Source organism: Veronia pacifica, assembly GCF_001707825.1.
Taxonomy (GTDB): Bacteria; Pseudomonadota; Gammaproteobacteria; order Enterobacterales; family Vibrionaceae; genus Veronia; species Veronia pacifica.
The window spans coordinates 1-52,293 of record NZ_LYBM01000036.1 but is presented as its reverse complement, the minus strand read 5'-3'; the positions used below and the strand labels follow the sequence as shown (position 1 = coordinate 52,293).

Genomic DNA, 52,293 nt, shown 5'->3' with positions numbered 1-52,293 from the left:
AGCCAGCGGACTTAGGCCGGGGGCTGGAAGGCCCGTCCCAAGAAATTCCAACTGCATTTAAAAAACCGTTCTTGAACGGGTTTTTTGTCTCGATTACTCATCAGAAGACACCAAATATGCGGCGGACAGCAATCTATTTTTGTCGATCTGTAAAGAAGAGAATGTCCGGCATATAAAGTTAATGGTTAATACTTTTGAGCAAGGACACTGGCTAAATCCACTTCGCCTTGATATCGCTGAGATGAAGTATTCGCTGACTGATTCATACGCCCCGCTGAAGAGAAGCAATTGACGCTTCCTCCGCTTGTCAGCCTTTTGATGGAGAAACCCTCTTTTTCAAGTAAAGCGAGTAATCCGCGTTTGCCATGAAAGTGCAGATCTCCAACGACCAACAGGTAGTTACCATCTGGAAACTTATTTTTGTCCTGCAGGAGAGATATCCATTTTAGGTTACGCTGATAAAGCACTCTATCCTCAAGGCTTGAGTACTCAGCAAAGTAATTGCTCATCGCCGTCAGTGTTTTATGGTCACCCTGGCGCCAGGCAGAAATCATACATGCCAGATCGAGACGTTTTTGGTCCCAGTCTTCAATCGTCTCAAGCAACATGGCTTTGCCATTATCTTCCATAGTGGTGAGTGTCGAAAATTGCTGTTCAAGGCTTTCGAGCCCAATAATTCGCTTACCTGTGCTGCTACTTTTCTGAAGAAAGTGCCGGTCGACACCAAAGTCTGGCCTCAGTCCTAGCGATTTGGCCTGTTCCATCTGTAATGTCACGGCTGTTTGCCAAGGTTGCATAGCATAAAGCAAAGACAAATCAACCCGAGCTTTGGCTGCTACCGTTTCTAACAAACGCTTCTCTTTGACATTTAATGACTGATAGCTGTTTCTGCGATCCGGAAACGCGGGGACTTTTGATGAGGCAAGGTCGACTTCAACAATCAAGGCATCAGCCTTATCAAATTTATCCTCTACCAATTCTGGCAGTGGGTAAAAGTTAGGCGACCCAAGGTGGATGGAACCAAAAAGGGTAAACACTGCGCCCCCTTTTTGTGCTTGCCATACGATTGGCTTGGCAGTCGCCAGTTTTGGGGTAAAAAAAAGGAAAAAGAAAATAAAAATTGCACTGAGCCTGAAAAGAAAAATACCACGAAAAGCGCGCTCAAAGCCTGATGTCATCATTTTCCTCCATCGGATAGGGAATTAGTTGTGCTGGCTAAAAACCTGTGTTTTTCCGTCTTTTGAAAAACCAATTACTTGGTAAGCCTGCTTCCTGTTGTCGAACTCCATACCGGGTGAGCCAAGTGGCATTCCCGGCACGGCCAGACCATCAAGGTCTTTTGGTTCATTCTGCAAGAATGTCTGTATATCGCTGGCAGGGATATGACCTTCGAATACATAGCCATCTATCACCGCAGTATGGCAGGAAGCGAGCTCAGGTGTGAGACCCAGTTTTTTCTTAATGGGGTAAAGGTTATCGCTATTCTCGACCTTGAGACTGAAACCGTTATCTTTCATGTGGCTGACCCAATCTTCACAGCAGCCACATGAGGCTGATTTATATATAGTGCCAGATGCCGCGAGAACTGAACCCGAGAACAAGGTCAGAGTTATTGCTAGCAGAGATGATGGTTTCATTTTGTTTTTCCTTGTGGTTTCGGTGAATCTTCTAGGTACCTTTAAGATACAACCTTGCTGTTATCAGGAGTGAAACGTCTCAATCTGTTTGCGTTGCTGACAACTGTGATTGAGGATAAGGCCATTGCAGCTCCTGCAACGACTGGGCTGAGCAGAGTGCCTGTCAATGGATACAGTATTCCCGCGGCTACAGGTATACCGAGACTGTTATAAATAAATGCACCCCAGAGGTTTTGTTTCATGTTGCGTATGGTCGCTTTGGCGATGGACAGGGTATCTGCAACTGAATCAATTGAGTGGCGCATCAAAGTCACTGATCCGCTTTCTACCGCAATATCACTGCCGCTTCCCATCGCAATGCCAAGGTCAGCTCTTGCCAGCGAGGGTGCATCGTTAATACCGTCCCCGACCATGGCTACTTTCAACCCCTGAGACTGGAGGCGCTGAACTTCAGCTTCTTTTGCATCAGGTAAAACACCAGAGATCACTGTATCTATACCGAGTTTTTCCGCGATATGTTGTGCTGTCTGTTGACGGTCACCGGTTAGCAATACGACACTGAGCCCCATACTTTTAAGTTTTTTTACCGCAGCCGCTGAGTCTGACCTGACTGGGTCGCTGATCCCGACGACGCCGAGGAGTTTGCGTTGATTAGCCAGATAAACCAATGTTTCGCTGTTGGATCCGCTTTCACTTTGTTTGTTGGCCCATTTGGAGGTATCAACCTTTGCACGTGTCATCATCGCAAGGTTGCCGAGATAGAATATCTCGCCATCGATCTCGGCTTGCACTCCCATGCCGGGGATTGCTCGAAATGCATTGCTGGTGAGCAGTTTGATATCTCTCTTTTCAGCTTCGTTGATAATAGCGACTGCCAGCGGGTGTTCTGAGCCCTGCTCAATACTGGCAGCCAGTCTTATCAGTTGATTCTCATCCTTGATCTCACTGTGCAGTGACGTCACAGACGGTTTACCTTCCGTTAAAGTGCCCGTTTTATCGAAAATGACTACATCAATATTTGCAGCCTGTTGAATGGCATCGGCATCTTTGATCAACACGCCATAATCAGCTGCACGTCCTACCCCGGTGATCACTGACATGGGGGTTGCCAAACCCAATGCACAGGGACAGGCAATGATCAGCACTGTTGTTGCGGTGATCAGCATGAAGCTGATACGTGGCTCTGGCCCAAAAAAATACCAGACAGCAGCAGTGGCAAGAGCAATAGTGACAACCACAGGCACAAAGACAGCTGAGATTCGGTCAGCCATTTTAGCCAGTGCAGGCTTACTGCTTTGTGCTTCACGTACGAGATGAATAATGCGTGCCAGCATAGTATTTTTTCCGACGCCTTCTGCCTGCATGGCGAGGCTTCCACGCTGGTTCAATGTACCAGCACTCAGGCGATTTCCGGTTTGTTTGTGAACAGCCAGTGGCTCACCGGTCAGCATAGACTCATCGACATAACTGTCTCCCTCTGTAACATGACCATCGACAGGTATCCTGCCACCGGGGCGAATTCGAAGTGTCATTCCTGTCTGAACCTCACGCAAAGGCACTTCTTTATCACCCTCGTCAGTAATAACAACGGCGGTTTCAGGTTGAAGGTCAAGCAGTTTATCCAACGCGGCTGAGGCAGATGCGCGTGCTCTGGCCTCTATAGCGTGCCCAAGTGTGATCAGCCCAAGTATCATGGCTGTCGCTTCAAAATAGACGTGTCGGGCAGAGACGGGGAAATACTCTGGGATTAGAACTAGCACTGTGGAGTAGAGCCAAGCAGCACTTGTGCCAAGAGCGATCAGTGTGTCCATATTGGCGCGGCGATGTTTGAGAGAGCGACCGGCTCCAACGAAGAAGGTACGGCCAGTCGTTGCTAAGAGGGTAAGGCAGATAAGAGAAACCAGCCCCCAGCCAAGCTGACTTTGGAAGCTGTTAACGGACATGTTTCCACCAAGCAGCCCCCAAAGCATTAAGGGAATACCAACGGCCAGAGCGACGCCAGCATGTTTAAGATGAGTGCGGTACTCAAGCTGCTGTTGCGCATTTTGACGTTGACGTCGCGTTGCTTCATCTTCAACGAGATCGGCTCCAAATCCTGCATCAATAACAGCATTGATAACGCTATCTATCTCGATGTCGTCACCGCTAATCATGGCCGTTCTCTCTGCCAGATTGACATTGACACCCTCCACCCCGGAAACACTTCTGATAGCGTTTTCTACCGCTGATACACAACTGGCACATGTCATCCCGCTGAGAAGCAATTGTGTTTGTACTGGTCCACTAACATGGCTGTCAGGTGAGCCCGGTATTGTCGTACTATCCCCCCGATTTTCTCTCGAAGGATCATCAGGCAGCGGCGAGGGCTGTGATTCGTCTGTTTGTTGTCGCTGATCAGTCACGTCGTAACCGCAGCGACGCACAATGTCGATAACTTCCGCTCTCGACAAAATACCCGTGACTGTTGCTGATGTTTTCGATATATCGGCTGCTACTACTCTCGAATCTGTGCTGAGCGCTGTGCGCAATTTAGCAACACATTTCCCGCAGCGTAATCCGGTGAGATCGACAAAAATCGTCTGGCCTGCTTGATATCCAAGGTCTTCAACTGCTTTGAAAATATCAGAGAGTGCGGGGCTTCCGTCGACCATCAATGAACTTTTGTTGGCTTCTGCATGAGTGACACCATCAAGAGCTAACACCGCTGCTGTTACTTTTCTTGCACAGCTCATGCAATTCAGACCTGAAAGCGCAATATTGGTCACCGATGAGGGGATGACGGGGTCTGTCACTGGTTTCGTCAGGTGTTCGTCCATATTGGCTCCTTTTATCAAGCAGTATCCTTTGTACCCGTACTTTTTTTTTGATGGGTAACCGACCATACTGGCAGAATAAACCTTCCATTAACTGTAAGGTCAATAGCATTTATGAGGAGTGCAGAGTGAAAATCAATGAAGTTGCCACTTTGACGGGTTTGAGTAGCAAAACCATTCGTTTTTACGAGCAAAAAGGCATATTGACAGCGCCTGACCGCTCGTCGAATGGCTACAGGGATTACCGGCAGCAGCATGTAAGTGAGCTTTTGTTGATAAAGCGCGCGAGGCTGGTTGGCTTTTCTCTCGATGAGTGTGGCAGTCTCATTGAATTATCCCGCGATCCGCAAAGAAAAAGTGCTGATGTTAACGTTAAGGCGCGTCAAAAACTGGCAGAAATTGACAGTAAAATTGATGAACTTAAAGCGATGCAGACGACATTGAAAGAGCTGGTCGATCTCTGCCCGGGTGATGAGAGCAGTTGTTGTCCAATAATAGATGCACTAAGCGGAAAAGAAGAAAAGCACCTGTAAGTGCTTTTCTTGGAACCTATTATCATTGCGTTTGTTTAGTAGAGTAGGGCGTAGAGTGCACGACGATATTTACCCGCAATTTCGTTGCCTTGACCCAGAGATGAGAGAATATCCATCAAGGTTTTTTTCGCCTGTCCGTCTGCAAAATTTAGGTCTTTTCGCATCAGGCCGATCAGTAGTTCAAGTGCTTCTTCATGCTTGTCGACCTGATGAAGTTGCACAGCGAGGTCGAAAGCTAGATCATCATTGTTAGGATCTTCCTCGAAGGCCTTTTGCAGCTTTCTGATCTCTGGTGTGTCAGCGGACTGACGGTACAGCTCAATTTTTGCCATTAACGATTTATAGTTCGCATCCTGATCTTGCATTAGAACTGAGCTAAGGACTGCGTCAGCCGCATCGAATTGTTTGGTTTCTATCAAACATTCAGCCAGCGCTAGCTTATATTCACCATTATCGGCCAATTCAGCTTCTATTGATTTCAGCTCATTGAGGGCATCTTCAAAGTTACCATCAGCAATTTGGGTAAGGGCTTGTTTGAACGCCATTTCAGCCTGATTTGGCAAATGCTTATCAAGGAAGGCTTGAACCTGCTCTTCAGTTTGCGGTCCCATCAGACCATCGACAGGTTTTCCGTTATCGAACAGTGCCAGGGTGGGTAAGGCTCTGATGCCAAATTGTGCCGCCAGCATCTGCTGCTGTTCGCAGTTGACAGATGCAGTAGTGAGGTTGCCAGCATATTGCTGTGCGACGCCTTCGATGACAGGTTTGAGCTCAAGACTCTCAGCGCTCATTTGAGCCCAGAAGAAAAATAGTACGGGGGTATTACGTGAACTTTCCAGCACTTGATGAGCATTTTGTTCCGTAAGGTCGATAAGAGAGTTATTTTCCATGGATTGACCTTGTATCTAGAGTAGTAACTAAAATGTGGGGTGTAGGGCATGAAAATTCAAGATTTCAATCTTCTGAACCGCCCTTACGTGTCGGCTATGAGAGGTTAGACGGAATATATTGACTGTTTTTGACACTTACCATTTACGCTCCGTCAAAAAATGATCCCCAAAATTATTATATTGGCCTTTTTTTCTGATCTCACAGATATACGCCAGAAAAGCGTATCTGTGTCGCGGAAACGCTCACTTACTGATAATGAATCGTAAATGGAATTGATACAAGTGGCTTTTAAAACCACAAAAGCCGCTCAATATGCAGCGGCTTTTGCAGTTTTGGCTCATGTTTATGACACGGACATCGACACTATATAATCAGTAACACGGCAAGCGTCAGGCATAAACAGAGCCAATTGAGCTGACGTAAGGACATCATTTGGCTCCAGTCGAAATCATGTTTTTTTGTGGTTTATCGCCTGAACTCTCTCGATACTTGATGAAACGACAAGACATTAAGGGATTTACACGTTGATTCCGGATAATAGAACCTGATTATTACAAGATTATGATCGCAAATACGGCTCTCTAACTGCTTATTATGCGATCTTTATCATGATTCTCTTTTATTGATAGTTTAATCAAATAGTTAGTGTAAATCTTTACCTCAAATTTTTCTATCGTTAATTTGATCTTGTTCCAAAGTATGGTTTTAGTTGCTGTGACATAAAGTCTGCGATGTATGGTTGAGCGGCTTCTGTAGGGTGCAAGCCATCTGACATTAACCAACCCGGAGTCAGCACCACTTTCTCCATGAAAAAGGGAATCAAAGGAATGTCTTGTTCCGCGCTAACCGTTGGATAAATATCAGAAAAAGCCTTGGTATAACGCTTCCCATAGTTAGGTGGGATCTGAATCTGAATCAGTGCGACCTGCGCACCACTCTGCTGGCTTAATTTGATCAATTGTGTCAGGTTCTTACGTATCAGATCAGGTGACCAGCCTCTTAGGCCGTCGTTGGCACCCAGCTCAATGACGACCCAATCCGGCTGATGTGTATCGAGCAAGGCTGGCAACCTAGCCAACCCGTTGCCCGTGGTGTCACCGGAAATACTGGCATTAACTACCTTTTCTGCCTGCCCCGACGCCTTGAGGCGTTGCTCCATAATGGTCGGCCAGCTGCGTTCTATCGGCATTTGATAGCCAGCACTCAGGCTATCACCAAGCACCATCACGGTTTGACCGAAGGCATTGAACGAGAGAAATATAAAACACAGTGAAAGGACTTTAAACATGAACACTCCGGTTATCAGGGTTGATAAAGTTTCAAAACAGGTAGAGACACATGGGCAACCTCTAACCATTTTGCAGGATGTTTCGCTCGAGGTCGAGCAGGGGGAAAGCATTGCTTTAATGGGAGTTTCTGGTGCGGGCAAGTCCACACTGATGACATTGCTTGCTGGATTAGACGTTCCCACTTCCGGAAATATTGATCTTCTCGGCGAGCGATTGAACAAGTTAGATGACGAGCAAAGGGCAGCGCTTCGTGCGAGTTCTATCGGTTTCGTTTTTCAGAGCTTTCTTCTTGTTCCCTCTTTGACTGCGCTTGAAAACGTGATGCTGCCAGCAACAATCCGCGGTGAAGACGAAGATCCTCAGCGAGCAAGTTCGCTGCTCGCGTCCGTCGGCCTGTCGAGCAGGGAAACTCACCTACCATCTCAGCTTTCTGGCGGGGAACAACAGCGAGTCGCGCTTGCTCGCGCCTTTATGTCGAAGCCGCGAGTGTTGTTCGCTGACGAACCGACAGGAAACCTTGACCAGCATACCGCAGCGACAGTGATAGACTTACTATTCGCTCTTAACCGAGATCATGGCACGACGCTGGTGCTTGTCACTCACGATCCGAAACTCGCCGAGCAATGCGACCGTGTCATCAATATCAATGCTGGCAAAGTGGTGGAAGCGGAGGCTGCAGTATGAAAAAGCCAAGCTTAATTTGGCGATGGGCATGGCGGGAGTTGTTTCACGGCCAGCTCTGGCCGGTTGTTGCTGCGCTATCCTTGATCATTGCCTGCGTGTTTGCCTTATCAGCTTTGGCGAACCGAATAGAGCAGGGGCTCACCCAGCAAGGTCGTGCAATGATGGCGGCCGACCTGACACTGAGAACCACTACGAGTCCTCTTGATGCCTCTGTGCTGACAGCGTTAAATGACCTTGATGTCGACCGTTCTACACAGACCCGGTTTAATACTATGGTCTTCAGTCAGGACAAGATGCAACTGGTCAGCGTTAAAGCAGTTGATGGTCAGTTTCCCTTGCGTGGCGACCTTGAATTGCAAGGAAGTAATATACAGAACAAGGTAAAACCGGGAGAACTCTGGCTGGCCGAAAGACTGTTCACACTGCTAGATGTCAAGATGGGTGACCCTGTCGACATTGGTGATGTAACATTGAGGGTATCCGGTAAAATTGTTACCGAGCCGGAACTTTCTTTTAATCCATTCAACCAGATGCCTTCTGTTTTGATGCATCAATCTCAGGTCGGCGAAGCTGGGGTTGTTCGACCCGGCAGCAGGGTTTCCTACCGATACTTCTTCCGCGGTGAAGACTCTGCATTACAGGATGTGCGCACGACAGTACCCGATCAGCCCGGATACCGCTGGACAGACGAAAACGACAGTTCCACTACCGGTGAAATGCTGGACAGAAGCCGCGGATATCTCTCATTGACCGTCGTGCTGGTGATCATTATGGCAGCGGGTACTCTGCTGCTGACCAGCCAGCATTATGTCGAAAGCCGTACTGACATACTGGCGATGGTGAAGAGTATCGGGGCGCGTAAGGCGTGGGTCAGAAACTGGTTATTCCGACAACTGCTTTTGATGTTCAGTTTAGCGATCACTTTTGGTCTTGCCACAGGTGCCGGGCTTGAATATCTGCTCAGACTGCCGCTGACGGATGTGTTACCCGACCCGTTGCCCAGCTACGGTATTATTCCTTGGATACTGGGTCCTGCAGTTGCTGTGCTGGTGTCTATGCCCGCGCTTGGCATTCCACTTATGCGGCTCACTAATGCGCCAGCCATTTCTGTGCTGCAGTCTCAGGCTCTGCCGCCCGCCCGCAAAAACCCCTGGAGCTGGATGCTGGCTGCGATCCCTTGTATTGCGTTGGTCGCATGGTCGTACGACAACCAGTTGATGTGGCTAGTACTGGCTGCGTTGGTCCTGATGCTCAGCCTGTTGGCTGCCCTGGGAGTCGGGATATTGGGTCTGGCACGACGTCATGTTAAGCATCCATCCCTTCGTCTCGCGTTGAGCCGAATTACTCGCAATCCTGCGGCCAGCGGTGCGCAATTAGGCGCGCTGGCAACATCTTTTATGCTGTTGTCGATAATATGGCTGCTTCGAACCGACTTGCTTGATGATTGGCAACAGACCTTACCAGCCAATGCACCCAATGTGTTTGCGATTAATATTGCCAAAGATGAATTGAATGATTATCTGGGAGAGTTGGATGGCAATCAGCTAGATCGCTCAGAAGCTTATCCGGTCATTCGCGGTCGTCTTGTCGCCAAAAACGGGGTTGACTATAACCTGAGTGAGCCGAATGAGGGGCGAAGAGATGAATCTCTGCGCCGCGAACTCAACCTTACCTGGCAAGAAACGCTACCGAGCCATAATGTGTTGTTGGAGGGTAGCTGGCCGGAGAAAGGGGGCGTTTCTGTAGAAGAGGGAATTGCCAACCGATTAGGATTAAAGCTGGGAGATACTCTGACGTTCATGGTGAACAGCCAGCGGTTTGATGCCAATGTCAACTCCATCAGAGAGGTAGAGTGGCGCAATATGAAGCCAAATTTCTACTTCATCTTTGACCCTGACTTGGTGGCGTCTTTGCCCGCTAACTGGCTGGTCAGTTTCCGTCTTGAAGGCAGTCAGACTGATTTGGTCAATCAGCTTGGTCGAGAGTTCCCAACGGTCACTCTTATGGACCTTAGAACTATGAGTGGCCGCATCCAGTCAATCCTACGTCAGATAAGCTTGTCACTATCTGTGTTGGCTGGTCTCGCTGTAGTCAGTGGCTTGTTACTGTTGCTGACGCTACTTAGGATCAGTCTGGCAGAGCGAGCACGGGAGATCATGCTGTATCGCACCCTGGGTGCCAGTAAAAAGTCCATCAACACTACGCTTTGGGCTGAGTACGGCATCATGGCACTGGTATCCGGCTGCATGGCTGTTGGCGGTGCAGAACTGGCCATGGCCAGCTTATTGAAGTGGGGGATAGAGTTACCTGTCAGACTGCATCCTGAAGTGTGGCTAAGTTTGCCACCACTGGCGGTCACCTTGGTCTTTGTGACCGTCGCTATGATGATCCGCCAGTTGCTGCAACCATTAAAAAGCTAGCTTCGCAGCAGGTGAGATAGGGCAGGAGCCAGTTCTGGATGTTTGAACTGGTATCCTGCTCAATCAATGCTTTTGGCACTGCTCTCTGGCTATCGAGCAATAGCTGGCCTGCTTCACCCAGTAAAATCTTAATGGCGAAAGCAGGTGTGAAAAGGAAATGGGGACGCCTCAGTGTTGCGGCCAGCGTGCGGCTGAACTCTTTATTTGTGACCGGATTGGGCGCACTCAGATTGAAGGGGCCGCTCAGCGACTGTTGTTCAAGCAGGTAAACAATTCCCTCCACCATGTCTTCAATATGGATCCACGGAAAGTACTGTTCACCATCGCCGATTGGCCCCCCGAGTCCAAACCGATAGGGCAGTAACATTTTGGTCATGGCACCACCCTGTGTACTGAGAACGATACCTGTCCTCAAGAGGCAGACCCGTGTGTGTTCTGAGCTGGCCTTCTGAGCAATTTTCTCCCAGTTAGCGCAGATTTGATGGGCGAAATCATCTTTTTCCACAACCAGGGTTTCATCCAGAATTTTATCTTTCTGATCACTGTAATAGCCAACGGCAGAGCCACTGATGAATGTATGAGGCGGGTTACTGCTGGCGTGAATCATTTCCACCAACTTCTCTGTTAGTCCCCAGCGACTGGTGCTTATTACGCCTTTCTGATGCTCGGACCAGCGTTTATCGACAATTGGCTCTCCGGCTAGATTGATCACTGCATCGAACTCATCGAAGTTCTTCACGCCGTCGAGTGAATCAATCAAAGACACAGATTCAGGCATTACTTTTCGTGCATTCACAATACTTCGGGTCAGCACAGTGATTTTATGATTTTCAAGACGGGCGATCAGTTGCCGGCCAATCAGCCCTGTGCCCCCGGTTAGCAATATATGCATGGTTAATTCCGTTTGTATTTAGTGAATCAAAGCGTGATTGGATTGAGCCTTTTTATCCAGAGTTCATCAACTCAGGTCTGAATAGATATAAGTATTACCGCCTTGTATCAAACTAGCGATGCAAATTTCACAGACATGCCGATCCAGTCACTCAATTTTACGCTGTGCGTTGATATAGTTTTTACGGTATCAAGAAGCCCGGTGGGAGTACGTGAATCGACAAAATAAAGATTGTTCTGTTTGAGCGACCTTTGCCTTCCTGTTGTTTTGAATACTGCTTTCGTGCGGAGCCACAAACATGAACCTGCTGTCTGGCAGGGTATCTGAACGAGTGAAAACGAGTAGTAGCCTTGAACGATTTATCTGCATTGATTAAAGCGATGTTTGGAAGTTTGAAAGACTTGCTTCCAATTATCGTTGTTATCGGCTTTTTTCAGGTTTTTGTTTTACAGCAACCACTTCCCGACTGGCTATCTATCATGGTGGGATTGGTGCTGGTAGTGCTGGGCCTGACCTTTTTTATTTTTGGCTTGGAGATGGGGCTTTTCCCAATAGGGGAAAGCATGGCTCATGCATTGGCGAGGAAAGGAAGTGTATTTTGGCTAATGGTGTTTTCCTTTTTACTTGGTTTTGGTACGACGATTGCTGAACCTGCGCTGACAGCCGTGACAGGCGTCGCTGCGGATGTTGCTGCGCGGGGCGGGATGATAGCTGATACGCCAGAGGTAATGGACAATTACGCACTGGGGTTACGGATAACAGTGGCTCTTTCTGTCGGCTTTGCAATCATGCTTGGCGTGTTACGCATCCTCAAAGGCTGGCCGATTCATCGGATGATTATCGTCGGTTACATCCTTGTTGTGATTATCACGGTGTTTGCACCTGAAGCGATTATTGGCATTGCTTATGATTCAGGTGGTGTTACCACATCGACCATCACTGTGCCTTTGGTGACAGCTCTTGGAGTGGGTTTGTCGACAGTGATAAAAGGGCGAAATCCAATGATTGATGGTTTTGGCCTTATTGCTTTCGCGTCATTACTTCCTGTTATCTTTGTGATGTTGTACGGGATGGTGGTGGCATGACACTGAATGATTTACTGCCTCTCCTGACCGATACTTTCGTCTCTACAGTGCGCGATGTCGTGCCGATAGTCTGCATTATTTTTGGTTTTCAGTTCGCCATTTTGCGTCAACCCGTTCCTCATTTGAAAAAAGTGATTGCCGGATTTATTTATGTTCTGGTTGGTCTGTCGTTGTTTCTGGTCGGTTTGGAGCTTGCTCTTTTTCCGCTTGGCGAGTCGATGGCGATTCAGTTGACTGCACCTTCGTTTCTGTTTGGTGACGACGGGCTTATTCCTCAACATCTTGATTGGGCAGATTATTACTGGGTATATATTTTCGCAGCGGCGATTGGTTTCAGTACCACGGTGGCTGAGCCGTCGCTTATTGCGGTGTCAATTAAGGCCGCTCAGGTGTCGGGAGGCGCGATTCACGCCAACGGGTTGCGCTTATCTGTTGCTTTTGGGGTCGCTATCGGCATTGCCCTCGGCAGCTATCGGATTGTCGCCGGCGATCCAATTCACTATTACATCATTGTGGGCTATGTGTTGGTGGTGATACAGACCCACTTTGCTCCCAAATTTATTGTTCCGCTTGCCTATGACTCTGGCGGCGTAACAACATCAACAGTCACAGTTCCCTTGGTGACGGCGCTGGGTCTGGGCTTGGCATCCACCGTGCCGGGCCGAAACCCAATGATCGATGGCTTTGGTCTTATCGCATTTGCCAGCTTATTTCCTATGATCACAGTAATGGGGTATGCGCAGATCACGGAATGGTTAGCAGCCAAGGCAAAAAAAACTTGAATATAAAACGAGGAATTCCTGATGCGGTTCAAACTGATTGTCGCTTTTATTGAAGATTCAAAAACCGATGAGGTTCTTGATGCTGCCAGGCAGGCAGGAGCAACGGGAGCGACAGTGATAAATAATGCTCGGGGTGAGGGGTTAACCAAGAAGAAAACCTTTTTTGGCCTGACGTTAGATGTTCAGCGCGATGTGGTTCTTTTTTTGGTCGAGGAGCATCTGGCCCGGAGTATTCTTGAAACCATCAATGAGGTTGGTGAATTTGATGCGTCATCAGGTAAGGGTATTGCGGTGCAATTGGATGTTGAGGATGCCGTTGGTGTGGCCCACCAAGTTGAAGAGCTGAGAAAAAAAATTAAGGAAGAGATATGAACACGAATGCCAAAAAAGTCAGGGACGTGATGGCACAGAGCTTTGTTATTGTCGAAGGATTGACGACAGTCGAAGAGGCGATTCGCATTGCCCGGGGAAAAAATGTCAAAGCCATCATTGTTGATAAGCGCGATGAAAATGATGAATATGGCATCGTGCTGATGAATGACATAGCCCGTAAAGTGTTAGCAAAAGATAAGGCGCCGGACAGGGTCAACGTTTATGAAATCATGACCAAACCGGCACTGTCTGTTTTGCCCGATATGCAGATCAAATATTGCGCTCGGTTATTTGAGCGGTTTGGGATCAGCCGTGCGCCAGTTATTGAAGGTGGTGAGATTTTGGGCATGGTCAGTTACAACACTATTGTGATGTTCGGTATGCTGAGTGAATGACAAGGCTCCAACCCTTGTGTTCATTTACGGTCGACATGGCCCAGATCCCTGTCTGGGTCAATCTGGTCTCTGACCCTTTGTTTGAGGCTTTTCACGTCAGGGAAACCACCATCGCGCTTTCTCTCCCATATCACCTCGTCATTGCAGAGAATCTCAAATCGGCCGCCAGTGTCAGGGTGAAGGCTGATACGCGCAATTTCTTCACTGAAGGTCGAGAGCAATTCCTGAGTCATCCAAGCTGACCTCAGCATCCAGTTACACTGGCGACAGTAGTAGATATCTATTGAGACTTTTTCCATGTTTTATGCTTTCCGTTTTATCGCTGTGGGGTGCTGTAAGATAAACAGCAAACGTAAATTATTGTCTTTAGGTGGCAGCTTATCATATTGAAAACTCGCACTCAGATGCCATTTCATCTTTCAACCATTGCATAAAGATATCCAAGCGGGTGCGTTTTGCTGATTGAGCATCGTAAATAAAATATCGCTTTACTGGTATGGGATGAGGCAAGTCAAAAGGGACGACCAGTTGTCCTTTATCTCGCTGTTCCTGACAAAGATAACTCACAGACAGTGCGACGCCATGACCGTGTATCACCGCATTTAATGCCATGTCAGTTGTGGCGACATAAGTCCACGAATTATGGCTATCAATCCCTTCAACGCGTGCATGTTTACACCAACTCATCCAATCGTAACTGCCGGGTTTTTCTAATGTCACTAATCGACAGGAACGCAAATCATTCGGATGTTTGAGCTTTTCAGCTTCTCTTGGGGAGCACACTGGATATACCCTGTTTTCGCCAAAATATTCAGATGCCATCCCCGGTTGTTTGGTGACGTCATCATCAGATCCAAATCGAATAGCCACATCAATGTGGGACTGTCTGAGATCGTCAAAGGCTGCGGATGAAACGAAGTGAATCTGTATATCTGGATGACGTTCATAAAAGCGTTGTAGCCGGGGCATAAGCCACAGAGAAATAAATGCCTGTGTGGAGCTCACCGTCAGTTCACCAGCGACCCCTTCGGACTGCAGTTTACCAGTCGCAGTATTGATGATGTTAAGTGCTTTCTGAGTATGTTCGAAAAGCATTTTACCTTGCTGAGTCAGTAGCATTTTACGGTTTTTACGGATAAATAACCGACAGGTAAGGCTTCGCTCAAGTTGTCGCATTTGTTGGCTCACAGCTGCCTGCGAAATACAGAGCTCTTCTGCTGCCAGACTGTAACTTCGGTAGCGGGCAGCGCATTCGAACGTCACAAGTAAATTAATATTTTTAAGCAAATTTTCTTATTTATCCTGATTATCTTGGTGATCGCATTATAAGCAGTGCTTATTTTAAAAGTCGATTTGTATTGCTGGTTTAAGGACAGAGGTAACAGCAAAATAGTTTTAGGATCATCAAGTCAGGGCGTGAGTGCTCTGAGCCAAAGGAAGAAAAAATGCATACATTTGAGCAGCTTCATCAACAAAGTACACCATTACTGATCGGCAATGTCTGGGATGCCACCAGTGCAAAAATGGCTGAGGAAGCAGGTTATCAGGCTCTCGGCACATCCAGTGCCGCCATTGCCAGTATGTTGGGCTATCAGGATGGTGAAAATATACCGTTTGCTGAACTTTTGTTTGTGGTTAAACGACTCGTAGCCTCTAGCTTATTACCGCTCAGCGTCGACATTGAAGCGGGTTATGGTGTTGAGCCGAATGTCATTGCCGATAATATACAGCAGCTCGCAGAGTGTGGTGTCGTTGGTATCAATATGGAAGACAGTATTCCAACAGCGGAACGCAAATTAAGAAAGGCTGAAGATTTTGCACACCTGTTGAAAGAAGTCCGTGCGTTATTGAAAGAACGGAAAATAGAGATTTTCACTAATGTGAGAACGGATACTTTCTTATTGGGTGTTAAAGAGGCGTGTTCTGAAACCATTAGACGTGCTGAAGTCTATCAGGCAGCTGGCGCTGACGGCTTGTTTGTGCCCGGTATATCAGACCTCGAAGATATTAAACGTGTGGTGAATTCAACAACACTTCCGATAAATGTCATGACAGTACCGGATCTCCCTAATTTCGAAAACCTGACGAAAGCAGGTGTAAAACGAATCAGCTCTGGAAACTTCGCACATGAAAAAATATATCAATATCTCGGTGTTCAGTTGAGAGAAATGAAGTCGAAAGGAACCGGTTCGGTATTAGTAGACACATTGTAAGCATCGAGCCTAATAGGATAATTAAGGGAAGCCAGAGTGATCACGGCTGGCTTCTCTTGGACGTTTCAATCTGATGATTTCCGTTACTCGTCTTGATTTTTTCAGTAAGCACTCAACAGCGGGTTTTATTCCAGTAAACGCCGTTGAGTGCGACTTCTTTTGTGGTTAGCTGCTACTGTTTTTCTGCTGCAGCAGGGCTTTTATTTCACTGAGCTCGTTTTGAAGATGCTCAATTTGTTGATGTGTCGCCAGTATCTGTCTTGGTTCACTGTTTTGTGCAGCCGTTGGGACGTCATCCTCTTTGCCTTGCTCCGCCAAAGCGTGTTCAGCTGTCATCGTTTCAATCACAACACCAATCATCATATTCAAAAAAACAAAGGCCGTAAGGAAGATGAATGTCAGATAAAAAAGCCAACTGGTGGAGTACACTTCCATGGTCTCATACATGACGTCGGTCCAGTCCTCGAACGTAGCAATACGAAACAACGTCAGCATGGATATGGATACATCGCCCCATAACACACTGTTAATATCAGAGAAGACGAGACTTCCAATCACTGCATAGATATAGAAAATGATGAACATCAACACCGCTATGTAACCCATTTTTGGAATGGATTTAAAAAGTGCATTAATCAACAGCTTCAACTGTGGAACCGCAGAGACCAGGCGTAGCACCCTGAATACACGGAGCAGCCTTGCAATAAGAACGCCTTGCCCTGCTGTGGGTATCAAGCTGCCTATCACAATCGCAGCATCAAACAAATTCCATCCGCTTTTGAAAAAATCCAGCTTATTTTGATAAGAGAAAAACTTTAAGACAATTTCAAAAAGAAAAAACCACAGGATAAATTGATCCAGCCAATGAATTGCAAGGCTTACACTCTCAGGTAATACAAAGGTATTTGCACCGATAGACAGGGCTGCGATAATGATGATCGCGACAGTGAAGGCTTGAAAATATCTGTGTTGATTAATGGCAGTCAAACGGATGTGCAATGAAGAAATCACTGTTGTAAATCCTTTTACTTGTATAAATTTTGGTGGTCAATCTGTTGGAGCAGAATACGATAGTGGGTAAATGTTACCTGACAGACAGTCTCTATCGGTAATTCTCTGATTATTCAGGTGACATTTTTGCGGTTTCCGTCAGTATTTTCTCGGTGAACGAACACAGCATCAAGCCTCTCTATTGTTGGTCTCAATAGGCGTTCAGTTCATTGGTTTGTCATTTGTATGCACCGTTTGCTATGACTATCTGTACTGACTAAGCCTCTCAGTATCATGCTTTCACCTGCAACAACTGAGTATCCTCACAACCAAACACCAAGAAGAAGTTTGATGCCAACGCCAAAGGTGACCACTTCAAATACTGTCTTGATGAGGCGGTTACTGCCTTTGTGTGCCAAGTGTGCGCCGAGATATCCTCCCAATGCGGACCCGGCGAGCAGAACAGGTAACCATGGCCAATGGATATCACCGCCAGCCAGCCCGAGAGTAAGACCGCCCAGTCCGTTCCAGAACAATCCGACGCAGACCAGTGTCATCGCAACAGCCTGTTTATAGTCGTAGCCGAACCAGCGAATCAGGAACAGGGTAACGAAAAGGCCAGTGCCTGCGGTCAGTGAGCCATTGAGTAGCCCAATTGCCGATAAACCAACACAGCCAATCACCAGTCCGGTTAAATGACGATTTTTCGGATTGGCTTCCTGTCCCAGAGACTTTTGGGTTCGCGAATACAACCCAAGAAAAATAATGAAGCCCCCGAGCGCGGCTTCCGCAAACGGGCCCGGAACGAAGAGGATGAGATGAGCGCCTGCAATGACACCTGTTGCTCCCGCAAGGATGACATAAATCGCAGAAAGAGGAGCGAGATTGCCCGCTCTGAGATGCTTTGCTGCTGCGCCAATCCCCAGAGCGACGGACGCAACTTTGTGAGTCGCCAGTGCCATGGAAAATGGTAGGCCAAGAAAGATGAGCAAAGGTAACTGCAATAGGCCAGCACCGCCGCCAGCCAGAGAAGACAGGGTATTAGCGATAAGTGAACCGATGAAAAGCCCAACTGCCGGGAGAATGTCCATATTGCCCCAATAATAAAAATTCAGTCGTTTGATAACACGACTGTCAAAGGGATACCAGTATTCTGTTTGCGTTTATGGACATGGTATTTCATTCGCTAATTTATCAAAAAACAGAAAAAAACTTTGTTTTCTATTAGTTATTTATTCTTTTTTAATTTGTCAAACCAATTCAATATAAGAATTAGTGATAAATAACTAATATTTAAATCTGCTTTAGTGGATGTTAATCAGTATAATAATTTTAATGGAATGTGTGTTGCGCCATTGCTTGACGCTATTGGATATCACACCCTCTTTTTCCTCATAAAATCAATATTTTGATTAAGACAAGAGAAGAGTTTTAGATGGATCTTTCCCTGCTACGTAACAAAGAAGCGAATATCGTTACTCCAGAGTTCGATAAGCTTTATCAGACTGTGTTTTCTGACTTTTTCAATCGTGATCCCGAATTATGGCCAATTTATAAAGATCCGGGTTTTGCAGCGCATAATCAGTTCCGCCAACTTCATCTCAACCCAGAGGATCGTTTGTCTGCTTACCCTGACGGTCAGACACTACAAGAACGTCTTCTGAATGATAGCCACACCCCAAAACACCTCACGCGTCCAAACGGACAACCTGATGATGTGTTGGCCTTTGCCGCGGCGATGTCAAAAGACTGGGAAAATCCCTCATCAGTAGAAAATGTCATCACGATGCCATGTGACCCGAGCATCTACGGTGCAATGATGGGAACGCTGGCAAACCCAAACCTTGTTTACAGTGAATATGCGGGTTTGGCTGAGCACCTTGAAAAAAATGTGGTGCGTCAGATAGCCAATATCGTGGGGTATGATCCGGAGCAGTCTACCGGGCTGTTTACACAGGGTGGGACTTTCTGCAACCTTTACGGATATTTACTGGGGATCAGAAAATCGTTACCGGATGCGAAAGTGAACGGCCTTGGTTACGCACAAGATTATCGTATCCTGAATTCTCAGGCTGGTCATTACTCGAACATGACCAACCTGTCTTTGCTTGGGGTCGACCTGTCAGGCAAAACTATCCGCATCAAGGTCACACAGAGTCACGATATCGACCTTCATGACCTTGAACTTAGCTTACGCGCTTGCTTCTCGGTAAATACGGCTGTGCCTTGCATCATGCTGACCATGGGGACAACAGACACCTTCGCCATCGACCGTGTGAAGCCTGTTCATGATCTGCGTGACAGATTGTGCGAAGAGTATGGCGTGAGTGTTAAACCTCATATCCATGTTGATGCGGCTGTGGGTTGGTCAATGATGTTTTTCATTGATTACGACTTTAAGCGCAATCCGCTTGCGATTAACGACTCAACACTCAAAGGCATCGAAAGTGTTGTCGAGAAAATGCGTGAGCTGAAATATGCAGACTCATTCACTGTCGACTTCCAGAAGTGGGGCTATGTGCCATACACGTCGAGTCTTGTGATGATCAAGAACAAGCAAGACATGAAAGCGCTGGAGAATGACCCGTCAAACTTCTCGTATTTTGAAGATGATCTTCAGGGCAGTACACACCTTCAGTCGACGATTGAATGTTCACGTGGCGCGTCTGGTCTTTTCGGCGCTTATTCTGCGCTCAAGTTTATGGGGTTGGAGGGGTATCAGGCGGTGCTTGCTCACTGTTTGCAAAATGCCAACTACATGCGTCACCGTCTGTTGTTAGATCCTTCAGTCAAGACGGTCTCCCTGAAAATCAGGGACCAAGTGTTAACTTCCGTATTTATGACAGAGATTTAGTGACCAACGCTGATGAAGAATATCTGTTAGAAAAGCAGAGCATGCACCACCCTGAAATTATGGCAAGAATGGCGAAAAATACCGAGTATCATCGTCATATCTTTAAAAACCGTGGAAAAGTCGGTCTTTATACTAACTGGATTGAATCAATTGCTCTAACAAACTATGCACAGCGCGGAAGCTGCGCGTATATTCCGGGTGAAAAGCGTATTCATGAATCCGGCCACACGCCGTGAACACATCGATACGTATCTTGATAACCTACTGGTTGTTCGCAGTTAATTAACGCATAAAAAGGGAGCTTTTTGCTCCCTTTCCTTTTCTCACAGATAAATATTATTAGACTAAAGTCTAATAAAACTGCGCCACTTTATCTCTACTTTCCCGCTTTTCAGCTGTCCTTTACAACAAATAGACTAAAATCAGATATTTCCTGTCTGTATGCCTTTTTGACTCTGATTTCTGCTTATTGTTTGACCCGCTTCAAACAACCTCATCAATGGACTATTCAGTTTTGCACAGTCTGGCTATGGTTGGTGTAACAAACTATTAACCTTGTGGTCAGTAAGTATGCAGTTTTCCGCGGGGTCGACAACAGCACCTGAACGGGTGTCACATCCTGGACGTGCACTCACCCCGTTAAACAAGCTGTGGAATTAACGTCAGAAAAGATCATGGAGATTTTACATGTTTAAACGTCGATCAATATTAGCCGCACTGGGGCTTGCTATGGGGGTATTTGTTGCCGGTTGTGGTGACAAGCCCGAGCAGGCGGCGGAAGCTGCAAAAGTGGAACAAGAAAAAATCAGTTGGAAGATGGTCACCACTTGGCCGAAGAACTTTCCTGGCCTAGGTACAGGTGCCAATCAGCTCGCTGATTTGATCACTGAAATGAGTGACGGTCGCCTTGAAGTGAAAGTATATGGTGCGGGCGAGCTGGTGGGCGCTCTGGAAATTTTTGATGCAGTATCTCGCGGAACCGCTGAAATGGGTCATGGCGCGGGCTACTACTGGAAAGGTAAAGCGCCAGCGGGTCAGTTTTTTGCGGCGGTACCTTTTGGCCTGACGGCACAAGAAATGAACGGCTGGATATACAGCGGTGGCGGCCTTGAGCTTTGGCAAGAAGCCTACGAGCCTTTCGGTATCATCCCAATGCCCGCGGGTAACACGGGCGTTCAAATGGGTGGCTGGTTCAACAAAGAAATCAATACGATTGATGACCTGAAAGGCCTGAAAATGCGTATTCCTGGCCTCGCAGGCGAAGTGCTGAAGCGCGCTGGCGGTACACCAGTACTGCTGCCGGGCGGTGAAATTTTCCCGTCACTTCAGTCCGGTGCGATAGATGCAACAGAGTGGGTGGGTCCATATAACGATTTAGCATTTGGTCTTCATAAAGCTGCGAAGTATTACTACTACCCAGGCTGGCACGAGCCGGGCACAACGCTTGAAGCGCTGATCAACAAAAAAGCGTTTGAAGCACTGCCGAAAGATCTTCAGGCAATTGTTCTGGCTGCGACCAAAGTGGCAAACGTCAGTATGCTTGCCGAGTTTACTGCGCGCAATAACGCAGCACTTAAAACTTTGGTTAACGAACACAATGTTCAGCTCAAACCTTACCCGAAAGAAGTGCTGAGCGAGCTTCAGGTATTAGCGGATAAGGTGGTAGCTGAAGAAGCTAATGCGGATGAAATCAGTAAGAAAGTCTACGAGTCTTACAAGGCATTCCGTACTGAAGCGATTGACTGGCATGCGATTTCAGAGCAAGCCATGCTTAATGCTCGTAACCCTCAATAAGTTGTCATAAATAAACAGGGCGGCGTCTGTCGTCCTGTCATTTTTCTCTCTCAACTTTCATTGCTAATAAGAGTTGTAGCATGGATACCGCTTCCCCTTTTTTGATGTCTTTTGTGCGGTCGATTAATCGCCTGAGCGATTATATTGGTCGTTTTGTTTCCTGGTTTGTACTGGCTGTTGTGGTGATAACATTTGTTGTCGTTGTGATGCGCTACGTCTTCAACACAGGCTCCGTCTTCCTGCAAGAGTTGATTCTTTATTTCCATAACTACGTGATCATGTTAGGCGCTTCATATGCCCTATTGAAAGGCGCTCACGTCAGGGTCGATATCTTCTATCGCCCGATGAGCGAAAAGCGCAAAGCTTGGATTGATTTATTTGGCTTTCTGCTTCTGCTTTTACCCAGTTGTGCGTTTATTTTTTACATTGCTTTGGACTATGTTCAGCTGTCCTGGGAGATACGTGAAGGCTCTCAGGAAGCAGGCGGGGTCGATGCTCGATACCTGTTCAAAACCAGCATTTTAATCATGCCTGTTTTGGTTGCGATTCAAGGCGCTGCTGAAGCCTTAAAAGCTGTTTTGGTGCTGACGGGTCATCTGTCAGAAGCCAAATTACTCGACGAACATGATGAGGAACATCCGCTATGACAGAGTTTCTTGCCTTAGCCCTTTTTCTGTTTACGTTCGGGGTTTTATTAATTGGTTATCCAGTCGCCTTCACCTTGTCGGGATGCGCACTGATTTTTGCGGGTATTGGCTACCTGACGGGTACGTTTGATCCGGTTTTTCTTGAGGCGATTCCAAATCGTATTCAGGGCACGCTGTCGAATGAGTTATTGGTGGCGATACCCTTGTTTGTCTTTATGGGCGTGATGCTCGAAAAGTCAAAAATCGCTGAAGACTTACTCGAGACTATGGGGCTGGTATTCGGTGGACTTGCTGGTGGACTCGGTATTTCAGTAACGCTGGTAGGTATGTTACTCGCTGCGAGTACCGGTATTGTTGGTGCGACGGTCGTGACCATGGGCCTTCTGTCTCTACCCACCATGCTCCGCCGGGGTTACTCACCGCAGGTCGCGACGGGCACGATTTGTGCGTCTGGCACCTTGGGGCAAATTATCCCGCCTTCGATTGTACTGGTGTTGCTGGGTGATGTGATTTCGTCAGCGTACCAACAGTCACAACTCGATCGCGGCATTTATTCGCCTGACAGTGTGACAGTCGGTGATTTATTCTTGGGTGCTTTGGTACCCGGCATTTTGCTGGTATGTCTCTATATCGCCTACCTGATTATGGTTGCGATAGTATCGCCAGAAAAAGTCCCGCCGATTCCTGAAGAGGAACGCAAAGTCAGTAAGGAATTGTGGTTTCAGGTCATCACTGTCTTGTTCCCACCTGTGATGCTGATTGTGCTGGTGCTTGGCTCTATTCTGTCGGGTATTGCGACGCCAACGGAGGCCGCGTCTGTCGGCTCTGTTGGGGCAATCGTACTGGCAATATTCAAGCGTATGTTTAGCTTGAGTATTCTAAAAGAAGTACTGCGGACGACCACTGAAGTGACAGCCATGGTCTTCCTAATTCTGATTGGTGCGGCGCTCTTCTCGTTGGTATTCCGAGGCTTTGGCGGTGATGACATTGTCAGAGACTTTCTGACGTCTCTACCGGGTGGGGTATTTGGCGCCATGTTGTTGGTGATGCTGGTGATGTTCCTGCTCGGGTTCTTCCTCGACTTCATCGAAATCACTTTCGTGGTTGTACCTATTGTCGCGCCAATTTTGTTGACCATGGGACTGGATCCAGTCTGGCTGGGGATCATGATTGCACTGAATCTGCAAACATCATTCCTGACCCCGCCGTTCGGCTTCTCGCTGTTTTATCTGAGAGGAGTGGCTCCGGATTCGGTTTCGACGTCAGACATTTACCGCGGCGTCATGCCATTTATCGCTATTCAGCTGTTTGTTCTTATCATGCTGGCAATCTGGCCGCAAATGGCAACATGGTTACCGGAAACTGTTTACGGATAAAGGCCGATTTAAACGCCCGGTACTACCCGCCGGGCGTATCATTTAGAGAAAAAATAAAGACCTATCAATGTGTCATTAATGAATCAAAAAACACTTGTCAGTTAACGGAAATATCTATTTACTGAATCATCTTGTGTCGTTTTTGAAGGATTAAGCAGTGGCATTTTCTATGGATGTGGCGGTGATCGCTCTGTTCATCCCAACCTTTTTCTTGGTATCAGTGACTCCCGGTATGTGCATGACACTGTCCATGACCCTTGGTATGACTATCGGTGTTCGTCGAAGTCTGCCTATGATGTGGGGAGAGTTACTGGGTGTTGGTCTGGTAGCGATAGCCTCTGTCGTCGGTGTCGCAGCGGTCATGCTCAATTACCCATTACTTTTCACCGTACTTAAGTATGCAGGTGGCGCTTACCTGATTTACCTCGGTATTCAGATGTGGCAATCGAAAGGTCAGCTGGCCGTGCCACAAAATCCGGAAGATATTCCTCAAAAATCTGCGAAAGCACTGGCGAGTCAGGGATTTGTTACGGCAATCGCCAACCCAAAAGGCTGGGCGTTTATGGCGTCTTTGCTTCCGCCATTTATTGATGCCACTAAACCTATGGTTGAGCAAATGGGCGTGCTGGTCACTATTATTTTGCTGACTGAGTTCCTCTGCTTACTGCTTTACGCCAGCGGTGGAAAAACACTTGGCCATTTGCTGCAAAAAAGCGGTAACGTGAAGGTCATAAACAGGATTGGCGGCACAACCATGATAGGCGTGGGGGCCTGGTTAGCGAAAAGCTGATTCAGGCAATGTGTTTCATCGGATCACTGTCAAAACGCCGGGCTATCTGCAACAAAGATGTCCGGTTGCTTTGAACCAGCTCCACTAACTGCGGGTCAAGTAAGGTACCGCTGAGCTGTTCCAGATGTTCAAACAGCACCTCGATAGCCCGTTGGTCGTTACTTTTCATCAGATTTTCAATATGTGTGGCGATATTGAGCAATCTGGCACTCAAAGGAATATCTTCACCCGATAATCCCAGAGGATAGCCTGTTCCATCCCAGTGTTCCGTATAGCTGTAAGCCATATCTTTTGCTGCACTCAACTGAGTTTTGTATTTTCCGCAACTTTCCTCTGCCCAGCCTAGCGCCTGTTTTACAGCATTGCTGTGATGATTTTTATTATTTTCTGCGTTGTCTTTATCTGCTTGAATTGGGTTTCTCAGTAAATAAAGGGGTACGCAGCGATACACCATATCGATATAGTCTTGATTCAACAGCTCTTTATATCGCTGCTTTTGCATTAATAGCTCTGCCAGCAATTTGACGTAGTGTTGTACCCGAAGGATATGATTACCAGACGAAGCCTGATCATCGCAAAGTCTAGCAAGGGCATAAATCGTCATCTCCATAACGGCAGTCGACTCGGTCAACCTCTTGACGACATCGTCAGTATTTTCCGTTCCTTTTGTCATTGCGTCGTTGTCGAGTTGCTGCTGTTCTTCATTTTTAAGACGCTGATAATCAAGGTGAAGCTTTATTCGGGTTTTTGCCAGCGTGGGGCTAATCGGTTTACTGATAAAATCTGCTGCTCCTGCGAGAAAACCTTTTTCCTGATCCTGCATACCGCTGCGGGTCGATAGAAAAATTATTGGTACTTTGGGTCCTCTGGTATGGGCTTTAATTTGCTGACAAACTTGATATCCATTCATATCAGGCATCATGATGTCGAGTAAGATAAGATCTATCTGAAATTTATCGAAAATTGACAGTGCTGTCTGCCCGCTTGTGGCCGCTTTAACATCGTAATCACCACGCAATAATTCAGTGGCGTACACCAGATTTTCGGGGGTGTCGTCAACCACCAGAATGACAGGTTTTTTCGCATTTTCAGGCATGGTTTCTGACATCCGGCTCCCCTCACTCTGCTTTCCACTTTTACAATCCTAGGTCTACTCTTAACAATGTTCCAATAGTGATTTTAGTGACTCTAATTTGAGTCAGTGATGGGAGAGTAACTACCGTGGACTGTCCCGTAAATTTAGCCTGAACACGTGTTTGCTTTGACACGCCAGAGACTGGCAGCAAACAGCAAAAAAGGTGATCAACATGCAACGTCTGACAACAATGAAAACGAGATGTACTTATAAAGTCCGGTTCACGTTGGCTACACTGTTTTTCACTCTATCGTCGACGCTATCTCTCCCGGTTTTCGCTGTGACTGAACATCAGGCATGGGCAGGGGACAAATCTATTCTGGTGCTTTTGCTGATCCTGACGGGAATGATGTTAGTGGCTTTGGTGGTATTGAAAAATCGAAATCAAAAACTGCTCGATAGGTTGGAAGATAAAGAATACGAGTCAAAACGGGCACCGAGAAACCCTGAACTGAACATGAAGCCACATCCCGTTCCTGCTTTTAGTTTTTCCTCTGATATTAGATTGCGGACGGCGAACTCCTTAATGGGGTTATCTAACATGTTACTTAAAGATGAGGTTTCACCGGACAAAGTGGAATGTCTGAAACGCATCCGTTCAACCGCCGAACAGCTGTTTGGCAGTATGGATAAAAGTCACCAGTCGGCAAACGGCTGGCACGAAATGGAACTGGAGCCTCTGCTGGCCAGTATGGTGACTGAAATCCACTTCGCCCACCCGGACGATACGCTGATACTGGACCTTGATCCCGATGTCAGCACCACGGTACTGATGGATATCAAGACGCTGCGCGAGTTGATCTTTATGGTCTTTTCCTGGCAGCCCAAAAACAAGTCAGCGGACATGCCTCCAAGTGAGGCAATGAGCATGAGTGTCACCTGTGTAGAACGTCACGACACGGATTTGGTGTTGAAATTTACTATTAATCACGATGGTTTACGCCGCAATGTAGAGGGACAGCCATCTGTCGGTAACGACGAACTCAAAGAAGCATGGAGTCTGGTGAGCAAGATGGGAGGGAGCCTTCATTACGGCTTAATAGACTCAAACGTTGATTCGCTCTCGTTTACAGTACGCTGTCAATATGGGCTGAGTGGTATGGTAAAACTTCGTGACAGCATGACAGGGCGGCTTGCGGGCAACAATATTCTGGTAGTGTCTCCGTGCATTGTGCTTGATAACAGTCTTGGTCGGTTGCTGGAGACAGCCGGTGGTAAGGTGATGGTATGCCAAACTGAAAGCCGCGCACTCGATTTAATTGAAGAAGACGATAACATCGAGTTTCTTATCTTCGATCAGCATGTCTATGAACACGGCGACCCCGACATCCTGAAGCAGCTTTGTACCACGTTTACTGGCGAACACCACGTTCTTATCCTTGGTGACGATCCTATCGTTAGTAAGGAGCGACAACATCTGCTTCCTGAGCATTTTGCCACCTTGACGAAAGCCTATCTCCCCAGTCAGATGTTATCTGTTCTCAAGCGTTCGGCGATGGACAGTTCTGAATCCGATATGGAACCGATAGTGCTGGATAGCGATAAGTCAGCAAAAGAACCGGAGTCACTGTCGTCGCTGGATGACACCATGTTCGATCTTATGGTTGATCATATTCATGGGGTGAATCTTGGTGAGGGCGTGCAGCGCCTTGGTGGAAATAAAACCAAATATCTTAGAGTGTTACTGTCTTTTCTGAACAATCAGTCTGACCAGATGATTTTCGCGCTCACTGAACCTGAAAAGGGAGAAAACATAATGTATGCCTGCCGCGAAACGGCGGAAAATGTCGGCGCAGAGGACATTGCCCAGCAGGCGTCACTTTTGGAGAATAAGTACAAAGAAGGCCAGAAAGTGACCAACAAGGAACTCCAGGGGCTAATGGAGTTGATTAATCATGCCTTGGCTGACTTTAACCAAGTTGTGAACAGTACCTTGGATCATATTGAAAAACCGCAAGAACCCGCTGCAGCACATGAGCCATTAGAACAAAGTGCGCTGGATATGCTGAAAGAGCTTGAGGAAAGCCTGCACAACTACGATGTCGGTGCTCAGGATAAGCTGGCCGATATTTCTAAAAGTCTGCCTGACTGGGTCAACCAGATGGAAGAGTTCAGGCAACTTCAGGAAGCGGTTAACAAGTTTGATTTTTCTATTGCCGAATCTCACCTCAAACATCTTCGTGATAAAGCAGGATAAAAAAAGCCAGTGCAATAGCACTGGCTCTATATACGCTTACTCAACCGAATTTACGCCTTAGCGTCGTCCGCTTGTTTTGCCTGAATTGCTGTCAGAGCAACGGTGTAGACAATGTCATCCACCAGTGCGCCACGAGACAGGTCATTCACAGGCTTACGCATACCCTGCAGCATTGGACCGATTGAAACCAGGTCTGCAGAACGCTGCACAGCTTTGTAAGTAGTGTTACCTGTGTTCAGGTCAGGGAAGACGAAGACTGTCGCTTTACCTGCTACCGGAGAATCAGGTGCTTTCGACTTAGCAACGTTTTCCATGATCGCCGCGTCATATTGCAGCGGACCATCGATAACCAGATCAGGACGTTTTTCCTGTGCAATCTTGGTCGCTTCACGCACTTTTTCAACGTCAGCACCCTGACCAGACGTACCCGTTGAGTACGAGATCATGGCAACACGTGGATCGATACCAAATGCTTTCGCAGAGTCAGCAGACTGGATAGCAATCTCTGCCAGTTGTTCCGCGTTTGGATCTGGGTTGATTGCACAGTCGCCGTATACCAGTACCTGATCAGGCAGCAGCATAAAGAACACAGAAGATACCAGTGAGGCACTCGGTGCGGTTTTAATCAGCTGCAGTGGTGGACGGATAGTGTTAGCGGTGGTGTGAACCGCACCAGACACCAGACCATCGACCTCGTTGTTTTCCAGCATCATGGTACCCAGTACCACGGTGTCTTCCAGCTGCTCACGGGCAACGACTTCAGTCATGCCCTTGTTCTTACGCAGCTCAACCAGACGCGCAACATATTGCTCGCGAACGGCTTCAGGATCGATGATTTGTACACCAGCACCCAAAGTAACGCCTTGCTGCTCAGCAACACGCTTAATGGCTTCTGGATTACCCAGCAGCACACACTCAGCGATTTTACGCTCAGCACAGATAGAGGCTGCTTTTACGGTACGAGGCTCATCACCTTCAGGCAGAACAACGCGCTTAGCGGCTTTACGTGCCAGATCAGTCAACTGGTAACGGAATGCCGGAGGACTCAGGCGACGCTCACGGTTTGAACCTTCAGACAGAGACTCAATCCAATTACCGTCGATATGCGCAGCAACGTGATCGTTCACTGACTCGATACGCTCTTTATCGTCAGCAGGGACTTCAAGGCTGAAGCTTTGCAGGTTCAGCGACGTCTGCCATGTGTTGCCCTGCGTGGTAAATACTGGCAGGCCAGATTCGAATGCCGGTGCACACAGTGTTTTGATTTGTTCCGGGATCTCGTAGCCGCCGGTTAACAGCAGGGCACCAATTTCCAGTCCATTCATCGCGGCCAGACAGGCTGCAACAATAACGTCAGGACGATCTGCAGAGGTAACCAGCAGAGAGCCCGGACGGAAGTGCTCAACCATGTTAGGGATAGAGCGGGCACAGAAGGTCACTGCACGAATACGGCGAGTGTTCAGTTCACCTTCGTTGATGATTTCTGCTTTAAGGTGTGATGCGATGTCAGCGGCACGTGTCGCAATCAGCTCGATGCTCCATGGCACACAACCCAGAACACGAATAGGGCTGGAGTTGAAGATCTCCATCACTTCCAGGTTCGCTTTCTCGTTGGCTGCATCATCGAAGATGTCAGACAGGTCTGGGCGGGTACGGCCGTGGTCATCAACAGGTGCGTTCAGCTTATTGATGATTAGACCTGAAATGTTGCTGTTTTTGCTGCCGCCAAAGTTAGATACCGCAACTTCGATACGTTCTTTCAGCTGGGCTGGGTTGTCATTACCCGGCGCTGCTACAAATACGATTTCAGCATCCAGTGTTTTGGCAATCTCGAAATTAACCTGATTGGCAAAAGGATGGTTACGAGTCGGTGTCAGACCTTCAATCAGAGCAACTTCAGCATCTGCCGTTGCTTCTTTGAAGCGTGCGATGATTTCTTCCATCAGCACATCGTTCTGATCATTACAGATCAGGTTCTCGGCATAGTTCATGCTCAGTGGCTCAGCCACCTGCATTGCCGTATTGGCTTCAATGATTTTTGTGGTCAGGTCAAACTGGTTTTGGCCTTGACGTGGCTGGGCGATAGGTTTGAAAAATGAAACGCGAACGCCTTTTTGCTCCATGGTGCGTAACACACCCAGGCTGACGCTGGTCAGTCCGGCATCCTGGCCGATTGGGATAAGCATGATAGTACGAGACACAGGGACTTCCTCTTACTATAAAATTCTGTCTGTAATAATGTGAAACGGCTGAACTCAGTCAGCCGTTTATTCTATTTGGAGAGAATTAAATCTCAGCCAGACGTGCGGTGTCCTGAGCGATCACCAATTCCTCATTGGTTGAAATAACCATAGCAGGAACTCGGCTGTTGTCAGACGTGATCACACCTTCGCCACCAAAACGGGCTTTCAGGTTGCGCTCACCGTCAACTTCGATACCCATCAGACCCAGGCGGTTCAGTACCAGCTCACGGATAGGACCTGAGTTCTCACCGATACCGCCAGTGAACACGATAGCGTCCAGACGACCATCCAGGCATGCAGTGTACCCAGCAACGTATTTCGCCAGACGATGGCAGAATACGTCCATTGCGCGGGTTGCTTCTTCTTTGTCGCCGTAGTTGTCTTCAACGAAACGACAGTCAGACGTCACTTCTGTCAGACCTTGCAGGCCAGACTCTTTAGTCAGCATAGTGTTGATTTGTTCAACGCTGTAACCCAGAGCATCATGCAGGTGGAAAATGATAGCAGGGTCCAGATCACCAGAACGCGTACCCATGACCAGACCTTCCAGCGGGGTCATACCCATAGACGTGTCAACAGATTTACCGTTCTTGATAGCACATACTGATGCGCCGTTACCAAGGTGACAGTTGATGATGTTCAGTTCGTCAACAGATTTGCCCAGACGCTCTGCAGCTTCATTTGCGATGAAGAAGTGAGAAGTACCGTGCATGCCGTAGCGACGAATGCCGTGCTCTTTGTAAAGCTTGTATGGCAGAGCATACAGGTAAGCTTCTTCAGGCATAGTCTGGTGGAACGCTGTGTCGAATACAGCAACGTTTTGCAGGCTTGGGAAAGCAGCCTTCGCGGCTTCGATACCTACGATGTGAGCAGGGTTGTGCAGTGGCGCAAAGCTCGCTGCATCTTGAATGCCTTTCAGTACTTCGTCGGTGATCAGGGCAGAAGCGGTGAACTGCTCACCACCGTGAACAACACGGTGACCGATTGCAGCCAGATTTTCTGCCAGCTCAGGCTTAGACGCCAGGATTGATTCAACGATAAACGCCAGTGCTTCTTTGTGCGCAGCACCGTTACCCAGTTGAGCTTCGTGTTTGCCATCCATTTTCCACTTAATGCGTGCTTCAGGAAGATGCAGACACTCTGCTAGACCAGTCAGGTGCTCATCACCAGACTCTGCGTCAACGATTGCGAATTTCAGTGAAGAACTACCGCAGTTAAGTACTAGAACCAACTTCGACATTTGGGGCTACCTATTCAAAATGAAATAGTGGGTGATTTTTTCAAAGCAGCAAGCAGACCATTCCAAGCCAGGGTCTGCTTATTGCGGAAAAATAAGTCAGATTTTGTCGCGGAATAGATACATCTATAGATCGGTCCATGAAATCAGCACAAAACGCCAGCGTTTAACCTTTTTTTGGTCATTTATTTACTTGCTGTCTGGCTTTAAAACAGCAAACATAGCGTTTTGGTGGTTGCGAGATAATCAAATCCGAGCAACAATTGTGTTAAGCGGGCCTAGGATAGCGGTAGTCGTCTTGGATCACAAAATTTTTTGAGCGTTTGTCGCAGTTTTTTAATCTTTTTACTGGCCTTTAACACTATTGCAGTCGTATAAGCATAGTAAGGCGCAGCAGATCCGCCGCAATGTTTGACGTGTCGGTACAGCGAGGTACACGAAGTATGAGCAATAAAACGATGTGGACAAGTCTTCGTGATGGACAAAAATACATGGATGAGTGGCCGCTCCGGAAAGAGCTGGCACCTATGTTCCCAGAAAACAGAATCATCAAAGCAACCCGTTTTGCTGTCCGAGTTATGCCGCCTGTAGCGGTGATATGCATACTGATGCAAATGGTATTTAATAATCACTCTGGTCTACCACAAGCGATGATCGTGGCGCTTTTCGCGTTGAGTTTACCGCTACAAGGCCTCTGGTGGCTGGGGCGTCGCCGTGACACACAACTTCCACCTGCACTTGCGGGCTGGTACCGTGACCTTCACGAGAAAATCACCAGTGAGGGTGGTGCTTTGCAACCCATCAAGAGCAGACCGAGATATAAAGAACTCGCGGTGACCTTGAACCGAGCGTTCAAACAGCTAGATAAAGGTTCACTTGATCGTTGGTTCTAGCGTTTATTGACTCTCGGTATTGAATTACCGGGCGAGCAGGTAAAGCTAATCTGAAAAGACGCGCACGTGCGCGTTTTTTTGTATCTTAAATCCTGTTTTGTCACGCTTTAATCATGTAATCGTCTTGAAATTTGGCGTTTTATTCAGTTTCTAAATACTTTGTAACGAAGCGGTTAGGCTGTGGGCTTCTACAGCACAATATCCTGCTCAGTGTCAGAAACCTTTGTGTTGATCTTTCACCAAAAAAGCGCCTTTTTAGTGCCCTTTATTCTTTGTGTTAATTAACACTCGCAAAATGGCAGTCGTTGTCAGTAGGGACATCTTTCGGGGAGGCGAGTGTGAGAAGATGCGCCTGAAGATAGGTTTTCCTCTCCACTCACTACGCGCTCCGGTAAGGGAGAAATAAGCAGGCGGTAGCTCTTGGCATCACCGCTAACGGGGTTTAAGACTGAAGATGGAACAATCAATGCCGTTGTTAACGTCGCGTCGCGTCTGAGTATTCTACTCGCGATCCCAAGCCCGCCCTCAACATGAAAGCTTCCAGCGACATGCATGATTTGGCTTCCGGGATGAAATGTAAGATGCTCGGTAATGGTCTCTGCCATCGTCTCATCCCATGCAACCTGAGCAGCATAAAGTCCTTCAAGTGCGTCGCTTTGATCGCCTCCCATACGAGCCAGAAATTTTGCTTTGTAAGGACCGTCCGTCGTATCGAGTTCACGAGCCACGTATTTTTGCTGCTCGGCGGGCATCTTTTTAATGATATCCGGACCATGTTCTGCCAGACAGCGAACGATAGTTTTTGTGGTATTTGCTGCCAGAACTGTCAGACCTCTTTGTCTGGCGATGTCAACGAGTGGGCGATAATCACTGCGATAGTTTGGCCATGCAGCTGTCTGAGATAGCAATGCCTGTTCGCCAATTTCACCTTCCAAATACCGGTCAATCACTGTCTGGTCCGGGCGGCTGAACTGTTCCATCGAGAGCACCAGTTTAGGATTTCGGTCGGCAAGAGCAGCCATCAGTTGTGCCTGAAACAGGTGTACAGCCGGATGTGTATGCCACTCACCAACGAGAACAACGTCTTTGTCTTTTACTCCATCAGCCATATCTATGAGGGAAATAGGCAAGCCGTCAGGTGAAATAATCTGGTAATGGTAGAGGGTGTCAGCGCGAACCGGGATTGAACTGCTAATCTGATGCTTCTCATTACTTGCATCTTTTTGTGACAGGAATGTTGACTGGCATCCTGAGAAAATAAAAGCGGAGAAACAAATAATAATCAGTCGCTTCAAGGGGGCTCCTCATCCATCTGTCAGATAGCATTGGTTTTGAGTATAGATAAGCCTCTACAGAGAGGCCATTTGTTAGACATCCTCACAATCAAATTCGAATGTCACATCGCTGGGACGACTGAATAAAAGTTTTGGATAAACTTAGCGATAGGTAGTTGTATCAGGCTTGGTGGGAATGGGGTGTCGCCATCACCGAATGGGTAAATGACGACAGGCTGTTTTATTGGAAAAGCAAACGTGCTTTTTACAAATAACGGTATGAGAGAGGAGACTTAATCACGTTGATATTTACTGTATACCCGGAGCGTAAAATCAGCCTCGCAGTGGAATGCGTCGCTATCTTTGAGCGTTTGCCACAAGGATTCAGGAGCCCGCCACGCAAACGGAGTCATCTGAAGCAGGGTGGTTGCGTCCTCGCTGTTAAGCGTCATGTCGTAGGTGACAGAGTGTTCTGAGGCCAGTTCAAATCCCGGAATATCCTCAACCGGAATATCGTGCAGCCTGACTTCGTCGTAAATGCCAGCTTTCAATTGGTAAAGGTGCCGGGGGCCGGGAGTCACTGTAACTACAACGCCATGATTTTTGACCACCCGCTGCAGTTCTTCTCCATTACACGGCGCATAAATTCTGACGACAGCATCAAGTTTGTTGTCATCAAAAGGCAGTCGCTGGCTTGAGGCCACAAGAAATTCGCCGTTGCGATAACGTTTGGCTGCATAACGGATGGCAATCTTAGAGATATCCAAACCAAACACTTTTGTCTCTGTCAGTGTTTGTTGGAAGTGTCCGGTGTAATAACCCTCACCGCAGCCAATATCCAGTAGCTGGGAATTGCCTATACCCACCAATTTCTCTGAAAGCAATTCAGCGACAGCATCACGCATAGGTTGATAATGAGCCGCATCGAGAAAATGTCGGCGGGCCTGCATCATCGCCTTATTGTCACCCGGATCTTTTGAACGTTTGTGCTGAACAGGCAGCAGGTTGACATAGCCCTCTTTAGCAACATCGAACTGATGGTTGCTGTTGCAGCGATAGCTATTTTGTTGCAAGAAAAGTGGTGCAGAGCATAAGGGACAAAGATAAGACATGGTGAAACCGTCAACCTGAAAACAGAGCGGCAAGGATACGGGGTGTTGCAGATAGCTGCAAGATTTGAAAACCTCATCCTGTGGCAAATATCCTCAAGATGAGTTTTTTGTGCCCTAAAGGATCAGGTGAGAACCTCTATGCGTAATGGTTAAGACAATAAGACGCCAGATGCGGATAATGTGCACTAGGATAGTGTGTTTACAGCGTCGTCATTTACACAATACATACGGCTGAATATCTCGTTTTTTTGCCTAAAAATTACATAAATACAGACGCCTGATGGTGAGCTTCAGACGGAGCGATTCGGGCGAATTTCAAGCAGTGTAGAGCAGACTTTCGGAACAGACATGGAAATAGTTCAGACAATTAGCTGGATGCTTTTTCTGGCGGTACTTTGGTTTTGCTGGCCGGCGGAAGGCCTTAATAAACTGAGACAGGACAAAGGTTACCAGCATCTGGTCTTTGGCACCTCGGTATTGTTATTTTTCCTGTGGGGAATGAAAGCCGGGATCCGTGAAGGTCTGGATATACACTTTCTGGGTTTGGTCGTACTGACACTCAGCCACGGAGCCAGAACAGCTGTCTGGATTTGTGCTGCGGTGCTTCTCTCTATGCTCCTGCTGGGGATGGTGCCTTTGCAGGAGGCTGGTCTCTTTTCACTGACCCACATGGTGATACCAATTTTCTTCAGTTATCTGATCTTCTTGCTCAGTTATCACCTGTTACCGCACCACCTGTTCGTGTACATCTTCGTCGCAGGATTTTTTAATGCGGGACTGACACTGATCCTGCACCAGTGTCTGGTTGCCGGATGGTACTGGCTGGCAGATATCCATACATGGAAATCTATATGGCATGACTATCTCAGGCTATCGTTGTTGATGTGGTTCCCCGAAGCGTTACTCAGTGGTATGGCCATCACCCTGATGACCATATACAGACCGCAATGGCTGAAAACCTACAGTGATCGCGATTATCTTTCACCGAGTTAAGGTCTCAATAGACTGCTTGGTGTCCGTATCCTTCAATGATGTTTTTGATGCGTTCCATCGTCTCTCTGGACGGAGGTTCGACGCCCTTAAGTGGGTAGTCGTAACCCAGCGTTTCCCACTTATGCTCTCCCAGTTTGTGGTATGGGAGCAGCTCGACCTTTTCAATGTTATCCATCATTTCAATAAAGGCGCCCAGCTTGCGGACAGACAGCTCGTCGTCGCTGTAACCCGGTACCACGACATAACGAATCCAGGTTTTTTGTCCCCGCTCATGAAGGTAGCGGGCAAAGTCCAGAGTCCGTTTGTTGGAGACGCCAATCAGATCCTGATGAACCTCGTCATTAAGCTGTTTAAGGTCTAGCATGACCAAATCGGTATTATCCAAGACCTCATCAATGGCTGGTGTGTACTTGCGGATATAACCATTGGTGTCGAGACAGGTATGCAGTCCTTTCTGTTTGGCTGCAGAGAAGAAGTCGCGGACAAACTCCGGCTGCAGCATAGCTTCACCGCCTGATGCCGTGACACCCCCGCCAGAAGCTTTCATAAAATGGCGGTACGTCACTGCCTCTCCGATCAGCTCATCAACGGAAGCCTGACGCCCCTGATGGGTGTCCCAGGTATCCCGGTTGTGGCAGTACTTGCAACGCATCAGACAGCCCTGCAAAAAAACAATAAAACGAATGCCGGGTCCATCGACAGTGCCGCAGGATTCTACGGAATGAATGCGTCCCATGACTGACATAAGGGATCTCCAACTGCATGTGCAGGTTAAAACTGATTGAGCTGAGGCGACTGATCACAGAGGTTAACCGCCTCAGCTCAATCCCCTCCGCAGAAGGGAAGAAGTGATGACACCGCAAAGCAGTGCCATCCATTAATTACATGGTTTGCGTGAAGGTTCGCGCGATCACGTCTTGTTGCTGTTCTTTGGTCAGCGAGTTGAAACGCACTGCATAGCCAGATACGCGAATCGTCAGTTGCGGATATTCCTCAGGGTTTTCCATCGCATCCAGCAACATCTCGCGGTTCATCACGTTGACATTGAGGTGCTGACCGCCTTCCATTTCGTTGTCATGGTGGAAGTAACCGTCCATCATACCAGCAAGGTTGGTACGGCGGGCGTCGTCGTCTTTGCCCAGTGCATTGGGAACAATGGAGAAGGTATAAGAGATACCGTCTTTGGCGTGCTCAAACGGCAGTTTTGCTACCGACGTCAGTGAGGCAACGGCTCCTTTCTCATCTCGGCCATGCATGGGGTTGGCTCCCGGTGCAAATGGTGCGCCAGCACGTCGGCCATCAGGCGTGTTACCGGTTTTTTTGCCGTAGACCACGTTTGAGGTAATAGTCAGTACTGATTGAGTTGGCTCAGCATCACGGTAGGTTTTCAGTTTGCGAACCTTGTTCATAAACTTCTCAACCAGTTCACAGGCAATGCTATCAACGCGATCATCATTATTACCAAACTTCGGATAATCACCCTCAATCGTAAAGTCAGTCGCGATTCCATCTTCATCACGGATAGGCGATACTTTGGCGTACTTAATGGCAGACAAAGAGTCAGCGGCAACAGACAGACCCGCAATACCACAGGCCATGGTGCGCTTGACATCGCGGTCATGCAGTGCCATCAGGGCAGACTCATAGCTGTATTTATCGTGAGAGTAGTGAATAGCGTTCAGTGCCGTCACGTACTGTGTTGCCAGCCAGTCCATAAAGCTGTCGAGCTTGGTCCAGACTTTATCGAAGTCGAGTATCTCATCAGCCATAGGGGACTCTTTCGGGCCTACCTGCAGCTTGAGTTTCTCGTCAACACCACCGTTGATCACATACAGCAGTGTTTTTGCCAGATTGGCACGGGCACCGAAGAACTGCATGTGTTTGCCAACCACCATAGGCGACACGCAGCAGGCAATCGCATAGTCATCATTGTCGAAGTCAGGACGCATTAGGTCGTCATTCTCATACTGAATTGACGAGGTATCGATAGAGACCTTGGCACAGTACTTTTTGAAGCCTTCCGGCAGTTGCTCAGACCAGAGTACGGTGATGTTCGGCTCCGGTGAAGGGCCCATGGTGTAGAGGGTGTTAAGGAAGCGGAAGCTGGTACGGCTGACCAGAGTACGGCCATCAACACCCATACCGCCAATTGATTCTGTTGCCCAGATTGGATCACCTGAAAACAGCTCATCATACTCTGGGGTACGTAGGAAGCGGACCATACGCAACTTCATCACAAAGTGGTCGATCATTTCCTGTGCGTCAGTTTCGGTGATCTTGCCTGTTGCGATGTCACGTTCGATGTAGATATCAAGGAAGGTAGACACGCGGCCCAATGACATGGCGGCACCGTTCTGAGATTTCACCGCAGCCAGATAACCAAAGTAAGTCCACTGTACCGCTTCCTGCGCCGTCTGTGCCGGACGGGAAATATCACAGCCATATTTGGCAGCCATTTCTTTCATTTGGTTCAGTGCACGGTGCTGTTCGGCGATCTCTTCGCGTAATTGCATGGTCATGTGCAGATCGTCACCAGATTCCAGTTTCTCTTGCAGTGAGTGGAACTGGGCCAGCTTGTCTTTGATCAGAAAATCGACACCGTACAGTGCAACACGGCGGTAATCACCAATGATACGGCCACGACCATAAGCGTCAGGCAGGCCTGTCAGCACGCCTGACTTGCGGCATTTCATAATGTCCGGTGTGTAGACATCAAAGACACCCTGATTATGGGTTTTACGGTATTCAGAGAAGATTTTTGATACCTGAGGATCCAGCTCGCGGTCATAGGCTTTGCATGAGCCTTCTATCATTCGGATGCCGCCATTTGGCATGATCGCGCGTTTAAGTGGTGCATCAGTTTGAAGTCCGACAATGGTTTCGAGATCTTTATTAATATAACCAGCATCGTGAGAGGTAATGGTTGATACCAGAGACGTGTCAAAATCAACTGGAGAGTGGGTAGCATTTTCTTGCTTAATGCCTTCCATAACCTTGTCCCACAGAGCGTTGGTTGCTTCTGTGCCCTCAGGGCTCATGAAAGATTCATCACCTTCATAAGGGGTGTAGTTTGCCTGAATGAAATCACGAACGTTGACATCGTTCTGCCAGTCACCGCCTTTGAAGCCTTCCCATGCCGCTGCAAATTGCTCAGCCATAATCGCCTACCTTGTATAATTCTGAAAATATAAGTTTTTTAATTTTTAAGCGCGTGTCGAGTTGCTGGCAGCCTCGGCTGCTTGTTGTGTCTCGCCACGTCGGTAAATCAGCCAATAGGTCATCCCGACCAACAACCCGCCACCTATGATGTTGCCTATCGTTACGGGGATCAGGTTATTAAAAATAAAGTGAGGCACTGTCAGGTCTGAAAACTCTGCAACAGTGTGGCCGGACGCCGCCCAAAACTCAGGGCCTGCAAATGATTTGATCACAATGGCCATAGGGATCATGAACATGTTGGCGATGCTGTGCTCAAAGCCTGAGGCAACAAACATTGAGACAGGCAGCATCATACAAAGAATCTTGTCGGTTACTGTCCGACATGAAAAGGTCATCCAAATGGCGAGGCAGACCATCAGGTTACACAGGGTGCCTAATACCACTGCCTGGATAAATCCATGATGGAGCTTGTGCTGGGCAATTTTCATTGCGTTGATGCCCCAGCCACCTTGGCCTGCCATATGCTGCCCCGCCAGCCAAATCAGAGCCACAAAGAAGCACGCCCCGAACATGTTGCCGACATAAACGGTCAGCCAGTTTCTGCCAAGCTGTTGCCAGCTAATTCGGTTACTGGCTTTGGCAACAGAGGTCAACACAGTCGATGTAAACAGCTCTCCGCCGCAGATCACGACGAGAATCAGACCAAGGCTGAACGCGAGGCCGCCAACAAATTTCGCCATGCCAAACGGCATGTCTTCTGAGCCCGTGGTAACTGTGGTGTAGAACACAAAAGCGATGGAAATAAAGATGCCAGCGGTGATGGCGAGGATGAAAGATTGAAAAGGAGATTTGGTGGCTTTATACACACCGACGTCTTCGGCTTTTTTTGCCATTTCCGGTGGAAGCAGTGCATCAAATGGATTGTTTTTTCTGTTCACTGTATTGCCCGACATCATCAAAATTGGGGTCTGAACTGATACTAACAAAGCGAATTTTCACCAGATTTGATCTGGATCAGTAAGAGTGAGGCTTTCCGTTGGGCTACTATCTGTAAAACCTGTGATTTTCACATAACATTATGTTTTTATTGAATATAAATAATTTTAAATGTTAAACAAAAATTTTAATCAGAGCGGGTTGGATGAGAAGTGTACGTATTTTTAGTCGTTGTAATGTCTTCAAATTCGACATTGGAAGGAGATTGGCAGGCCAATGGATAGCCTGCCAAAAAATTATGGATTAGCCCGCATGGTTTGCTTTAGCCACCTGCAGCTTTTGGTAAGCCGCTAAGAGCTTCTGATGGGCAGAAAATGACAGAAGATCATCATTTTCAATTGCCAGCCCATAAAACCTGACGTCACCTGAGATAGATTGCCACACCGCATCACGAGTTGCCTCGCTGTAGGTGAAGCCAAACGCCTGATGGTATTCGGTGGCATCACGTTCCTCATCCATTGCCAGCTCAAGACTTGCTTGCAGGCAGCGCATAAAGATCATTCTCTGTTGGTTGTACAAGGTCGCGTTGTAGTCGGCGCACCAGACCGCAAAATCAAGCGCAGACTCAAGATCGCCCATGGCCAGACTGAGCAGACACTTGAGTTCACCAATGGTCAGGGTTTTCCATGCCGTGCCTGCATCGGGGCAAATACCAATCAGTTCAGCAACCATGTTGGCATCATCAAAATCTGCCTGTTCAATCACATCAAACAGTGCTTCACAGCTCGCATCATCCATCTTGTTTTTAAGCAGATGGCTGAGCGCATGACGTAACTCAGTGCCGCGATTGTTATTCGCGATCTGTATTTCTTCTGGTGGATAAATTTCAGACCAGCCCGGCACAATGATCCGGCAGCAGTTCACATCCAGATGCTGATAATCAGCGATGTAAGCATCAGCATTTTCTGCGTGCAGTTTTGCCAGCAACCACTCGCACTCTTCAACTGAGCTGCCTTCGAAGTTCCAGTCACTGAACGCATAGTCGGCTGTGGTACGGAACATATCCCAAGACACTGTGCCTGAGGAATCAATAAAGTGGGTCTCAAGGTTATGGTGGTCGGCCACATCCTCATCGTGGAATGACGGTGCCTCAAACACATCCAGATCACGCAGGCTGCGACCCTGAAGCAATTCAGTGACGGTTCGTTCTAATGCCACCTGAAACTTGGGGTGTGCGCCAAAAGAGGTGAAGCACGTGCCGTTAGTTGGGTTGAACAGCACCACACAGATCACCGGATATTGACCACCTAAAGATGCATCGTAGGCCACAACCGGGAAACCTTCGGCAATCAGTGCATCAATAGATGCTGAATCGAAGGGAAACGTGCCATCACCTCTTCAGGAATCACTGGCAGGGTGATTCGCTCCGCGATAATCCGGTTTTTGATCGCACGCTCAAACACTTCTGACAATGCCTGACTGCGTGCTTCTGTTTCGGTGTTACCCGCTGACATCCCGTTGGAGACATACAGATTGCCAATCAAGTTCATTGGCACATAAACGGTTTGCTGATCTTTCTGACGTACGAATGGCAGAGCACAGATACCGCGTTCTTCATTGCCTGATTGTAAATCAACCAGATCGCTGGCTAACAGTTGCTGATCCGGGTCATAGAATGCCCGCATGTCATCATCAAGCAGCTCTTCAGGTACGCTGTCGTCGTCAGTCAGTGGATACCACTTTTCATTTGGGTAGTGAACAAAATCACCACTGGCAACCTGTTCACCCAGATAATAGTCGGCATAAAAGTAGTTACATGACAGGCGCTCAAAGTATTCACCTAATGCAGACGCTAAGGCGGCTTTCTTGCTGGCACCTTTACCATTGGTGAAGTTCATCGGTGCGGCTTTGTCGCGGATATGAACTGACCATACATTCGGGACAGGGTTGAGCCAGGATACTGCCTCAATATCGAAACCATGATGAGACAATTTGCTGTTAAAGCGTTCAATGGACTCTTCCAGAGCCGCGTCTTTACCGGGAATAAAGGTCTTCATTATCTGAGTTCAGGAAAGTGATTGAGGGCGTGAAGTGTATACCCAGTATGAGACAGATGCGAGCATCCAAGAGATAAAGTGCTCATACGACTGTGTTAGTAATGGGACAGTGTGCAGATAGCTTTTCCAATACCATTTAAGGAATTATTGAAAATCAGAACTAAACAAGGTCATGGATTGATATGAGAGGCATTTGGTTACTCGTACTCCTTTTGCCTTGCTCCCTGTATGCTGCTGAACAGGACGTTCCGCCAGTTACTTTTTCTGACAACCTGGGTTTAATCAGGCAAGAGCTTCAGTTAGGGAACTATCAGCAGGCGCTGACTCTGACTGATGCTGCTACAGCAAAAGATGCAGAGCAAAAAGCGATTCTAGCTACGTTTCGTGGCAGAGCTTACTGGGGACTTGGTAATATTATTGAAGCACAGCAAAATCTGCTGCTGGCTTACCAGTCTAGAATGTTACCGCCAGATTACCTGCGCGATACTCTGAAACAGTTAATCCTGATTTCAGGGGAACGTAAGATGCATCGCGCGAGCGCGGCGTTTACATCGCACTATCTTCGTCTTGAGCCTGACGACGTGAGATATCGTCTGTCCTATGTCCGCACCCTCTACAAGCTGGATCAGTGCAAAAAAGTGCTCACGCACCACGATCGCCTATTGCAGGATTTGACTGAGCCTACAAAAGACATCTGGGTAATAAAAGCACAGTGTCAGGAAAAACTGGGCCTGTTTACGCCGCTTCTTAACACGCTGACAGCGATTGAAAGTCGCTATGGCTTGTCTGTTGAGCTAAAACGCAGCCGGGCGAGAGTGTATTTCAAAACGAAAGACTATCCGCGCTCATATTTGATCATTCGTCAGGTCATCGCGTCAGGAAAAGAGCTTATTGCAAATGATTTCCTGTTGATGGCAGATTCTGCCTATCGCTCTGGTAATACAGAGGTGGCGGCTGAAGCGATTAATGTTGGTCTGTCTTCCCGGATTCTGGAAACAAATCGTCAGAACCTGAAATGGCTGCTCAAGTACCAGTTTGAATCGCAACAATGGCGAGAAGCATTGAAGACGGCAAATAACCTGACGTCGGAGCCTGAAATGCAGGTACTCAAGGTGAAGGCGCAATCTGCACTCAAAGAGGGTGAATTTACGACCTGCAGTGATGCGGCTGAACTGGCGATTTCTATTGGTGCTTCTAACGATGTCGCGCTTTGGAAAATGGCAGGGTATTGCGCCATGAAAGCGGGGCAATATCAGCAAGCCGATATTGCCTTACGTGAGTGGCAAAAGCGCGCGCCTGATTCTGATGCCAGCTACTGGCTGTCCACGCTTGATGTACTCAAAAACAGGCCTGCAAAATAACGCGTTATTGAGGGTGATATTGGTCGAGTTCCCGCTCTTTGTGTTTCGCCTCTGATAGGTCCAGCGTTTGCAGAAGGCGCAGTTGCGAGTTCGACCAGATGGGCGGCACCTTGCCGTGCTGCTGGTCATCTTGCCACCATCCTTTAAAGCGCGTGCTGTTGTACTCCACGGTATCTATTTTGTAATAAAGAGGTACCGTCACTTGCTTGCGAACCAGCAGTGCCTCCAGCTTATCAATGATGACTTTCTTATCATCCAGAGACTTGGTCACCTTGTATTCGTGTAAAAGAGCATCCACTTTGGGCTGTACAAAGTAATGTCTGGCATAACGTGGCGATTCTTTTTTCTGGTGTTCGCTGTTAAAAGCAGCATCAAAATAAATGAACGGGGAGTTCCCCCTCGGGTAGTTGGTGAGTGTAATGTCATAATCCGCTGTCGCCATTAACTCTTCATACAAACTGAAGTTGACGGATGAATGAATCACCTTGATACCAATCGTCGCCGCCATATCTTTAATGACTTCTGCAGAAGATTCGAAATCTGACCAGCCTTTCGGAGTGATGATCGACAAGTACAGAGGTTTTCCTGAGGGTAACTCGCGGTAGCCATCGCCATCCTTGTCCTTGATGTTCATGTTGTCTAACAGACGTTTAGAAGCACTCGGATGATAGCGGATGTAGTAGTTAAACTGATCCCGATGTGATGGATTGACCCAACTGCTGAACTTTGGCTCAAGCCCGCTGGGCGTTGTGACGAGTTGTCCCTGACCGAATACAGCGATATTGATCAACAGTTCTCTGTCTATCGCCATCGACATTGCCCTTCTGAACCGGATATCGCTGATCACCTGCTTGATATTCGGATCCGGATTGTCAAAATTGAACAGCAGGCTCACTACACTGGAAACATCCGGATGGTATTTGTGATGAGGGGAGTAAGCAGCGTAGTTTCGGTCGATATCCGGTATAAAGGCACTTGCCCAATCAATTTCACCCGCGCTTAGCCTGTCAACTAACTCCTCATTACTGGCTACTTTCGGGTAGCGAATACAATCGATAGCCAGCTTTGACGCTTGCCAGTATTTTGGATTGCGGCACTGAACCACTTCCTGTGAAGAGAAAGAGCTTATCTTGGTGAAAGGGCCTGTTCCGATGGGATCCGGATTGAGGAAGGTTTCCGGATCCTTGACTGTTTTCCATTGATGGAAAGGCACAATAGGGCTGTGAGCCAACAGTGTAAGGAAGTGAGTGTTTGGTTGCTTGAGCGTAACCGTCACCTCTCGGGGGCCCGTCTTTGATACCGACTTTATCTTTTCACCCACATGATGAATATCCAGATTAGGCGTGTCTTTCTGCAGATTAAGGCTGTATACCACATCCTCGGCAACGAACGGCTGACCGTCTGACCACGTGATCCCAGAACGGAGGTGAAGTTTTATTTTCGACAAATCATCTGAGAAGGTGACGCTATCAGCAAGACGGTAGTAACGTTTTTCCGCGGCCGTAATAAACAGCGGCTCGAAGATAAAGCCCTTGGTGGTCGATACTGAATTGGCCCTGAACGGATTAAAGTTCCTCTGATGTCCATCCGTCAGTCGAGGGATCATAGTAAGGGTCGATGCTGCTGATACCGTTGAAGGCAGAAGAAGCAAAATGAGAATCAGAAAGAACGGCATCCTAGCACTCTTAGAAAAGCTGATTTTGGACTTGCTCCAAATCTACCTCAGACCCGCATACCCTGCAATTATCCCCTCTGTTTCTCCGAATGATTGCCCACTATTTAGGCAAACAGTGAGGGCTTTATTATGATTTGTTGACAAATTGTTGCTGGCTTATGGCCGCAGTGCTATGTTCAGTGCTGGACAGAGGAATGCGGCGAGATGACAAGAAAATATCACCAGCCGTCCCGATCTGGCCGACATCTAATCATCTAAAGGACTCAACCACAGGAGTGGAGCGCATGGAAGACGCAGTAGCGCTGCAAGTCAGGGATATCCGCAAAAGCTTCGGGCAACATGAAGTACTGAAGGGGATCTCACTGGATGCCAAATCTGGTGATGTGGTCTCTATTATCGGTTCATCCGGTTCAGGAAAAAGCACCTTTCTACGCTGTATTAATCTTCTTGAAACGCCCACAGGTGGTGACATTATCGTCAATGGTGAATTGATCGAGATGAAGCCCGGTCGTAGTGGCGACAGAGTTCCTGTCAGTGAACGTCAGGTACAAAGGATCCGTTCCCGCCTTGCTATGGTCTTTCAGGGATTCAACCTTTGGTCTCATATGACGGTACTGCAAAACGTCATTGAGGCGCCCGTTCATGTACTTGGCGTGCCAAAAGCTGAGGCTATTGATAAAGCTGAGACGCTGCTAAAGCGTGTCGGCCTTTTTGAGCGGCGTAATTATTATCCCGGTCATTTGTCTGGTGGTCAGCAACAAAGGGCAGCCATTGCCAGGGCGTTGGCGGTAGATCCGGAGGTACTGCTGTTTGATGAACCCACTTCAGCGCTTGATCCTGAGCTTGTGGGAGAAGTTCTGGGTGTCATGCGCAGCCTTGCAGAAGAGGGACGTACCATGCTGGTGGTGACGCATGAAATGGCATTTGCCCGCGACGTGTCTAACCATGTGATGTTTTTGCATCAAGGAAAAGTTGAAGAGCAGGGGCATCCTGAGCAGCTTTTCACAAATCCCAATTCCGAACGTTTACAACAGTTTATCTCATCAATTTACTAGCGTGTTGGCAAAGGCCAGCTAGTCTTAGAGGGTGAAAGTGCCTCAGGGCAATTCAACCTCTATAACATCAAGGTTCCGGGTTTGGCAGGTGTCTGCCCGGCTATCAGGACAGGAGAAGGAATATGAAAAAATGGCTTTTTGCCGCAGCAATGGTTGCAGCTGCAAGCTCGGGCTCCGTATTTGCCAAGGATTGGAAGGTGGTTCGTTTTGGTATTGAGGGCGCGTATCCTCCTTTCAGTACCACGCTGGAAGACGGCTCACTGGCAGGCTTTGATGTCGATATGGCCAATGCGCTCTGTGAAGAACTGAAAGCTAAGTGTGTGATTGTTGCCCAAGACTGGGATGGCATTATTCCATCGCTGTTGGCGAGAAAATACGATGCCATCATCGCGGCGATGTCTATCACCGAAGAACGTAAGAAGAAAATCGACTTTACTGGCAAATACGCTCTTATTCCAAACAAGTTTGTTGCCAAAAAAGGTGCGGGTCTGACGTTCACGGCAGAAGGTCTTAAGGGTGTGAAAATTGGTGTTCAGCGCGCAACCACCCACGACAAATATGTGACTGATAATTACGGCGACACGGTAAAAATCTCCCGCTATGGCTCGTTTGATGATGCCTATCTTGATCTGAAAGCAGGCCGTATCGATACCCTGTTGGGTGATGCCTCTGCGCTGGAAGAAGGTCTGTTGAACAAAGACGGCGGCTCTGGCTTTGAGTTTGTTGGTCCTTCTTTGACTGATCCTCGCTGGTTCGGTGAAGGTTTTGGTATTGCTGTCCGCAAACAGGACAAAGATCTGACCGCCAAGCTGGATAAAGCGATTAAATCGCTGCGTGAAAAGGGCATTTACCAGAAAATTGCTGACAAGTACTTCAACTACGACGTGTACGGCGATTAATCCTCATAGCAGGGGCGGGACCGCCCCTGCTGTTTCCCCTCTGCAGCCCCAAGGGGCACTCGCAGTCTGACCTGAAAAGTAAGTAGTCGTTATGTTGGATTTGCAAGGTTACGAGTGGTCGATACTTCAGGGAGCATGGATAACGCTTCAGGTAGCATTGCTATCACTGGCACTCGCCGTAGTGTTAGGGATGGCTGGCGCACTGGCAAAGCTGTCAGAGTTCCGAATTGCAAGGGGTATCGCCACCTTCTACACCACAGTGATTCGTGGTATTCCCGATCTGGTGCTGATGATGTTGATCTTCTACGGCGGCCAGATTCTGCTCAATAGCAGTCTTTACTCCATAAACGAAAGCCTCAACAATTATTTTGCTTCTGGCGATCCGCAACATGAGTGGACCTCCTATCTGCCGGATTATGTCGACGTCAGTCCATTTATTGCCGGGGTGCTGACCATTGGCTTTATTTTTGGTGCTTACATGGCAGAGACCTTCCGTGGGGCAATTCTGGCCGTGGATACCGGACAGCTTGAAGCCGCCAAAGCCTATGGTATGAGTAAAGTGCTCGCGTTCCGTCGGATTCTGCTGCCACAGATGATTCGCCATGCTTTACCGGGTTTTGGTAATAACTGGTTGGTATTACTGAAAACCACCGCGCTGGTCTCTATTATCGGACTTAACGACATGGTTCGTATGGGAACGCTGGCTGCGGGTTCAACCCAGATGCCCTTCACGTTTTACTTTGCCGTTGCTCTGTTATTTTTGCTGTTTACTGCACTCTCTACCGCTGGTTTAAAGTGGATGGAGCGCCGTTTTAGCATTCATACCCGATAAGCAGGAGGTTGATATGGATTTTTCTCTGGTTATCGAAACATGGCCTATCTATTGGGAAGGCCTTTACACCACAGTTTGGCTGGTGGCATTGGCTTTGGTCATTGGATTGATGGTCGCTATTCCGTTGGCTGTGGCAAGAAACGCCAATAATCCGGCCATTTATGGCCCGGCATGGATGTTTATCTATTTCTTCCGCGGTACTCCACTGCTGATCCAGCTGTACCTTATTTACTATGGCATGAGTCAGTGGATTGATGTGCAGGACACGTTGTGGGAAAACGCCTGGTTTTGTGCACTGGTGGCTTTTGTTCTTAACACAGCGGCCTATACCGCTGAGATCATCAGGGGAGCCATTAATGGTTTGCCGAGAGGCGAAGTAGAGGCGGCGATTGCATACGGCATGAGCCCATTTCGTGCATTTCGTCGGATTGTACTACCCAGTGCGCTTCGTCGCGCGATACCTGCCTACAGTAATGAAGTGATCTTTATGCTCCATGGCTCGGCGGTAGCAGGTATTGTGACCATTATTGATTTAACAGGTGCAGCAAGGATCGTTAACTCCCGTTATTATGCGCCGTTTGAGTCTTTCCTCACCGCAGGTCTGTTTTATATGCTGCTGACCTTTATGATTCTCTGGTGCTTTAAGAAGGCAGAAAACAGATTCTTACGTCATATGAGACCGTTGAGTTAAGCTGATACACAACGCGAAGCTTATGCTTTTAGACAACAAAAAGGACCCGGTAGGGTCCTTTTTCTATTCTTGAAAATATAATTTGGTATCAGGCGAATGTGGCCCATATAGGCGCATGGTCAGACGGTTTCTCGATGCCTCGCAGCTCGTAGTCGATACCTGTATCCTGGCATTGCTCCGCCAGTGATGGCGTAGCCAGTATGACATCTATCCGCAGGCCACGGTTATCATCAAATCCGCGTGAACGGTAATCAAACCATGAGTACTTATCGGTAACATCAGGGTATTGCTGGCGGAATGTATCAACAAAACCCCAGTTCATTAGGGTTGCCAGCCATTCGCGCTCCTCAGGCTGGAACGAGCACTTACCTGTTTTCAGCCAACGCTTACGGTTTGGTTCACCAATACCGATATCAGTATCCTGCGGGCTGATGTTGATATCGCCCATTACCACCACTTTCTGGTCGTTGGTGTGTGCTTCATTGAGGTAAGTCATCAAATCTTTATAGAACTTACGTTTCGCAGGGTACTTGGTCTCATGCTCAATATTTTCGCCTTGTGGGAAATAGCCATTAAGCACGGTAATTTCTGAACCATCATCCTGTTTAAACGTCGCCATGATCATTCTGCGTTGCGCATCTTCCTCATCGGTCGGGAAGCCCTTCTGAACGTTAACAGGCTCTTGCTTACAAAGCATCGCGACGCCGTAGTGAGCTTTCTGACCGTGATGGTAGACTTTATATCCCATCGCTTCGACATCTTCGAGAGGGAAAGCCTCATCGTGTACCTTGATCTCTTGAAGACCGATAACATCGGGCTGATGCTTGTCAATAAGTGCTTGCAACTGATGAAGGCGAGCGCGCAGTCCATTGATATTAAAAGAAATGATTTTCATAGTGAGTGATGCCTCAGAGTGCCTCGGTCATAAATGCTCATTGTGACGGTTTTACCACTTTTTTGCGAACATCTAAACAACCTTAGCTAGGTTTATTTTTATTTTTTTGTTCGAGTTTTCTCACTTAGTTGTTGTATTTTTGAACTGTTTTATAGTGGTGTGTCCACGAATGATTGACGAGCGGATGAGACCAGACCACTTAATTTTTATCATACCAATGTCAAATGGCAAGGTATTGATAAAAGGTAAAAATCATGAAAAAACTATCAATCATAATGGGTATGGTTGCATTGGGGCATTGTATGCCGATCATGGCAGACACTGACCTGCAAAGACAACTTAAAGATCCTTTGTCTAGTCTAGAAAATCTAAAACCTCGTATTATCGGCGGAGAGCCAGCTAAAAGAGAAAACTGGCCATTTATGGTTGCACTTGTTGGTCGTGGTCAATCAGCCCACCCGGGACAATTTTGTGGGGGAAGCTTAATTGGCGACAGGTACGTGCTCACTGCAGCACATTGTGTCGACGGAAGTGCGGCGGAAGATATCGAAGTTGTTGTTGGTATATACGATCTAACGCAAGAAACTAGTCAAGGAGAAAGAGTAAATGTATCCCTTATTCTTTCTCACCAAGATTACAGACACACCCACGGAAATGATATCGCTGTACTCGTTTTAGAAGACGCATTAAACCAAGATATAGTCGCTCTCGCTGACATAGAAAATAAGTCCGGTGATTCACTTAATGTTGCTGGTTGGGGAAATCTTAACAGCGATGGGACCGTAAATTCTCCAGCTATTCTTCACCAGGTCGATGTCGACTATGTGTCGAGAGAGCTATGTAAACAATCTGGGGGTGATTACAGTAATGTTAATGAGACTGAGATATGTGCTGGATTTGAACAAGGGGGTAAGGATTCTTGTCAAGGAGACAGTGGTGGGCCTCTCATCTTTAATGACAATGGCGTAGTAAAGCAAGTAGGGGTCGTGAGCTGGGGGGCTGGTTGCGCTCAGCCAGACAATTATGGTGTTTATGCTAACGTCGCATATTATGCTGAAAATGGTTGGATTAAAGAGCAGACTAATGGTGTTTACCTCAAGTCTCCCAACTACGTATGGAGTTATGAGGGTAACGAACGAGTGAATACCTCTCTCCAAGTTCTTAACTTTACGGAGGGCCATGCTAGAGTTTTGGATTTGGAAATCGATAATGACAACACAGCGGAGTGGTTTGGTTGCCATCATGTACAAGAGACTTCTCCCATTGAAAAGTGCGACGTATCGCTAAGTCTTGCGTCATGGCCTGAGGGTGAAAAAAGACAGGTTGTCGTCAACCTTGAGCATGATGATGTTGGGCTCAAGTCTATTCAACTTGAACTTGAACTTGATAGATTGGCAAGAGATCTTGGCGAACTGAGTGGTGCCATAGGAAGATCGGTTTATGTAAATGATAACGCATGGCAGTACTCTGATGGTGCTTTTGAATCTGTAGCTATTGGCAATAGTAGCAGTTCAATTATGCAAATCGCTGAGTTGGAGCAAGGTAAAATATCTTTTGAAGCCAGTGTCTCATCTGAACTTGGTTATGATTTTTTGAGAGTTGTTGTTAACGGCGAAGTCAAGCTTACACTCTCTGGGCAAGAATCTTTTAACGCCTATGAATTAGAGCTTCCAAATACCGTCAATTCGGTAACCTTTATTTATGAAAAAGATAATGTTTATTTCGATGGAAAAGACAAAGCTTATATCCAAAGACTAAAATTTGAGCCAGATGTTATTGTTAATCCAGAACCAGAGCCTATTGCAACTTCTGGGGGAGCATTCGGGATTATTATGGGGTTCATGGCGCTATTTTTAATGTCATTTAAAACGTCGAGGAAAGAGCCTTGAAACTACGATTTGGTACTTTAACAGCAATAACAGTTGCTTTGATGGGATGTAATACAGTCGAAAGCAGAACAAAGGGAGAGCCAGAGTCGATCGCAGATACGAGGATTGACAACGCTTTCATATCTTTTGTCGCCGTAACTAATGGCTGTACGAGTAATGACAGTTTTCAATTGCAGGTGAGAGATATTAAGTCTGATATGGCAAACATAGAGGTGATTAGAACGAAACCTGATCTTTGTCGTATGAAGCCCTCATATAAAAATTACAAGCTACGAATTAATGCTAATCTTGAAAAACTTAAACTAAATGTAGTCAACCCACAGCTATCGATTAAAAAATAGATTAATTACTATTCAAGCCCTCCTTTAGAGGGCTTTTTCTACTTTATCTATCGGGAATCCCTTTTGAACGTTAACAGGCTCTTGCTTGCACAGCATAGCTACACCTTAGTGGGCTTTCTGACCATGGTGATACACCTCGTGTCCCGTTGCCTCAACATCCTGAAGAGGCAAAGTTTCCGTCACGCAATTTGATTTCCACAACCTGATTGTTCTCTACGTATTGGGCAGTGGGCACTGCCCGGTCGTTATGTTGCGCTATATAATGTAGCTGACGCCACGATATCAGCGAGAGGACTTTAGTGTAACGTAACCTGTGGCAGTTTGGCAGGGAGCGAATTTTCGCTGAACAACATTTTCATGCGAAAAACACATACTTTTGTCGTCTTTTTCTTTCAGGGACAGGCTCTCCCTCACAAATTGACTCATTAATGAACTATTTATCACTTAAGAGACTAGGTTTAGTTATTGAAACTCGTCAATTAGTTTGCAGGGGAAATGGATATGAAAGCACTGCAGGTTATTAAAATTGTAATTTTTTCTCTGGTCGCGTTATCACTGGCAGGTTGCTCAAAGTACGGTGATTTTGATGAACAGATGATTTGTCGTGCCGGAATCGCTGCCATTAAAAAGAAAAGCCCGTCTATTGTTAACATCGACAGACAGGAAGAAACGGGCAAGTACATCGTCTATCACGTGTCCTATAAACGGGCCGATGACGGTAAGTTATGGAAGTATCGCTGCAAAATAGATAGAAAGAGAATGGTCTGGTCTCAGGGTAAAGGGCGTTGGCGTGATAAAGGGCAGGACCCTACAGTGAAGTTTGAGATTGACGATGACTTCATCGAGATAACGGAAAAGTATCCTGACGGTACAGACTCCAAAAAAGTCCGCTATAACATTAGCCTACTGAGATAATCATGACGTTTGGATAGCAAAAAGCCAGCTCAATGAGCTGGCTTTTT

42 protein-coding genes and 4 pseudogenes are annotated in these 52,293 nt (G+C 47.4%); 24 read left to right on the top strand and 22 right to left on the bottom strand.

Translation table 11 applies throughout. The features are described from left to right. Positions 1 to 185: 185 nt before the first annotated feature. Genes A8L45_RS17245 through A8L45_RS17235 form a run of 3 tightly spaced genes read right to left on the bottom strand, consistent with a single transcriptional unit; the run spans position 186 to position 4,453 of the window. Entirely contained in the window at positions 186 to 1,181 is a 996-nt protein-coding gene (locus A8L45_RS17245; protein WP_083228395.1) for a TraB/GumN family protein, read from the bottom strand. Positions 1,182 to 1,202: 21 nt separating this feature from the next. Then, positions 1,203 to 1,637, bottom strand: a complete 435-nt coding sequence (locus A8L45_RS17240) for a DUF411 domain-containing protein (RefSeq protein ID WP_068904544.1) — start codon at positions 1,635 to 1,637, stop codon at positions 1,203 to 1,205. Positions 1,638 to 1,678: 41 nt separating this feature from the next. Continuing rightward, entirely contained in the window at positions 1,679 to 4,453 is a 2,775-nt protein-coding gene (locus A8L45_RS17235) for a cation transporter (protein WP_083228394.1), read from the bottom strand. 125 nt (positions 4,454 to 4,578) lie between these two features. On the opposite strand from A8L45_RS17235, the gene cueR reads away from it, so the two are divergent. After that, the gene (gene cueR / locus A8L45_RS17230) at positions 4,579 to 4,983 is read left to right on the top strand and encodes a Cu(I)-responsive transcriptional regulator (RefSeq protein ID WP_068904542.1); all 405 of its coding nucleotides are present in this window, start codon (positions 4,579 to 4,581) and stop codon (positions 4,981 to 4,983) included. Positions 4,984 to 5,018: 35 nt separating this feature from the next. Here the strand turns inward: cueR and A8L45_RS17225 are convergent, their stop codons facing one another. Together A8L45_RS17225 and A8L45_RS17220 are read right to left on the bottom strand one after the other, a co-directional pair. Then, positions 5,019 to 5,873 carry a thioredoxin family protein gene (locus tag A8L45_RS17225; RefSeq protein WP_068904540.1) on the bottom strand — a complete coding sequence of 285 codons (855 nt, stop codon included), beginning with the start codon at positions 5,871 to 5,873 and terminating at the stop codon, positions 5,019 to 5,021. Positions 5,874 to 6,550: 677 nt separating this feature from the next. Further along, positions 6,551 to 7,162: an arylesterase gene (locus A8L45_RS17220; RefSeq protein ID WP_068904538.1), complete on the bottom strand. Its 612-nt coding sequence runs from the start codon at positions 7,160 to 7,162 to the stop codon at positions 6,551 to 6,553. On the opposite strand from A8L45_RS17220, the gene A8L45_RS17215 reads away from it, so the two are divergent. After that, positions 7,161 to 7,847 carry an ABC transporter ATP-binding protein gene (locus tag A8L45_RS17215; RefSeq protein WP_068904535.1) on the top strand — a complete coding sequence of 229 codons (687 nt, stop codon included), beginning with the start codon at positions 7,161 to 7,163 and terminating at the stop codon, positions 7,845 to 7,847. The genes A8L45_RS17220 and A8L45_RS17215 overlap by 2 nt on opposite strands. Next, positions 7,844 to 10,267, top strand: coding sequence for an ABC transporter permease (locus A8L45_RS17210; RefSeq protein ID WP_068904533.1), 2,424 nt, complete (start codon positions 7,844 to 7,846; stop codon positions 10,265 to 10,267). The genes A8L45_RS17215 and A8L45_RS17210 overlap by 4 nt, the downstream gene beginning before the upstream one ends. Here the strand turns inward: A8L45_RS17210 and A8L45_RS17205 are convergent. Then, positions 10,264 to 11,159 (bottom strand): annotated as a pseudogene (locus A8L45_RS17205) (TIGR01777 family oxidoreductase). The gene A8L45_RS17210 and the pseudogene A8L45_RS17205 sit on opposite strands and share 4 nt — an antisense overlap. Before the next feature lie 350 nt (positions 11,160 to 11,509). On the opposite strand from A8L45_RS17205, the gene A8L45_RS17200 reads away from it, so the two are divergent. From A8L45_RS17200 to A8L45_RS17185, 4 genes are read left to right on the top strand one after another with little or no spacing between them, the layout of a single operon-like run. Continuing rightward, a complete protein-coding gene (locus A8L45_RS17200; RefSeq protein ID WP_139122409.1) occupies positions 11,510 to 12,244 on the top strand; it encodes a DUF1538 domain-containing protein in 735 nt (244 codons plus the stop codon). Then, on the top strand, positions 12,241 to 13,026 hold the full coding sequence (locus A8L45_RS17195) for a DUF1538 domain-containing protein (RefSeq protein WP_068904528.1): 786 nt from the start codon (positions 12,241 to 12,243) through the stop codon (positions 13,024 to 13,026). Before A8L45_RS17200 ends, A8L45_RS17195 begins: the two co-directional genes overlap by 4 nt. A 21-nt stretch (positions 13,027 to 13,047) precedes the next feature. Further along, positions 13,048 to 13,398, top strand: coding sequence for a P-II family nitrogen regulator (locus A8L45_RS17190; protein WP_068904527.1), 351 nt, complete (start codon positions 13,048 to 13,050; stop codon positions 13,396 to 13,398). Continuing rightward, positions 13,395 to 13,793, top strand: a complete 399-nt coding sequence (locus A8L45_RS17185; protein ID WP_068904524.1) for a CBS domain-containing protein — start codon at positions 13,395 to 13,397, stop codon at positions 13,791 to 13,793. The genes A8L45_RS17190 and A8L45_RS17185 overlap by 4 nt, the downstream gene beginning before the upstream one ends. A gap of 20 nt (positions 13,794 to 13,813) precedes the next feature. Here the strand turns inward: A8L45_RS17185 and A8L45_RS17180 are convergent, their stop codons facing one another. After that, positions 13,814 to 14,092 carry an Rdx family protein gene (locus A8L45_RS17180; RefSeq protein WP_068904522.1) on the bottom strand — a complete coding sequence of 93 codons (279 nt, stop codon included), beginning with the start codon at positions 14,090 to 14,092 and terminating at the stop codon, positions 13,814 to 13,816. Between the two features lie 82 nt (positions 14,093 to 14,174). Then, positions 14,175 to 15,080 (bottom strand): LysR substrate-binding domain-containing protein, encoded by a 906-nt coding sequence (locus A8L45_RS17175; protein ID WP_068904520.1) that lies wholly within the window; start codon positions 15,078 to 15,080, stop codon positions 14,175 to 14,177. A 158-nt stretch (positions 15,081 to 15,238) separates the two neighbouring features. Between A8L45_RS17175 and A8L45_RS17170 the strand changes: the two genes are divergently transcribed. Beyond that, complete coding sequence (locus A8L45_RS17170; RefSeq protein WP_068904518.1) at positions 15,239 to 16,006, top strand: isocitrate lyase/PEP mutase family protein; 768 nt, start codon at positions 15,239 to 15,241, stop codon at positions 16,004 to 16,006. 165 nt (positions 16,007 to 16,171) lie between these two features. Here A8L45_RS17170 and A8L45_RS17165 read toward each other — a convergent pair whose 3' ends face one another. Together A8L45_RS17165 and A8L45_RS17160 are read right to left on the bottom strand one after the other, a co-directional pair. Then, complete coding sequence (locus tag A8L45_RS17165; protein ID WP_068904516.1) at positions 16,172 to 17,017, bottom strand: ion transporter; 846 nt, start codon at positions 17,015 to 17,017, stop codon at positions 16,172 to 16,174. Positions 17,018 to 17,319: 302 nt separating this feature from the next. Then, positions 17,320 to 18,087, bottom strand: a complete 768-nt coding sequence (locus tag A8L45_RS17160) for a sulfite exporter TauE/SafE family protein (RefSeq protein ID WP_068904514.1) — start codon at positions 18,085 to 18,087, stop codon at positions 17,320 to 17,322. A gap of 344 nt (positions 18,088 to 18,431) precedes the next feature. On the opposite strand from A8L45_RS17160, the pseudogene A8L45_RS17155 reads away from it, so the two are divergent. The 5 genes and pseudogenes from A8L45_RS17155 to A8L45_RS17135 all read left to right on the top strand — a co-directional run bounded on the left by A8L45_RS17155 (position 18,432) and on the right by A8L45_RS17135 (position 24,457). Further along, positions 18,432 to 20,132, top strand: a pseudogene (locus A8L45_RS17155) (pyridoxal phosphate-dependent decarboxylase family protein). Between the two features lie 405 nt (positions 20,133 to 20,537). Then, positions 20,538 to 21,644 (top strand): TRAP transporter substrate-binding protein, encoded by a 1,107-nt coding sequence (locus A8L45_RS17150; protein WP_068904512.1) that lies wholly within the window; start codon positions 20,538 to 20,540, stop codon positions 21,642 to 21,644. Between the two features lie 80 nt (positions 21,645 to 21,724). Then, a complete protein-coding gene (locus A8L45_RS17145; RefSeq protein ID WP_068904510.1) occupies positions 21,725 to 22,291 on the top strand; it encodes a TRAP transporter small permease subunit in 567 nt (188 codons plus the stop codon). Beyond that, a complete protein-coding gene (locus tag A8L45_RS17140; protein ID WP_068904509.1) occupies positions 22,288 to 23,667 on the top strand; it encodes a TRAP transporter large permease in 1,380 nt (459 codons plus the stop codon). The genes A8L45_RS17145 and A8L45_RS17140 overlap by 4 nt, the downstream gene beginning before the upstream one ends. Before the next feature lie 169 nt (positions 23,668 to 23,836). Then, the gene (locus A8L45_RS17135; RefSeq protein WP_217492178.1) at positions 23,837 to 24,457 is read left to right on the top strand and encodes a LysE family translocator; all 621 of its coding nucleotides are present in this window, start codon (positions 23,837 to 23,839) and stop codon (positions 24,455 to 24,457) included. A gap of 1 nt (position 24,458) precedes the next feature. Here A8L45_RS17135 and A8L45_RS17130 read toward each other — a convergent pair whose 3' ends face one another. Next, positions 24,459 to 25,565: a response regulator gene (locus tag A8L45_RS17130; RefSeq protein WP_068904505.1), complete on the bottom strand. Its 1,107-nt coding sequence runs from the start codon at positions 25,563 to 25,565 to the stop codon at positions 24,459 to 24,461. A 199-nt stretch (positions 25,566 to 25,764) separates the two neighbouring features. On the opposite strand from A8L45_RS17130, the gene A8L45_RS23900 reads away from it, so the two are divergent. Further along, positions 25,765 to 27,789 (top strand): hypothetical protein, encoded by a 2,025-nt coding sequence (locus A8L45_RS23900; protein WP_083228393.1) that lies wholly within the window; start codon positions 25,765 to 25,767, stop codon positions 27,787 to 27,789. 50 nt (positions 27,790 to 27,839) lie between these two features. Here A8L45_RS23900 and pta read toward each other — a convergent pair whose 3' ends face one another. Continuing rightward, entirely contained in the window at positions 27,840 to 29,975 is a 2,136-nt protein-coding gene (gene pta / locus A8L45_RS17120; protein WP_068904503.1) for a phosphate acetyltransferase, read from the bottom strand. A gap of 100 nt (positions 29,976 to 30,075) precedes the next feature. Further along, complete coding sequence (locus tag A8L45_RS17115) at positions 30,076 to 31,272, bottom strand: acetate kinase (RefSeq protein ID WP_068904501.1); 1,197 nt, start codon at positions 31,270 to 31,272, stop codon at positions 30,076 to 30,078. A 440-nt stretch (positions 31,273 to 31,712) separates the two neighbouring features. Between A8L45_RS17115 and yfbV the strand changes: the two genes are divergently transcribed. Then, positions 31,713 to 32,162, top strand: coding sequence for a terminus macrodomain insulation protein YfbV (gene yfbV / locus A8L45_RS17110; RefSeq protein WP_068904554.1), 450 nt, complete (start codon positions 31,713 to 31,715; stop codon positions 32,160 to 32,162). 308 nt (positions 32,163 to 32,470) lie between these two features. On the opposite strand, the gene A8L45_RS17105 is transcribed toward yfbV, so the two are convergent. Further along, positions 32,471 to 33,457, bottom strand: coding sequence for a ChaN family lipoprotein (locus A8L45_RS17105; RefSeq protein WP_245680754.1), 987 nt, complete (start codon positions 33,455 to 33,457; stop codon positions 32,471 to 32,473). Between the two features lie 272 nt (positions 33,458 to 33,729). Beyond that, positions 33,730 to 34,548 carry a 23S rRNA (guanine(745)-N(1))-methyltransferase gene (gene rlmA, locus A8L45_RS17100; RefSeq protein WP_068904550.1) on the bottom strand — a complete coding sequence of 273 codons (819 nt, stop codon included), beginning with the start codon at positions 34,546 to 34,548 and terminating at the stop codon, positions 33,730 to 33,732. Between the two features lie 348 nt (positions 34,549 to 34,896). On the opposite strand from rlmA, the gene A8L45_RS17095 reads away from it, so the two are divergent. Further along, the gene (locus tag A8L45_RS17095; RefSeq protein ID WP_068904498.1) at positions 34,897 to 35,541 is read left to right on the top strand and encodes an energy-coupling factor ABC transporter permease; all 645 of its coding nucleotides are present in this window, start codon (positions 34,897 to 34,899) and stop codon (positions 35,539 to 35,541) included. Between the two features lie 4 nt (positions 35,542 to 35,545). Here A8L45_RS17095 and pflA read toward each other — a convergent pair whose 3' ends face one another. From pflA to ycaO, 4 genes and pseudogenes are all read right to left on the bottom strand, one after another. Further along, the gene (pflA, locus tag A8L45_RS17090; protein ID WP_068904496.1) at positions 35,546 to 36,286 is read right to left on the bottom strand and encodes a pyruvate formate lyase 1-activating protein; all 741 of its coding nucleotides are present in this window, start codon (positions 36,284 to 36,286) and stop codon (positions 35,546 to 35,548) included. 136 nt (positions 36,287 to 36,422) lie between these two features. Further along, positions 36,423 to 38,699 (bottom strand): formate C-acetyltransferase, encoded by a 2,277-nt coding sequence (gene pflB, locus A8L45_RS17085; protein WP_068904494.1) that lies wholly within the window; start codon positions 38,697 to 38,699, stop codon positions 36,423 to 36,425. A 45-nt stretch (positions 38,700 to 38,744) separates the two neighbouring features. Then, positions 38,745 to 39,638 carry a formate transporter FocA gene (gene focA / locus A8L45_RS17080; RefSeq protein WP_281181530.1) on the bottom strand — a complete coding sequence of 298 codons (894 nt, stop codon included), beginning with the start codon at positions 39,636 to 39,638 and terminating at the stop codon, positions 38,745 to 38,747. A gap of 301 nt (positions 39,639 to 39,939) precedes the next feature. Further along, a pseudogene (ycaO, locus tag A8L45_RS17075) lies at positions 39,940 to 41,693 on the bottom strand (30S ribosomal protein S12 methylthiotransferase accessory factor YcaO). A 182-nt stretch (positions 41,694 to 41,875) separates the two neighbouring features. Here ycaO and A8L45_RS17070 point away from each other — a divergent pair. Beyond that, positions 41,876 to 43,054 carry a tetratricopeptide repeat protein gene (locus A8L45_RS17070; protein WP_068904492.1) on the top strand — a complete coding sequence of 393 codons (1,179 nt, stop codon included), beginning with the start codon at positions 41,876 to 41,878 and terminating at the stop codon, positions 43,052 to 43,054. Between the two features lie 4 nt (positions 43,055 to 43,058). Here the strand turns inward: A8L45_RS17070 and A8L45_RS17065 are convergent, their stop codons facing one another. Beyond that, entirely contained in the window at positions 43,059 to 44,729 is a 1,671-nt protein-coding gene (locus A8L45_RS17065) for an ABC transporter substrate-binding protein (RefSeq protein ID WP_068904490.1), read from the bottom strand. Positions 44,730 to 45,013: 284 nt separating this feature from the next. Here A8L45_RS17065 and A8L45_RS17060 point away from each other — a divergent pair, with 284 nt between their 5' ends. The 4 genes from A8L45_RS17060 to A8L45_RS17045 all read left to right on the top strand — a co-directional run bounded on the left by A8L45_RS17060 (position 45,014) and on the right by A8L45_RS17045 (position 48,206). After that, complete coding sequence (locus A8L45_RS17060) at positions 45,014 to 45,784, top strand: ABC transporter ATP-binding protein (protein WP_068904488.1); 771 nt, start codon at positions 45,014 to 45,016, stop codon at positions 45,782 to 45,784. Between the two features lie 122 nt (positions 45,785 to 45,906). Next, positions 45,907 to 46,683, top strand: coding sequence for an ABC transporter substrate-binding protein (locus A8L45_RS17055; protein ID WP_068904486.1), 777 nt, complete (start codon positions 45,907 to 45,909; stop codon positions 46,681 to 46,683). A gap of 91 nt (positions 46,684 to 46,774) precedes the next feature. After that, a complete protein-coding gene (locus tag A8L45_RS17050; RefSeq protein WP_068904484.1) occupies positions 46,775 to 47,515 on the top strand; it encodes an ABC transporter permease in 741 nt (246 codons plus the stop codon). 13 nt (positions 47,516 to 47,528) lie between these two features. Further along, complete coding sequence (locus tag A8L45_RS17045) at positions 47,529 to 48,206, top strand: ABC transporter permease (RefSeq protein WP_068904482.1); 678 nt, start codon at positions 47,529 to 47,531, stop codon at positions 48,204 to 48,206. Positions 48,207 to 48,294: 88 nt separating this feature from the next. On the opposite strand, the gene xthA is transcribed toward A8L45_RS17045, so the two are convergent. Then, the gene (gene xthA / locus A8L45_RS17040) at positions 48,295 to 49,101 is read right to left on the bottom strand and encodes an exodeoxyribonuclease III (RefSeq protein WP_068904480.1); all 807 of its coding nucleotides are present in this window, start codon (positions 49,099 to 49,101) and stop codon (positions 48,295 to 48,297) included. Positions 49,102 to 49,355: 254 nt separating this feature from the next. On the opposite strand from xthA, the gene A8L45_RS17035 reads away from it, so the two are divergent. Continuing rightward, positions 49,356 to 50,990 (top strand): S1 family peptidase, encoded by a 1,635-nt coding sequence (locus A8L45_RS17035; RefSeq protein ID WP_068904478.1) that lies wholly within the window; start codon positions 49,356 to 49,358, stop codon positions 50,988 to 50,990. Further along, positions 50,987 to 51,331: a hypothetical protein gene (locus A8L45_RS17030; protein WP_068904476.1), complete on the top strand. Its 345-nt coding sequence runs from the start codon at positions 50,987 to 50,989 to the stop codon at positions 51,329 to 51,331. Before A8L45_RS17035 ends, A8L45_RS17030 begins: the two co-directional genes overlap by 4 nt. A 45-nt stretch (positions 51,332 to 51,376) precedes the next feature. On the opposite strand, the pseudogene A8L45_RS25350 reads toward A8L45_RS17030, so the two are convergent. Continuing rightward, positions 51,377 to 51,508: pseudogene (locus tag A8L45_RS25350) on the bottom strand (exodeoxyribonuclease III); the annotation flags it as partial. A 324-nt stretch (positions 51,509 to 51,832) separates the two neighbouring features. On the opposite strand from A8L45_RS25350, the gene A8L45_RS17025 reads away from it, so the two are divergent. After that, on the top strand, positions 51,833 to 52,246 hold the full coding sequence (locus tag A8L45_RS17025) for a hypothetical protein (RefSeq protein ID WP_068904473.1): 414 nt from the start codon (positions 51,833 to 51,835) through the stop codon (positions 52,244 to 52,246). Positions 52,247 to 52,293: the final 47 nt, after the last annotated feature.

Excerpts from the sequence above, each read along its gene's own strand:
- A8L45_RS17245 (WP_083228395.1), bottom strand. The coding sequence starts at position 1,181 with ATGATGACATCAGGCTTTGAGCGCGCTTTTCGTGGTATTTTTCTTTTC.
- A8L45_RS17240 (WP_068904544.1), bottom strand. The coding sequence starts at position 1,637 with ATGAAACCATCATCTCTGCTAGCAATAACTCTGACCTTGTTCTCGGGT.
- A8L45_RS17235 (WP_083228394.1), bottom strand. The coding sequence starts at position 4,453 with ATGGACGAACACCTGACGAAACCAGTGACAGACCCCGTCATCCCCTCA.
- A8L45_RS17225 (WP_068904540.1), bottom strand. The coding sequence starts at position 5,873 with ATGGAAAATAACTCTCTTATCGACCTTACGGAACAAAATGCTCATCAA.
- A8L45_RS17215 (WP_068904535.1), top strand. The coding sequence starts at position 7,161 with ATGAACACTCCGGTTATCAGGGTTGATAAAGTTTCAAAACAGGTAGAG.
- A8L45_RS17220 (WP_068904538.1), bottom strand. The coding sequence starts at position 7,162 with ATGTTTAAAGTCCTTTCACTGTGTTTTATATTTCTCTCGTTCAATGCC.
- A8L45_RS17210 (WP_068904533.1), top strand. The coding sequence starts at position 7,844 with ATGAAAAAGCCAAGCTTAATTTGGCGATGGGCATGGCGGGAGTTGTTT.
- A8L45_RS17195 (WP_068904528.1), top strand. The coding sequence starts at position 12,241 with ATGACACTGAATGATTTACTGCCTCTCCTGACCGATACTTTCGTCTCT.
- A8L45_RS17190 (WP_068904527.1), top strand. The coding sequence starts at position 13,048 with ATGCGGTTCAAACTGATTGTCGCTTTTATTGAAGATTCAAAAACCGAT.
- A8L45_RS17185 (WP_068904524.1), top strand. The coding sequence starts at position 13,395 with ATGAACACGAATGCCAAAAAAGTCAGGGACGTGATGGCACAGAGCTTT.
- A8L45_RS17180 (WP_068904522.1), bottom strand. The coding sequence starts at position 14,092 with ATGGAAAAAGTCTCAATAGATATCTACTACTGTCGCCAGTGTAACTGG.
- A8L45_RS17170 (WP_068904518.1), top strand. The coding sequence starts at position 15,239 with ATGCATACATTTGAGCAGCTTCATCAACAAAGTACACCATTACTGATC.
- A8L45_RS17160 (WP_068904514.1), bottom strand. The coding sequence starts at position 18,087 with ATGGACATTCTCCCGGCAGTTGGGCTTTTCATCGGTTCACTTATCGCT.
- A8L45_RS17150 (WP_068904512.1), top strand. The coding sequence starts at position 20,538 with ATGTTTAAACGTCGATCAATATTAGCCGCACTGGGGCTTGCTATGGGG.
- A8L45_RS17145 (WP_068904510.1), top strand. The coding sequence starts at position 21,725 with ATGGATACCGCTTCCCCTTTTTTGATGTCTTTTGTGCGGTCGATTAAT.
- A8L45_RS17140 (WP_068904509.1), top strand. The coding sequence starts at position 22,288 with ATGACAGAGTTTCTTGCCTTAGCCCTTTTTCTGTTTACGTTCGGGGTT.
- A8L45_RS17135 (WP_217492178.1), top strand. The coding sequence starts at position 23,837 with ATGGATGTGGCGGTGATCGCTCTGTTCATCCCAACCTTTTTCTTGGTA.
- A8L45_RS17130 (WP_068904505.1), bottom strand. The coding sequence starts at position 25,565 with ATGTCAGAAACCATGCCTGAAAATGCGAAAAAACCTGTCATTCTGGTG.
- A8L45_RS23900 (WP_083228393.1), top strand. The coding sequence starts at position 25,765 with ATGCAACGTCTGACAACAATGAAAACGAGATGTACTTATAAAGTCCGG.
- pta (WP_068904503.1), bottom strand. The coding sequence starts at position 29,975 with ATGCTTATCCCAATCGGCCAGGATGCCGGACTGACCAGCGTCAGCCTG.
- A8L45_RS17115 (WP_068904501.1), bottom strand. The coding sequence starts at position 31,272 with ATGTCGAAGTTGGTTCTAGTACTTAACTGCGGTAGTTCTTCACTGAAA.
- yfbV (WP_068904554.1), top strand. The coding sequence starts at position 31,713 with ATGAGCAATAAAACGATGTGGACAAGTCTTCGTGATGGACAAAAATAC.
- rlmA (WP_068904550.1), bottom strand. The coding sequence starts at position 34,548 with ATGTCTTATCTTTGTCCCTTATGCTCTGCACCACTTTTCTTGCAACAA.
- A8L45_RS17095 (WP_068904498.1), top strand. The coding sequence starts at position 34,897 with ATGGAAATAGTTCAGACAATTAGCTGGATGCTTTTTCTGGCGGTACTT.
- pflA (WP_068904496.1), bottom strand. The coding sequence starts at position 36,286 with ATGTCAGTCATGGGACGCATTCATTCCGTAGAATCCTGCGGCACTGTC.
- pflB (WP_068904494.1), bottom strand. The coding sequence starts at position 38,699 with ATGGCTGAGCAATTTGCAGCGGCATGGGAAGGCTTCAAAGGCGGTGAC.
- A8L45_RS17070 (WP_068904492.1), top strand. The coding sequence starts at position 41,876 with ATGAGAGGCATTTGGTTACTCGTACTCCTTTTGCCTTGCTCCCTGTAT.
- A8L45_RS17065 (WP_068904490.1), bottom strand. The coding sequence starts at position 44,729 with ATGCCGTTCTTTCTGATTCTCATTTTGCTTCTTCTGCCTTCAACGGTA.
- A8L45_RS17060 (WP_068904488.1), top strand. The coding sequence starts at position 45,014 with ATGGAAGACGCAGTAGCGCTGCAAGTCAGGGATATCCGCAAAAGCTTC.
- A8L45_RS17055 (WP_068904486.1), top strand. The coding sequence starts at position 45,907 with ATGAAAAAATGGCTTTTTGCCGCAGCAATGGTTGCAGCTGCAAGCTCG.
- A8L45_RS17050 (WP_068904484.1), top strand. The coding sequence starts at position 46,775 with ATGTTGGATTTGCAAGGTTACGAGTGGTCGATACTTCAGGGAGCATGG.
- A8L45_RS17045 (WP_068904482.1), top strand. The coding sequence starts at position 47,529 with ATGGATTTTTCTCTGGTTATCGAAACATGGCCTATCTATTGGGAAGGC.
- xthA (WP_068904480.1), bottom strand. The coding sequence starts at position 49,101 with ATGAAAATCATTTCTTTTAATATCAATGGACTGCGCGCTCGCCTTCAT.
- A8L45_RS17035 (WP_068904478.1), top strand. The coding sequence starts at position 49,356 with ATGAAAAAACTATCAATCATAATGGGTATGGTTGCATTGGGGCATTGT.
- A8L45_RS17025 (WP_068904473.1), top strand. The coding sequence starts at position 51,833 with ATGAAAGCACTGCAGGTTATTAAAATTGTAATTTTTTCTCTGGTCGCG.